43 protein-coding genes and 2 tRNA genes are annotated in these 42,290 nt (G+C 53.4%); 42 read left to right on the top strand and 3 right to left on the bottom strand.

Annotated elements, in window-relative coordinates; genetic code table 11:
• Nucleotides 1–228: 228 nt before the first annotated feature.
• Nucleotides 229–1,023 (bottom strand): transglycosylase domain-containing protein, encoded by a 795-nt coding sequence (locus WMO23_RS03140; protein ID WP_020310778.1) that lies wholly within the window; start codon nucleotides 1,021–1,023, stop codon nucleotides 229–231.
• A gap of 197 nt (nucleotides 1,024–1,220) precedes the next feature.
• Between WMO23_RS03140 and WMO23_RS03135 the strand changes: the two genes are divergently transcribed.
• The 37 genes from WMO23_RS03135 (at nucleotide 1,221) to WMO23_RS02955 (ending at nucleotide 36,231) form a co-directional block, all read left to right on the top strand.
• Complete coding sequence (locus WMO23_RS03135; protein WP_349173247.1) at nucleotides 1,221–2,465, top strand: argininosuccinate synthase; 1,245 nt, start codon at nucleotides 1,221–1,223, stop codon at nucleotides 2,463–2,465.
• A gap of 12 nt (nucleotides 2,466–2,477) precedes the next feature.
• Nucleotides 2,478–3,911 (top strand): argininosuccinate lyase, encoded by a 1,434-nt coding sequence (gene argH / locus WMO23_RS03130; RefSeq protein ID WP_020310776.1) that lies wholly within the window; start codon nucleotides 2,478–2,480, stop codon nucleotides 3,909–3,911.
• Between the two features lie 202 nt (nucleotides 3,912–4,113).
• Nucleotides 4,114–4,947 (top strand): UDP-3-O-acyl-N-acetylglucosamine deacetylase, encoded by an 834-nt coding sequence (gene lpxC / locus WMO23_RS03125; protein WP_292260508.1) that lies wholly within the window; start codon nucleotides 4,114–4,116, stop codon nucleotides 4,945–4,947.
• Nucleotides 4,948–4,964: 17 nt separating this feature from the next.
• A complete protein-coding gene (gene fabZ, locus WMO23_RS03120; RefSeq protein ID WP_020310774.1) occupies nucleotides 4,965–5,411 on the top strand; it encodes a 3-hydroxyacyl-ACP dehydratase FabZ in 447 nt (148 codons plus the stop codon).
• Between the two features lie 204 nt (nucleotides 5,412–5,615).
• Nucleotides 5,616–6,428: an acyl-ACP--UDP-N-acetylglucosamine O-acyltransferase gene (gene lpxA, locus WMO23_RS03115; protein WP_022498081.1), complete on the top strand. Its 813-nt coding sequence runs from the start codon at nucleotides 5,616–5,618 to the stop codon at nucleotides 6,426–6,428.
• Nucleotides 6,429–6,553: 125 nt separating this feature from the next.
• A complete protein-coding gene (locus tag WMO23_RS03110; RefSeq protein ID WP_020310772.1) occupies nucleotides 6,554–7,369 on the top strand; it encodes an LpxI family protein in 816 nt (271 codons plus the stop codon).
• 8 nt (nucleotides 7,370–7,377) lie between these two features.
• The gene (gene lpxB / locus WMO23_RS03105) at nucleotides 7,378–8,532 is read left to right on the top strand and encodes a lipid-A-disaccharide synthase (RefSeq protein ID WP_020310771.1); all 1,155 of its coding nucleotides are present in this window, start codon (nucleotides 7,378–7,380) and stop codon (nucleotides 8,530–8,532) included.
• On the top strand, nucleotides 8,516–10,282 hold the full coding sequence (gene msbA, locus WMO23_RS03100; RefSeq protein ID WP_302681227.1) for a lipid A export permease/ATP-binding protein MsbA: 1,767 nt from the start codon (nucleotides 8,516–8,518) through the stop codon (nucleotides 10,280–10,282). Before lpxB ends, msbA begins: the two co-directional genes overlap by 17 nt.
• A 5-nt stretch (nucleotides 10,283–10,287) precedes the next feature.
• On the top strand, nucleotides 10,288–11,625 hold the full coding sequence (locus WMO23_RS03095; protein WP_292108255.1) for a 3-deoxy-D-manno-octulosonic acid transferase: 1,338 nt from the start codon (nucleotides 10,288–10,290) through the stop codon (nucleotides 11,623–11,625).
• Nucleotides 11,626–11,629: 4 nt separating this feature from the next.
• Entirely contained in the window at nucleotides 11,630–12,775 is a 1,146-nt protein-coding gene (gene lpxK, locus WMO23_RS03090) for a tetraacyldisaccharide 4'-kinase (RefSeq protein ID WP_020310768.1), read from the top strand.
• Entirely contained in the window at nucleotides 12,772–13,521 is a 750-nt protein-coding gene (gene kdsB / locus WMO23_RS03085; RefSeq protein WP_292108247.1) for a 3-deoxy-manno-octulosonate cytidylyltransferase, read from the top strand. Before lpxK ends, kdsB begins: the two co-directional genes overlap by 4 nt.
• A gap of 3 nt (nucleotides 13,522–13,524) precedes the next feature.
• Nucleotides 13,525–14,370 (top strand): 3-deoxy-8-phosphooctulonate synthase, encoded by an 846-nt coding sequence (gene kdsA, locus WMO23_RS03080; RefSeq protein WP_020310767.1) that lies wholly within the window; start codon nucleotides 13,525–13,527, stop codon nucleotides 14,368–14,370.
• A 15-nt stretch (nucleotides 14,371–14,385) separates the two neighbouring features.
• Nucleotides 14,386–15,357 carry a KpsF/GutQ family sugar-phosphate isomerase gene (locus WMO23_RS03075; protein WP_036200877.1) on the top strand — a complete coding sequence of 324 codons (972 nt, stop codon included), beginning with the start codon at nucleotides 14,386–14,388 and terminating at the stop codon, nucleotides 15,355–15,357.
• Complete coding sequence (locus WMO23_RS03070; protein WP_020310765.1) at nucleotides 15,357–15,893, top strand: KdsC family phosphatase; 537 nt, start codon at nucleotides 15,357–15,359, stop codon at nucleotides 15,891–15,893. The genes WMO23_RS03075 and WMO23_RS03070 overlap by 1 nt, the downstream gene beginning before the upstream one ends.
• An 18-nt stretch (nucleotides 15,894–15,911) precedes the next feature.
• A complete protein-coding gene (locus WMO23_RS03065) occupies nucleotides 15,912–16,850 on the top strand; it encodes a lysophospholipid acyltransferase family protein (protein WP_292108248.1) in 939 nt (312 codons plus the stop codon).
• A complete protein-coding gene (gene lptC, locus WMO23_RS03060; RefSeq protein WP_020310763.1) occupies nucleotides 16,822–17,376 on the top strand; it encodes an LPS export ABC transporter periplasmic protein LptC in 555 nt (184 codons plus the stop codon). The genes WMO23_RS03065 and lptC overlap by 29 nt, the downstream gene beginning before the upstream one ends.
• A 2-nt stretch (nucleotides 17,377–17,378) precedes the next feature.
• Nucleotides 17,379–18,122 carry an LptA/OstA family protein gene (locus WMO23_RS03055; RefSeq protein WP_051132438.1) on the top strand — a complete coding sequence of 248 codons (744 nt, stop codon included), beginning with the start codon at nucleotides 17,379–17,381 and terminating at the stop codon, nucleotides 18,120–18,122.
• 15 nt (nucleotides 18,123–18,137) lie between these two features.
• Nucleotides 18,138–18,857 (top strand): LPS export ABC transporter ATP-binding protein, encoded by a 720-nt coding sequence (lptB, locus tag WMO23_RS03050; protein WP_020310761.1) that lies wholly within the window; start codon nucleotides 18,138–18,140, stop codon nucleotides 18,855–18,857.
• A gap of 13 nt (nucleotides 18,858–18,870) precedes the next feature.
• Nucleotides 18,871–19,959 carry an LptF/LptG family permease gene (locus WMO23_RS03045; protein WP_020310760.1) on the top strand — a complete coding sequence of 363 codons (1,089 nt, stop codon included), beginning with the start codon at nucleotides 18,871–18,873 and terminating at the stop codon, nucleotides 19,957–19,959.
• Nucleotides 19,960–20,257: 298 nt separating this feature from the next.
• Nucleotides 20,258–21,517, top strand: a complete 1,260-nt coding sequence (locus tag WMO23_RS03040) for a DUF3084 family protein (RefSeq protein WP_292281290.1) — start codon at nucleotides 20,258–20,260, stop codon at nucleotides 21,515–21,517.
• Between the two features lie 175 nt (nucleotides 21,518–21,692).
• The gene (locus WMO23_RS03035; protein WP_349173245.1) at nucleotides 21,693–22,112 is read left to right on the top strand and encodes a RuvC family protein; all 420 of its coding nucleotides are present in this window, start codon (nucleotides 21,693–21,695) and stop codon (nucleotides 22,110–22,112) included.
• On the top strand, nucleotides 22,109–22,945 hold the full coding sequence (locus tag WMO23_RS03030) for a YitT family protein (RefSeq protein ID WP_020310757.1): 837 nt from the start codon (nucleotides 22,109–22,111) through the stop codon (nucleotides 22,943–22,945). Before WMO23_RS03035 ends, WMO23_RS03030 begins: the two co-directional genes overlap by 4 nt.
• A 145-nt stretch (nucleotides 22,946–23,090) precedes the next feature.
• Nucleotides 23,091–23,321, top strand: a complete 231-nt coding sequence (locus WMO23_RS03025) for a YdbC family protein (protein WP_014015045.1) — start codon at nucleotides 23,091–23,093, stop codon at nucleotides 23,319–23,321.
• 150 nt (nucleotides 23,322–23,471) lie between these two features.
• Entirely contained in the window at nucleotides 23,472–24,014 is a 543-nt protein-coding gene (gene fapR / locus WMO23_RS03020; RefSeq protein ID WP_036200866.1) for a transcription factor FapR, read from the top strand.
• A 15-nt stretch (nucleotides 24,015–24,029) separates the two neighbouring features.
• Nucleotides 24,030–25,055 (top strand): phosphate acyltransferase PlsX, encoded by a 1,026-nt coding sequence (gene plsX / locus WMO23_RS03015; protein ID WP_020310755.1) that lies wholly within the window; start codon nucleotides 24,030–24,032, stop codon nucleotides 25,053–25,055.
• A complete protein-coding gene (locus WMO23_RS03010) occupies nucleotides 25,039–26,034 on the top strand; it encodes a beta-ketoacyl-ACP synthase III (protein WP_036200863.1) in 996 nt (331 codons plus the stop codon). The genes plsX and WMO23_RS03010 overlap by 17 nt, the downstream gene beginning before the upstream one ends.
• 26 nt (nucleotides 26,035–26,060) lie before the next feature.
• Nucleotides 26,061–27,002, top strand: a complete 942-nt coding sequence (gene fabD / locus WMO23_RS03005; RefSeq protein ID WP_292260698.1) for an ACP S-malonyltransferase — start codon at nucleotides 26,061–26,063, stop codon at nucleotides 27,000–27,002.
• A 1-nt stretch (nucleotide 27,003) separates the two neighbouring features.
• A complete protein-coding gene (fabG, locus tag WMO23_RS03000; protein ID WP_020310752.1) occupies nucleotides 27,004–27,747 on the top strand; it encodes a 3-oxoacyl-[acyl-carrier-protein] reductase in 744 nt (247 codons plus the stop codon).
• Nucleotides 27,748–27,785: 38 nt separating this feature from the next.
• The gene (locus WMO23_RS02995; protein WP_014015039.1) at nucleotides 27,786–28,031 is read left to right on the top strand and encodes an acyl carrier protein; all 246 of its coding nucleotides are present in this window, start codon (nucleotides 27,786–27,788) and stop codon (nucleotides 28,029–28,031) included.
• A gap of 76 nt (nucleotides 28,032–28,107) precedes the next feature.
• Entirely contained in the window at nucleotides 28,108–29,064 is a 957-nt protein-coding gene (locus tag WMO23_RS02990; protein ID WP_296820969.1) for an NAD(P)H-dependent flavin oxidoreductase, read from the top strand.
• 33 nt (nucleotides 29,065–29,097) lie between these two features.
• Nucleotides 29,098–30,351, top strand: coding sequence for a beta-ketoacyl-ACP synthase II (gene fabF, locus WMO23_RS02985; RefSeq protein WP_020310750.1), 1,254 nt, complete (start codon nucleotides 29,098–29,100; stop codon nucleotides 30,349–30,351).
• Nucleotides 30,352–30,368: 17 nt separating this feature from the next.
• A complete protein-coding gene (gene rnc, locus WMO23_RS02980; protein WP_020310749.1) occupies nucleotides 30,369–31,085 on the top strand; it encodes a ribonuclease III in 717 nt (238 codons plus the stop codon).
• Between the two features lie 123 nt (nucleotides 31,086–31,208).
• Nucleotides 31,209–32,264: an elongator complex protein 3 gene (locus WMO23_RS02975; protein WP_292281281.1), complete on the top strand. Its 1,056-nt coding sequence runs from the start codon at nucleotides 31,209–31,211 to the stop codon at nucleotides 32,262–32,264.
• A 65-nt stretch (nucleotides 32,265–32,329) separates the two neighbouring features.
• On the top strand, nucleotides 32,330–33,679 hold the full coding sequence (locus WMO23_RS02970; RefSeq protein WP_296820966.1) for a pyruvate carboxylase subunit B: 1,350 nt from the start codon (nucleotides 32,330–32,332) through the stop codon (nucleotides 33,677–33,679).
• Between the two features lie 44 nt (nucleotides 33,680–33,723).
• Nucleotides 33,724–33,800 (top strand) — tRNA-Pro (locus WMO23_RS02965).
• A gap of 444 nt (nucleotides 33,801–34,244) precedes the next feature.
• Nucleotides 34,245–35,405: an acyl-CoA dehydrogenase family protein gene (locus tag WMO23_RS02960; RefSeq protein ID WP_020310746.1), complete on the top strand. Its 1,161-nt coding sequence runs from the start codon at nucleotides 34,245–34,247 to the stop codon at nucleotides 35,403–35,405.
• Nucleotides 35,406–35,433: 28 nt separating this feature from the next.
• On the top strand, nucleotides 35,434–36,231 hold the full coding sequence (locus tag WMO23_RS02955) for an HAD-IIA family hydrolase (protein ID WP_020310745.1): 798 nt from the start codon (nucleotides 35,434–35,436) through the stop codon (nucleotides 36,229–36,231).
• A 163-nt stretch (nucleotides 36,232–36,394) separates the two neighbouring features.
• Here WMO23_RS02955 and WMO23_RS02950 read toward each other — a convergent pair whose 3' ends face one another.
• On the bottom strand, nucleotides 36,395–36,937 hold the full coding sequence (locus WMO23_RS02950) for a phosphatase PAP2 family protein (RefSeq protein WP_292299274.1): 543 nt from the start codon (nucleotides 36,935–36,937) through the stop codon (nucleotides 36,395–36,397).
• A gap of 196 nt (nucleotides 36,938–37,133) precedes the next feature.
• Here WMO23_RS02950 and WMO23_RS02945 point away from each other — a divergent pair, with 196 nt between their 5' ends.
• Together WMO23_RS02945 and WMO23_RS02940 are read left to right on the top strand one after the other, a co-directional pair.
• Nucleotides 37,134–37,589 (top strand): flavodoxin family protein, encoded by a 456-nt coding sequence (locus WMO23_RS02945; RefSeq protein WP_014015030.1) that lies wholly within the window; start codon nucleotides 37,134–37,136, stop codon nucleotides 37,587–37,589.
• 335 nt (nucleotides 37,590–37,924) lie between these two features.
• Nucleotides 37,925–39,151 (top strand): RNA-guided endonuclease TnpB family protein, encoded by a 1,227-nt coding sequence (locus WMO23_RS02940; RefSeq protein WP_349173242.1) that lies wholly within the window; start codon nucleotides 37,925–37,927, stop codon nucleotides 39,149–39,151.
• Nucleotides 39,152–39,335: 184 nt separating this feature from the next.
• Here WMO23_RS02940 and WMO23_RS02935 read toward each other — a convergent pair.
• Nucleotides 39,336–39,411, bottom strand: a tRNA-Ala gene (locus WMO23_RS02935).
• A gap of 256 nt (nucleotides 39,412–39,667) precedes the next feature.
• On the opposite strand from WMO23_RS02935, the gene WMO23_RS02930 reads away from it, so the two are divergent.
• The 3 genes from WMO23_RS02930 to WMO23_RS02920 are packed head-to-tail and all read left to right on the top strand — an operon-like array spanning nucleotide 39,668 to nucleotide 42,235.
• On the top strand, nucleotides 39,668–40,312 hold the full coding sequence (locus WMO23_RS02930) for a radical SAM protein (protein ID WP_192813550.1): 645 nt from the start codon (nucleotides 39,668–39,670) through the stop codon (nucleotides 40,310–40,312).
• Nucleotides 40,309–41,682: a tetratricopeptide repeat protein gene (locus tag WMO23_RS02925; RefSeq protein ID WP_302511775.1), complete on the top strand. Its 1,374-nt coding sequence runs from the start codon at nucleotides 40,309–40,311 to the stop codon at nucleotides 41,680–41,682. Before WMO23_RS02930 ends, WMO23_RS02925 begins: the two co-directional genes overlap by 4 nt.
• A 19-nt stretch (nucleotides 41,683–41,701) precedes the next feature.
• The gene (locus WMO23_RS02920) at nucleotides 41,702–42,235 is read left to right on the top strand and encodes a hypothetical protein (protein ID WP_349173240.1); all 534 of its coding nucleotides are present in this window, start codon (nucleotides 41,702–41,704) and stop codon (nucleotides 42,233–42,235) included.
• Nucleotides 42,236–42,290: the final 55 nt, after the last annotated feature.

Here is a 42,290-nt window from a genome sequence, read left to right as displayed (position 1 = left end):
AGGCGCTGTCGCATGAAGACAGCGCCTTTTTTATGCTGTAGGGGACGCCCATAGGGCGCCCCGCCTTGAATTATGTGCATTCCCTTACCATGACGAATGACTCGCGGTAAAAAAGCTTGCCATCATCCTAAATGGCCTGTATCTGAATCTCACAGCGGGCCGCCCTTTGGGACGGCCCCTACTACAGACGGCGGATGCTCGTTACGAGGGCGTCCCGCCTGATAGCAGCTACTTTCGTTCGAGAATCTCTTTTTTATAAGCTTCTGCGCCTTGTTCCGGGCTGATATAGCCTTGTTCTGCCATCAAGGTCAGGACTGTTTTCTGCCGGGCTTTGGCGGCGTCGTAATTTTTCAGGGGATTATAGTAGGTCGGCGCCTGTACCAGGCCGGCCAGCATGGATGCCTGGGCCAGGTCCAGTTTTTCCGGCGTCGTCGTGAAATACGTCCGGGCCGCGTCGTCGATGCCCGTGGCGTTGGCGCCGAAATAGGCTGTATTCAAATAGATTTCCAGGATTTCATCTTTGCTGTAGTAATGTTCCAGCAAGAAGGCCATGACGAATTCCTGGGCCTTGCGGGCCATGGTCCGGTCCTGGGAAAGGAAGACATTCTTGACGACCTGCTGGCTGATGGTGCTGCCGCCTTCGACGGTCTCACCGGATTCGATGTTGACCAGGACGGCCCGGATGATGCCGATCGGGTCGATGGCACCGTGGTCGTAGAAGCGGCGGTCTTCCGTGGCGACGACGGCATGCTGCATGGGCTTGGAAATGGCGTTGATGGCTACGTAGACGGGGATTTTCTTGATCTTGTTGTCCATAGCTTCGTGGAAGTGCAGGTACGGATAGATCCGGATTTCCAGCGGCCGCAGCGGTGCCGGCCAGCTTCCCTGCGGTTCCTTTTCTTCTTGGAGCTTGGCCGCCGTCTCGACGGCAGGCTTGGCCGTTTTCGGCGCGTCGAAGAGCAGGTTCCAGCCGGCACAGATGGCAAAGGCCAGGGCAAAGATGGCGATGTATTTTAGTTTCATTGAATTCCTCCTACTAAACACTTTTATTATACTATACTTTGCAGGGCGAGGGAATTGACAGGCCTGTAAAAAAAAGTTTGCAAATTTTTTATGCAAAATACTTGCATAATATTTCAACTGGGTGTATACTATCAAACGTAGACAGAAACAAACACAAATCAATCGCTTTGGTTCATCAGATAGAGGAGGAAATCATCATGAGTAACACGAAAAAAGATATTAAAAAAATTGTCCTGGCTTATTCCGGCGGCCTCGATACGTCGGTCATCATTCCCTGGCTGAAGGAAAACTATCCTGGCGCCGAAGTCATCGCTGCCTGCGCCGACGTCGGCCAGCCGGACGACTTTGAAGCCATTGAAAAGAAAGCCTATGCTTCGGGCGCTTCCAAAGTCTATGTCATGGACATCAAAAAAGAATTCATGGAACAGTACGTTTGGCCGACGGTCAAAGCCGGTGCTGTCTATGAAGGCAAATACCTCTTGGGCACGTCCTTCGCTCGGCCCCTTATTTCCAAGAAACTCGTCGAAGTCGCCAAGAAAGAAGGCGCCGATGCCATCGCTCACGGCGCTACAGGCAAGGGCAACGACCAGGTCCGCTTTGAATTGACCGTCAAAGCCCTGGCTCCGGAAACGACCCTCATCGCTCCCTGGCGGATGTGGGACCTCAAATCCCGTGAAGACGAACTGAAATACGCTGAAGCCCACAACGTCCCCATCGACTATCAGTCCGAAGAAAATCCCTATCCCTACAGCATGGACTGGAACATCTGGCACCTGAGCCATGAAGGGGACGACCTGGAAAACCCGGCCAATGCCCCGAAAGACATGGTCTACATGGTCACCAAGACGCCGGAACAGGCTCCGGATGCTCCGGAATACGTCAAGATCGACTTTGAACAGGGCGTCCCTGTTGCCGTCAACGGTCAGAAACTGGGTGCTGTCGAACTCATTACGGCCCTCAATGAAATCGGTGCCCGCAACGGCGTCGGCATCGTCGATATCGTCGAAAACCGGCTGGTCGGCATGAAGAGCCGTGGCATCTATGAAAACCCGGGCGGTGCCATCATCATGTATGCTCACAGAGAATTGGAATACCTCTGCCTCGACCGCGACACGTATCACTATAAAGAAAATGTGGCCAACAAATTTGCCGAACTCGTCTATGACGGCAAATGGTTCTCGCCGCTCCGCGAAGCCCTGTCGGCTTTCGTCGATGAAACGCAGAAGACCGTTACCGGCCAGGTTACATTGAAACTCTATAAGGGCAACATCATCAGCGCTGGTTCTACATCGCCGTACTCCTTGTACAACGAAGAATTCGTCACCTTCGGCGAAGACGACGTATATGACCAGACCGATGCCGAAGGCTTCATCAACCTCTTCGGCCTGCCGCTCAAGATGCGGGCCCTCATGAAACAGCACGTAGAAAAACAGGGTAAATAAGGAGCGATTCGTATGAAGTTATGGGGCGGCCGTTTTACCAAGGCCACGGATAAAAGTGTAGAAGAATTCAATGCGTCCATCCAGTTCGATTGCCGCATGTATGCTGAAGATATCTGCGGCAGCATTGCCCATGCGACGATGCTGGCCAAACAGGGCATCATCTCCCAGGAAGACAAAGACGCCATCGTCAAGGGCTTGAAGGCTATTTTCCAGCAGATCGAAGACGGGAACTTCGATTTCTCCGTCGAGCTGGAAGACATCCACATGAACATCGAAAAACGACTGACCGATGCCATCGGCGAAGCCGGCAAGCGCCTGCATACCGGCCGCAGCCGCAACGATCAGGTCGCCTTGGATACGCACATGTATGTCCGCCGCGAAATCGCCGCCGTCGCCAAGCTCCTGGTCAAGCTCCAGGAATCGCTGGTCAAGGCTGCAGAAAAGTACAGCGACGTCATCATGCCGGGCTATACCCACCTCCAGCGGGCCCAGCCGATCCTCTTCAGCCACCACCTCATGGCCTATTTCTCCATGCTGTCCCGTGACTTCATCCACTTGAAATACGCCTGGGACATGGCCGATATCATGCCCCTCGGTGCCGGTGCCCTGGCTGGCACGACGTATCCCCTCGACCAGCCTTTCGTCGCCAAGACCCTGCATTTCGGCAAGATTTACGACAACAGTCTCGATGCCGTCAGCGACCGGGACTACATCATCGCCTTCCTGGAATTCGCAGCCGTCCTGATGATGCACCTCAGCCGCTTGTCGGAAGAATTCATCCTCTGGTCCAGTTCGGAATTCAAGTTCATCGAACTCGACGATTCCCACTGCACGGGCTCGTCCATCATGCCCCAGAAGAAGAATCCCGACATCTGCGAACTCGTCCGCGGCAAGACGGGCCGGTTCTACGGCCACCTCATGGGCGTCCTGACCATGATGAAGGGCATCCCCATGGCCTACGACAAGGACATGCAGGAAGATAAAGAAGGTGTCTTCGATGCCATCGATAATTTGAAATTCGCCCTGACCATCTATGCGGCCATGATCGACAAGATGACCGTCAATGGCAAACATATGCGGGAAGTGCTGGAAAGCGACTTTTCCAATGCGACGGATATGGCCGACTACCTGGCCAAGAAAGGCCTTCCTTTCCGGGAAGCCCATGCCGTCGTCGGCAAGGCCGTCCACTACTGCATCGAACAGGGCAAGGTATTACAGCAGTTATCGCTGCAGGAATTGCAGGCCATGAGCCCGCTCTTCGCAGAAGACATCCATCACTACTTGGATATCGAAACCTGCGTCAAGCAGCGTAACACGTATAACGGCACGTCGCCTCAGTCCGTGGCCCGCCAGTGTAAAGCCGGCAAAGCCGCCATGGATGGGGAACAGGCCCAGATTGAAACCTGGAACGACGTCGTCGCCTCTGTCTATGAACTATTGAAGTAAAAAGCGATTGAACGAAAAGGAGCTGTCCCCTGGGGCGGCTCTTTTTCGTTTGCAAGGAATTAGGTGGGCCGCGAACCACGGACCACTAGGCCGCAGGCCGAAACCACGAACAACACCCTTGTCATACACCCTATAAATAAGGTATAATAAAAAAGTATGAAAAAAATTATCTTACTCGTAACAGGAAAGGAGGGGCCTGCCTATGTCAATAGTAGCACAAACGACGCTGGCTCATGACGTTTCATATAACGGCATCGGCCTGCATGCTGCGAATGAAGTTCATATGGTATTGCGCCCGGCTCCGGCTGATACAGGCATCGTCTTTATCCGGACGGATTTGCCCGGCAGACCGTCTGTACAAGCCCATCTCACGAATGTAACCAATACAATGCGGGCGACGACGTTGGAAAACGGGGAAGCCAAGGTCTTCACAGTAGAACATCTGCTGTCCGCCTTGAGCGGCATGGAAGTGGATAACTGCTTCGTCGAAATGGATTCGGTCGAACCGCCCGTCGCCGACGGAAGCAGCCTGACTTTTGTCAAGCTCATCGAAGAAGCGGGAATCCGTGACCTGGACGCACCGCGCCGCCTGCTGGCCGTCCAAAAACAGCATCTCGTCCAGGAGGACGATAAATTCATCGCCATCGTGCCCTATGATGGCTTCCGCATCACCTTCACTTCGATCAACCCGCACCCCATGCTGGGCGTGCAGTTCCTGGACACGACGATTACCAAGGAATCGTATGTCCGCGACATTTCCTTTGCCCGCACCATCGCCTTTACGGAAGAATTGGAAATGCTCAAGAAATTAGGCCTCGGCAAAGGGGGTACCATCGAAAACGTCGTCGTCTACGATAAGACGTCGTGCCTGTCCGTTCCCCGCTGTGACGACGAACTGGTCCGTCATAAGGTCCTCGATATCATCGGCGACCTGTCCCTGCTCGGCCGTCCTGTCCGAGGGCACATCATCGCCGTCAAATCGAGCCATAAACTGAACAACCTGCTGACCCATAAAATATTTGAAGAAATGCAGTGATTTAAGGAGGAATTCTCATGACTTTGGAAGTAACTGATATTATGGAAATTTTGCCGCATCGCTATCCCATGCTGCTCGTAGACCGCATCATCGAACTTGAACCGATGAAATATGCCATCGGCATCAAGAATGCGACCTTCGATGAACAATTTTTCCAGGGCCATTTCCCGGGAAAACCGGTCATGCCCGGCGTCCTCATCGCCGAAGCCATGGCCCAGGTCGGCGGCGTAGCCCTGCTCTATCCGGAAGAAAACCGCGGCCTCATCCCGTTCTTTACAGGCATCGACAAACTGCGCTTCCGCCATCCCGTCATCCCTGGCGACCAGCTGGTCATGCGGGCTGACATCGAAAAGATCAAAGGCCGCATGGGCAAGGTCAAGGCCCAGTGTCACGTCGGCGACACACTCTGTGCCGAAGGGGAATACCTCTTTGCCCTCATGCCGGGTCAGAACACGAAAAAATAAGTTAAGAAAAATTTAAAAAATCTTTACTGCATGTTAAATAACGGCCTAAATGGGCGTATTTGCGAGTATACAGAGGAATATAGCGGGAAAAGGCCTGATTTTGCCCGGCAAAACCGGACTGGTATTCTGCGAGTGTATATAATATGTGATTTAGGTTGAAAATAAGCGCCTGCCGCTCAGGCAGGGAAGCGAGGAGTGACTTTAATGACCGAGGAAACGAATAACATGCCTCAGAGCATGATACATCCGACGGCTATTATAGACCCGCAGGCAAAAATCGGTGCCGGTGTCAAAATCGGGCCGTATGCCGTTATCGGGCCCCACGTTACCATTGGCGATGGTACGGAAATCATGGCCCACGTTACCATCGACGGCTGGACCACGATCGGTAAGGACTGCCGGTTTTTCCCGAGCTGTTCCATCGGTTCGGAACCACAGGATTTGAAATATCACGGTGAAAAGAGCTACCTGATCATCGGCGACCGCTCGGTGTTCCGGGAATTCGTCACCGTCAGTACGGCCACCGGTGAAGGCGAAGAAACGCGCATCGGCAACGACTGCCTCTTCCAGGCCTGCACTCATGTAGCTCATAACTGCGTCGTCGGCAATCACGTCATCATGAGCAACTGCGCCGGCCTGGCCGGCCACGTCACCGTCGAAGACCGCGTCGTCATCGGCGGCATCGCCGGCGTCCATCAGTTCGTTAAGATCGGCCGCAACAGCATGATCGGCGGCCTGGCAAAAGTCGTCCAGGATATTCCGCCCTTCGTCATCGCCGACGGTCAGCCGGCCCGCTGCATCGGGCTGAACAGTGTCGGCCTTTCACGGGCCGGGATTCCGGAAGAAGTACGCCGGGAACTGAAGAAGGCTTTCCGCATCCTGTACCGTTCCGGCCTGAACCTGCGCCAGGCCATTGCCGAAATGGAACAGGAACTGGACAGCTATGAAGAAGTAGAACATTTCCTCCGCTTCCTCCGCAATGCCGACCGCGGTATCTGCAGAGGGACGAAAGATTAGGCAGCCGCTATTGGCTAAAAAGGGGTGTCGCGTCTGCGATGGCCCCTTTTTTTGCTGACAGGGGGCCTGTTTTTTTGTTATAATATAAAGATGAATATTTCTCTTTATGAATAAGGATGATTGCTATGGAAAAAGTAGGATTGCTTGCCGGTGTCGGCAAACTGCCTGTAGAATTTATGCGCGCTGCCAAACAGCTGGGTCACGAAGTCGTCGTCATCGCCGTCGTCAGTGATGTCGAACCGGAACTGGCTGCCGAAGCAGATGCTTATTATGAAATCAACGTCGCCAAACTGGATAAGGTCATCAAGACCCTCAAGAAGAATGGCGTCGCCAAAGTGACCATGATTGGCAAGGTCACTAAGGAAATCCTCTTCAAAGGCTTGAAGTTCCCTGACTGGCGGGCTATCAAGCTGCTGGCGAAACTGCGCAACCGCAAGGACGATACGATCATGCTGGCCATCGTCGAAGAACTGGCCAAAGATGGCCTGGAAGTCGTCGACCAGACACTGTACCTGAAACCCCTCATGCCGTCTTGCGGTGTCTTGTCGCGCCGTAAACCGACGGCGTCGGAAGAAGACGATATCCGCTTCGGTTTCGTCACGGCCAAGGCCATGGGCGGCATGGACATCGGCCAGACTGTCGTCGTCAAGCACAAGGCCGTCATGGCTGTCGAAGCCATCGAAGGGACCGACGCTTGCATCCGCCGCGGCGGCGCCCTGGGACGGGAAAAATCCGTCGTCGTCAAAGTGGCCAAGCCCAACCAGGACCCGCGTTTCGACGTGCCTGCCGTGGGCAAGCAGACCATCTTGTCCATGATTGAAAGCCATTGCAATGTCCTGGCCATGGAAGCCGGCCGGACGCTCTTCGTCGAACAGGACGAAGTCCTGGACCTGGCCAACCGCCACGATATCTGTATCTGTGCTGTCGATAAGAATTTTTAGGAGAGCCTATGAAAATCATGTTTTCTGCCGGTGAGGCGTCGGGCGACCTGCACGGGGCCAATTTGGCCCGGTCCCTGCGCGAACTGGATCCGCAGATCGAACTGCTCGGTATGGGCGGCAAGGAAATGGCAGCGGCCGGCGTCGACATCGTCTATGACATCAAGAACTTAGGCGTCATCGGCGTCGGGGAAATCATCCGCAAGATTCCCTTTTTCTTCCGCCTCCGCGACTTCCTCGTCGATACGATGCGTAAAGAAAAGCCCGATGTCCTGGTCTGCATCGACTATCCGGGCTTCAACATGCGCCTCATCAAGGTGGCCAAAGCGGCGGGCATCCCCGTCGTCTATTATATCCTGCCGACCATCTGGGCCTGGCACAAGAGCCGCGGCAAGACCATTGCCAAGTATACGGATCTGGCCATTTCCCTCTTTCCCTTTGAAGCCAAGATGTATGAAGACATGGGGACGAATGTCATCTATGCCGGCCATCCCCTGGTCGATACGGTCCATGCGACCATGAGCCGCCGCGAGGCCTGTGCTCATTTCGGACTGGACGAACGGAAGAAGACGGTCCTCCTCATGCCGGGCAGCCGGGTCCAGGAAGTACGCGGCCTCCTGCCGTGTATGCTGGAAGCGGCCAAGCTCATCCGCAAAGAGGCAGGGGACGTCCAGTTCATCCTGCCCAAGGCGTCGACTATCGACGAAGGCCTCCTCGATGAGATCATCCGGGCTTCAGGCGTCGCCGTCACGGTCGGTGAAGAAAAAGTATACGATATGATGAATCTCAGTACGGCAGCCATCGCGGCTTCGGGGACGGCGACGCTGGAAACGGCCCTCATGGGCCTGCCGACGCTCCTGGTGTACCGCGTCAACCGCCTGACTTACTGGTTATCGAAAGTCCTGGTCCATATCGACAGCATCGGCCTGCCGAACATCATCATGGGCCATCGGGTCATCCCTGAATTGTGGCAGGATGAGGTGACGCCGGAAAACATCGCTGCCGCCATGGTGCCTATGATCACCGATAAAGTGCACCGTGAAGCATTGCACAAATCCCTGGCGGCCGTCCGCCGCACGATGGGGGAACCCGGCGCTGTCCAGCGGACGGCCCAGGCTATCTTAGATTTTGCAAGAGAAAGAGGTGCCCATGAAGCAATACAATAGTTGGCAAAGTTATAAGAGATTATTAATGTTCATCAAGCCGTACAAGATGCGCCTCGTCGTCGCCGTCATCTGTATGGCCCTGTCCGGGGCGAGCGACGTCGTCGTCCCGTGGCTCATCAAGGACGTCATCGATAAGGTCCTGGCCAATAAGGATATCTACACGCTGAACCTCATCGTCATCGGTATCCTGGTCCTCTTCCTGCTCCGCGGGTTCTTCTATTTCGGCCAGAAATACCTCATGAGTTTCGTTGGCCAGAAAATCGTCAACGATATCCGCGAAACCCTGTATCGTCACTTGCAGACCCTGTCCCTGTCGTACTTCGACAAGCACAAGACGGGCAATATCATGAGCAACCTGACCAATGACGTCACGGCTTTGCAGACGGCCATTGCAGGCAACCTCATTTCCTTCGTCCAGGAAGCGGTCATCCTCGTCGGCTCCCTGGGGTCCATGCTCTTCCTCTACTGGAAGCTGACCCTGTTGACCTTGGTCATCGTCCCCCTCGTCGTCTTTACGATCAACTTCTTCGGCTCCCGCCTGCGCCGGGCCGGCCACGACGTCCAGGGCAAGATGGCTGACATTACGTCGCTTTTGGAAGAGGCTATTTCGGGGATCCGCATCATCCGCTCCTTCAACCGGGAGGACTTTGAAATCCGCCGCTTCATGGTCCAGAACGACCGCAACTTCTGGGCTCTCATGACGACGACTAAACTGACGGCCCTGCTGACGCCGTTCATCCAGTTCTTCGCAGCCATCGCTGTCACGGGCATCATCTGGTACGGCGGCATGAGCGTCATCGACGGCGAAATGACGGCCGGCGCCCTCATCGCCTTCCTCATCTACGCCATCAACCTGGCCAACCCGGTCCGCCGAATCAGTGAAATCTACGGCGATATCCAGAAATCCCTGGCCGCTGCCGACCGCGTCTTTGAAACAATCGACACCGAACCGGATGTCAAGGAAAAGCCGGACGCCATCGTCTTGCCGCCGGTCAAAGGGGAAGTCGAATTCAACCATGTCTCCTTTGCCTATGACAAAGACCACCCGGCCCTTACCGATTTCAATTTGAAAGTCGCCCCTGGCGAAGTCGTCGCCCTCGTCGGCCCCAGCGGTGCCGGCAAATCGACGGTCGCCAACTTGCTGCCCCGTTTCTACGATGTCACGGGCGGCAGTCTGACCATCGATGGCATTGACGTCCGCGACGTCACCTTCTCGTCCCTGCGCCAGCAGATCGGCCTGGTCCCGCAGGAAACGATGCTTTTCAACGCTACGGTCCGGGAGAACATCCTCTACGGCCACCTCGATGCGACGGACGAAGAAGTCGTCGCCGCTGCCAAAGCCGCCAATGCCCATGACTTCATCCGGGAACTGCCCGGCGGCTACGAAGCCCTCGTCGGCGACCGCGGCAGCTCCCTGTCCGGCGGCCAGCGCCAGCGCATCGCCATTGCCCGGGCCATCCTCAAGAACCCGCGCATCCTCATCCTCGATGAAGCGACGTCGGCTCTCGATACGGAAAGCGAAAAGATCGTCCAGGCTGCCCTGGACCGCCTCATGGAAGGCCGCACGGCCGTCGTCATCGCCCACCGCCTGAGCACGGTCCGCAATGCCGACAACATCGTCGTCATCGACCACGGCCGCATCGTCGAAGAGGGGACCCATGATGAACTACTGGCAAAAGACGGCCTCTATGCCCATCTCTATGCCGTACAGTTCAACGATACTACGGAAGAAACAGCGTCAGAAGGTTGATTGTGATGAAGAATCTAAAATCGCACCCCATGTACTGGCTGTATAATATCCTGCTCCTCATCTATTGGGCTACGCTCATTCCCATGCTCATTTACCGGCTCATCAGGGAAGAAGGATTTTATCAGCGCATCAAACAGAGCATCGGCTTCTTGCCGGAAGAATTAAAAGATAAAATATCCAATCGCCATGCCATCTGGGTCCATGCCGCGTCGGTCGGGGAAATCGTCGCGGCCAGCCCGATTGTCCGGGAAATGCGCAAGACCCATCCCGACGAAGTCATCATCGTCTCTGTCGTCACGGCGACGGGCTTCCACATGGCCCATCAGATCATCAAGGGCGCCGACGGGATCCTCTATTTCCCGCTGGACCTGCCGTATCTGACCAACCGCATCCTGACCATCGTCAATCCCCAGGCCATCGTCCTGGTAGAAACGGAAATCTGGCCGAATTTCCTGCGCATCGCCGCAGATAAGCATATTCCGGTCATGATGATGAACGGCCGCATCAGCCAGCGCAGTGCTGTCCGTTACCGCATGATTACCTTCTTTACGCGCCGCGTCTTGTCGACGATACGCATGTTCTGCATGCAGAGCCGCATCGACGCCCAGTATATCATCGACATCGGCGCCGATCCCAACAAGGTCATCGTCACGGGCAACACCAAGTACGACCAGACCTATGGCATCGTCACGGAAGCCGAAAAGAAGCGCTTCCTCCACGAACTGGGCTTTGCCGAAGGGACGTATCCCATCATGATTGCCGGCAGTACCCACAAAGGGGAGAACGGCTCGGTCTACAAGGCCTTCGTCAAGATACGGGACCATTTCCCGGAAGCCAAATTGATCATCGCCCCGCGCTATATCTATCAGGCCGATCTCATCATCGACGAAGGCATCAAGCACGGCGTCACTATGGTCAAGCGTAGCGATATGAAGGCCGGGAAACCGATCCGGTCCGAATACGACGGCGTCATCCTCGATACCATCGGCGAACTGGGGCGCGTCTACAGCCTGGGCGACCTCATCTTCGTCGGCGGCAGCCTGGCCCATATCGGCGGCCATAATATCCTGGAACCGGCAGCTCATGGCAAGCCCATCGTCGTCGGTCCCAATATGTTCAACTTCGTCGAAATCTTCGATCTCCTCAGCAGCCGCGGCGCCTGCGTCATGGTCAAGAATGAAAAGGAATTCATCGACACCTGCCTGGATATCCTCATCCATCCCGACCGGGCCGAAGCCATGAAGCGCAGCTGCATCGAAGTCGTCCAGGAAAACCAGGGGGCTACGCGCAAGAACCTGGAACAGCTGCAGAAGATGCTGGACGACGTCCACGGCGGGAGGTGAGCCCATGGCTTTGCGAAACTGGGCTGCCGCCTATTTCCATTATTTGACCGGAAGCGGCGCCCATCACTGCTGGGACTGGCCGGCCCTGGCCCTGCTGCGCGGTGCCGCCTGGCTCTACCGCAAGGGCGTCCTGGTCAAGTATCACGCCATCGCCGACCATCCGGAACGGCAGGAACACGCGCCGGCCGTCGTCATCAGCCTGGGCAACATCACTGTCGGCGGGACGGGCAAGACGCCGATGGCGTGCATGCTGGCCCGGCGCCTGCAATCCCAGGGCTGGCGCGTGGCCCTGCTCAACCGGGGCTACCGCTCTCAGCGCGAAGATGGCGGCGCTGCCGTCATGTCCGATGGACAGCGCGTCCTGCTATCGGCCGAAGAAGGCGGCGATGAAGCCTGCCTCATGGCCCGCAGCCTGCCTGGCATCCCCGTCCTGGTCGGCCGCAAGCGGGCCCTCGGCGGCCGCCTGGCCGTCGAACGCTTCGGTACACAGGTCCTCATCCTCGACGACGGCTTTCAGCACTGGCAGCTGTACCGTGACCTGGACATCGTCCTCGTCGACGGGACCAATCCCTTCGGCAACGGCCATGTCCTGCCGCGGGGCATCCTGCGGGAGCCCATGGAGCAGCTCGGCCGGGCCGATGCCTTCATCATCACTAAGGGCGACCAGATTACGCAGGACCGGGCCGAAGCCATCGCCGCCAAGCTGCGCCAGTACAACCCGGCCGCGCCGGTGGCCATGGCCATCCACAAGCCGTCTTCGTGCCTGGCCTTTGCCGCCTGGCATGACGGAAAGGGCCATGGCTCCGGGGCCTTACAGCCTGACGGCCAGTCCGTCCTGGCCATATCGGCCCTAGGAAACCCGGCTTCCTTTGAACGGACCCTGGCCGATGCGGGCTTCACCGTCGCCGGCTCTCTCCGCTATGAAGACCATCACCATTACAGCCGCGACGATATCCGCCACATGGCCGCCAGGGCCGCCGAAACGGGCTGCCTTTTGGTGACGACGGAAAAGGACGCCGTCAAACTGCCGGCGCCGCTGATCAAGGAATACGACCTGCCGCTGTACGTCTTGAGCATTACTATTGAATTCACAGCAGGGCAGGACCAGATAGATACGATTTTGCAAGCAGTATTGGAGGATAAACTATGAACTTTGTATGCATCATCCCATCGCGCTATGCATCGACGCGCCTGCCGGGCAAGCCGCTGTGCGATATTGCCGGCAAACCGATGGTACAGCGTGTCTATGAACAGGCTGCCAAGGCCTCGAAACTGACGGCTGTCGTCGTCGCCGTAGATAACCCGAAAGTCTATGATACGGTCGTCACCTTCGGCGGCCATGCCGTCATGACCCGCGAAGACCACGCCAATGGCACGGACCGTTTGGCTGAAGCCGTCGGCCATTTTCCCGATGCTGACGTCATCGTCAACGTCCAGGGCGACGAACCGCTCATCGCACCGGACGTCATCGACGACTTGTGCCGGGCCTTTGAAGCAGAACCGGACCTGACCATGGCGACGGTCGCTGCGCCTTTGCAGGAAGACGAATACGATGACCCGAGCGCCGTCAAAGTCGTCCTCAACCAAAAGGATGAAGCCATGTATTTCTCGCGTTCCCTCATCCCGTATCCGCGCCATTCCTTTGAAGAAGGGGGCATCCAGCCGTATAAGCATATCGGTATCTACGCCTATCGCCGCGATTTTCTCCTGCAGTACGCGGCCATGGAACAAACGCCGGCAGAAAAAGTCGAGTCCCTGGAACAGTTGCGGGTTCTCGAAAATGGTTATAAGATAAAAGTGATAAAGACTCATCACCAATTCATCGGCATCGATACGCCGGATGACCTGGAACACATCCGCCGTTATTTTGCCGAATCTGCTCATAAAGGGGAATAGACTATGGAAAAAGTGAAACGAATTCAGGTTGGCAGCCAGACTGTCGGCGGCGATGGCAAACTTTTCGTCATGGCCGGCCCGTGTGTCATCGAGGATCCCGAACGGACCCTGGCTATTGGCAAGACCATGAAGGCTATCTGTGAAAAACTGGGCCTGACGTATATCTTCAAAGCCTCTTTCGATAAGGCGAACCGCTCGTCTTACACGTCCTACCGTGGACCGGGCCTGAAAGAAGGCCTGCGCATCCTGGCTGACATCAAGAAGGAACTCCAGGTTCCCGTCGTCAGCGATATCCACGAAACCTGCCAGGCCGAAGCGGCTGCTGAAGTCCTGGACGTCATCCAGATTCCGGCCTTCCTCTGCCGTCAGACCGATTTGCTAGAAGCTGCTGCGGCTACGGGGAAATGTGTCAACGTCAAGAAGGGTCAGTTCCTGGCCCCGGAAGACATGAAGAATGTCGTCGCCAAGATCGAACACGCTGGCAATGAAAATATCATGCTCACCGAACGGGGCATCAGTCTGGGCTATCACAACCTCGTCGTCGACATGCGTTCCTTCCCGATTATGCGCAGCTTCGGCTATCCCGTCGTCTTTGATGCCACCCACAGCGTCCAGCTGCCGGGCGGTGCCGGTACGAAATCGGCAGGCCAGCGCCAGTTCGTCGGCAACCTGGCACGAGCCGCTGCCGGTGCCGGTATCGACGGCGTCTTCATGGAAGTACACGATAACCCGGCAGAAGCCCTCAGCGACGGGCCGAATATGCTCTACTTATCGCAGGTCGAAGATGTCCTCCGCGATATGATGGCTATCAACGAAATCGCACAGAAAAGCGTAAGCACGGACAGGTAAGGAGACGAGACCATGATGGATATTTTAGAAGAAGCAAAAGACGTGCTCCATCAGGAAGCACAAGGCATTGAAAAGTTGATCCCTACGCTCAACCAGAACTTCGTCAATGCTGTCAACATGATTATGAAATCGAAAGGCCGGGTCATCGTCACGGGCATGGGGAAATCCGGCCACATTGCCCGCAAAGTATCGGCAACCTTGTCCAGTACGGGGACGCCGTCCATTTTCCTCCATCCGGCAGAAGCCATCCACGGCGATTTGGGCATGGTCACGGCAGACGATGTCGTCCTGGCCTTCTCGAACAGTGGGGAAACGGTGGAAATACTCAATATCCTGCCGTCGCTCAAGCGCATCGGTGCCAAACTCATCACCGTCGTCGGCAATCACAATTCGACCTTGGCCAAACATGCCGATATCATCCTCGACGCATCGGTCGAAAAAGAAGCCTGCCCCCTGGGCCTGGCGCCGACGACGAGTACGACGGCGGCTCTGGCCTTAGGCGATGCCCTGGCTGTCGTCCTCTTGACGCAGCACCATTTCACCAAGAAACAGTTCGGCATCTTCCATCCCGGCGGAGCCCTGGGCAAGAAACTCCTGCTCACTGTCGACGATGTCATGCATAAAGGCCAGGACAACCCGGTCGTCAGCGAAGACAGCATCGTCCAGGATGCCCTGTTCCTCATGACCGAAAAGGGCCTGGGTGCCGTATCCGTTGTCAATGAAGACGGCAAACTCGTCGGCCTGGTCACCGACGGCGACGTCCGCCGCGGCCTGGAAACAGGGTCCAACTTCCTCCAGTGGCCTGTCGACGCCATGATGACCAAGAACCCGCGGGTCATTGCCAACCATAAGCTGGCTACGGAAGCCCTGCACATCATGGAAAAGAACCAGCCCCGTCCGATTACGGTCCTGCCTGTCGTCGACAAGGATGACAAAGTCGTCGGCATGATCCATATTACCGATTTGCTGCGGCAGGGAGTGGTCTGATGAGCTTTTTGACACATATCAAGATGCTGGCCCTCGACGTCGACGGCGTCATGACGGACGGCATCATTTACTACAGCCCGTCGGGCGATGCCATGAAAGGCTTTTCTGCCCGCGACGGCATGGGCATTTCCCTGATCCGGGCCGCCGGCATCCAGACGGCCCTGGTCACAGGCCGCCGCTCACCCATGGTCGAGCAGCGGGCGAAGGATCTGCATATCGACTACGTCCTCCAGGACTGCTCGCGCAAGCTTTTGGCCATGCAGCAGTTGTGCAGTGAAATCGGCCTGTCCCTCGACGAAGTGGCCTACATGGGTGACGACCTGAACGACGTCGAACTCATTGCCAATGCCGGTTTCGGCGCAGCGCCCCTCGATGCCTGCGAAGAAGCCCGTCGGTCGGCCGCTTTCGTATCGGCCTATCCCGGCGGCCACGGGGCCTTGCGGGAATTCGCCGAATATATCTTGAAGAGCCAGCATGTCTGGGATAAGGTCCTGCGCCAGTACTTTGGCGACGCGACCTTTACGTTGCGCCAATAAGAAAGGAGAGTCTGTATTGTGAGTAAGGAATGGCAGTATCATGCTGCACGCGGATTCGGCAAGATTCTCTGTCATCTGCCCTATCCGGTTATCATTTCCTTGGGTCGCAAACTAGGCCCTTTCGTAGGAAAACTGATGAAGAAGCAGCGCGAACGCGGTATTTTCCAGATACAGCGCGGCATGGAGTGCAGCCGTGAAGAAGCGGAACGCATCATGACCGACGTCTTCCGCAATCTCGGCCAGTCGCTCATGGAAATCCTCTATACGCCCAATCTCAATCCGGAGAATATCCGGGACTATGTGACATTGGACCATCCGGAACGCCTGGACGAAGCCATGAAGGAAGGCAAAGGCGTCATCGTCCTCACAGCCCACATGGGCAACTGGGAATGGCTCGGCGCCCTGGCCATCTACGGCTATCCGGCGACGACGATCGTCAAGAACCAGGCCAACGACGCCGTAACGCGCCTGCTCAACGAAAACCGTGAGAACATGGGACTGGAAGTCTTCGCCCGCGGCGGCAATGAAATGATCATCGCTGCCCGTGCCTTGAAGCGCAAGAAACTCCTGGGTTTCCTGGCCGACCAGGACGGCGGCTTCCACGGCGTGCCTCAGCCTTTTTTGGGCAAGATGAGCTCGACGCCGAAAGGACCGGCTATGTTCGCCCAGAAGTTCCATTCACCTATCGTGCCGATTTTCCCGGTCCACGACGAAAATCATCATACCCATTTGATGATCGGTGAAATCATGCATTTCGAAGACACAGGCAACAAGGACGAAGACATTGCCCGCATGACCCGCAAGATGGCCGTCGTCACGGAGAATTTCATCAAGGAACACCCGACAGAATGGCTGTGGTTCCAGCATCGCTGGAGTACAGAACCGGAAGAAATCATAGCACTGCAGCAGAAACCGGAGGCGCATACCGATGATAGCCGAAAAGCTGAAAAAGAATAAAATCTCCATCATTGCCGTCATCGCCGTCATCGGCTTTGCCGTCATGCTCTATAGTTTCATGCATCCCCAGAAGACGGAAGACCCCATGGTCAGCCCGGATAAGCTCGTCGAATTCGAAGGGACGGAGCTGGAAGAAAAGAAAGACGGCCAGCTCGTCTGGCGCTTGACAGCCGATAAGATCCAGATCGACCCGGACACGCAGATCATGTATTTCACCAACCCCAAGGCCCTGGTCGTCGCCGAAGATGGAACGCAGATGACTATTACGTCGGACAAGGGCATCGTCGACCGCCAGAAGCGGACCATCGAAATCAAGCCGCCTGTCAAAGCAGAAACCGATAAGGGCGATACGTTGCAGACCGACGGCAGTGTGTATTATAATATGGATACGCGTATGATCAAAGGCGGCAAGGTCGTCATGGACCGCCATGACAAGACGTCGCTCAAAGCCGATGCTTTTGAAACGGACAGCAGCCTGACCAAGGTGACGCTGACCGGCCATGCGCAGGTGACAAAGGGAGAATAACTATGATGGATTTACTTGGAAAGAAACTGGCAGCTGCCGCCCTCATGGGGGCCATGATCCTGCCGGCTGCCGGCGCCCTGGCGGCGGATAATGACGGCAACCCGGCCGTATCCGTCACGGCAGACACGCTGGAATATAACGGTAAGACCCAGGTCGCTACGGCGACGGGCAACGTCGTCATCGTCCGCGACCAGGCTACGATGACCGGCAACAAGGCCGTCTATAACTTGAAGACCGCCGAAGCAGACATGGAAGGCAACGTATCGGTCCAGCAGCCGGACATGCAGCTCAACGCCGATAAGGTCCATTCGACCAACAAGAATTACGTCGTCGCTACAGGCAGCGTCCGCGGCGTCTACGGCGACAAGAAGGTCAATGGCGACAAAGTCGAATACTATCTCGACCAGGATTACGGCATCGTCACGGGCAACGGCTATCTTGAAGCCCAGGGTTCGCAGATGTGGGCCGATCACATCGACGCCTGGTTCAAGCAGATAAAGGCCATCGGTACGGGCAACGTCCATATCGAATCGCCGGCGGAAAACCTCATCGCCTATGCCAATCAGGCCGTCTACACCCAGACGCCGGGGCAGAATGACGGCGTCATCCACTTGACGGGGAATGTCAATGCCACTCAGAACGGCAATTCTCTCAACGGCGACAATGTCGATATCCGCCTGGCCGATAATTCCGTCCAGACCCGCAGCCGATCGACTATCGTCATCGTACCGGGCAGTAATCCGTAATCGTAAGGGGTATCTATGTTTATTCAGACTGAAGATCTCGTAAAAGCGTATAAAGAACGAAATGCCGTCAACGGCGTCAGTATCCGCGTCGACCAGGGCCAGATCGTCGGTCTCCTGGGACCGAATGGCGCCGGCAAGACGACGACTTTCTACATGATCGTCGGCATCGAACGGCCGACGTCAGGGAAGATAACCATTGATGGCAAGGACATCACCAACCTGCCCATTCACAAGCGGGCGGCCTATGGCATCGGCTATCTGCCTCAGGAAGCGTCGATTTTCCGCAAGCTCACCGTCGAAGACAACCTCCTGGCCATGCTGGAGACGACGAAGCTCAGCAAGAAGGAGCAGCATGAAAAAGTGGAAGCCCTGATGGAAGAATTTTCCATCACCCAGCTCCGCGACCGCCTGGGTATCCAGCTGTCCGGCGGCGAACGGCGCCGCGTGGAAATCGCCCGCTGTCTGGTCATGGACCCGGCCTTTATCCTCCTCGATGAACCTTTTGCCGGCATCGACCCCCTGGCCGTCAACGACATCCAGGGCATCATCAGCCATTTGAAACGGCGCGGCATGGGCGTCCTCATTACCGACCACAACGTCCGGGAAACGCTGAGCATCGTCGACAAAGCCTATATCTTGAGTGAAGGGAAGATCCTCCTCGAAGGCAGTCCGGAAATGATTGCCAATGACCCGGTAGCCAAGAAATTCTACTTAGGCGAAGAATTCAGGATGTAACAGGGAGTATGGAATGCGAATATTAGATAAATATATACTAAAAGAATTTATTGGCCCCTTTTTATTCGGCGTCTGTGCCTTTACAGCAGTCTTCGTCGGGACGGGTACGCTCTACCGTATTGCCAACCTCATCAACCAGTACGGGGCTTCGGCCTGGGCTGCCTTCCGCGTCTTCGTCCTGGCCATGCCGTCGATCATCGTCGTCACCTTTCCCATGTCCGTCCTCTTAGGGTCGCTCATGGCCTTTGGCCGCCTTTCCAGTTCCAGTGAAATGATCGTCATGCGGGCTGGCGGACAGAACTTCATCCGCCTGGCCATGCCGATTTTCATTGCCGCTTTCTTCATTTCCATCGGGGCGACGGCCTTCAACGAATACGTCGTGCCCAAGGCCAACAACGCCTATAACACGATCATCAATGAAGAAATAAAGCACAATGTCGCGCCGACGACGCAGGACCATATCATCATCAAGAACACCAAGGGCTCCGATATATCCAGCCTCATGTATGCCCGTCAGTACGACGCCAACACGAAGCAGCTCAAGGATATTACCGTCCAGGAATTTGAAAATGATACGCTCATGCGCGTCGAACAGGCTGACCGGGCCGACTGGAACGGCCAGAAATGGGTCATGCACGAAGGCATGATCTATGACGTATCGGCCAATGAACAGACGACGCGGTCCCTGAAGTTCCAGAACCAGGCCCTGCCGATTACGCAGAAGCCGAATAAGATCAATGCATCCCAGAAGAAACCGGATGAACTGACCATCCGCGAACTGCGGGAACAGATTAAACTCTTGGACCAGAATTCCGTCAACACCAATAAGATGAAAGTCGAAATGTACAACCGCTTCGCCCTGCCTCTGGCCAGCCTGGTCTGCGCCATCGTCGGCGCGCCCCTGGGGATGCAGAAACAGCGCGGCAGTTCGTCCATCGGCTTTGGCATCAGTGTCGTCGTTATCTTTATTTACTATTCCATCATGACCCTGGGCAACGCCCTGGGCAATGGCGGCAAGATACCGGCCTACCTCGCCGCCTTCCTGCCGGACATCATCTGTGGCGTCGCCGGCGTCATCTTAGTCTACAAAAAATCGAAATGAGGGAAAAGGCGCTGTCGCATGAAGGCAGCGCCTTTTGAGTATTAAGTTTGCAGTTTGTAGTTTTTAGCGAATGGTTCTAAATTTAAAGCCATCTACTGCAAACTACAAACTCTGTGCTACAAACTATAAAGCGAAAGGGGCCTCGCATAATGGTAGAAACCCTCGTGCGACAGCCCCTTTTAAGAGGCTGGGAGCTAACAGCCAGCTGCTAACGACTAGGGCAGGACGGCCCTTGCAGTACACGGTAGTTATGGGCTATAATATAATGATATAAAGGAATGAGCAAAGGTGGTGTCTTATGGAATATGGATGGGTCATGCTGATCGTCTTGTCTGTTATGGGCGGGATCATTGCCTATCTCGGCGATAAGATCGGCTCCCGTGTAGGGAAACAGAAAATTAAATTATTCGGTTTGCGGCCGAAGTATACGTCCATCCTGGTTACCATCCTGACGGGGATCAGCATTGCCGTCATCACTTTAGGCGTCATGTCTATCTTGTCGGAAAATGTCCGCATCGCCTTGTTCGGTATGCACCAGCTGCAGATGCAGAAGGCCCAGCTCGAAGCCCAGCGGGATGAACTGCTGCAGCAGGCCAAGGACCTGGGCAAGGAACTGGACGATAAGAACGAGCTCATCGCCTCCAATGAAGAACTCCTGAAGAAACAGCAGGAACAGCTGGACGGCAAGAATGAAGAAATCCGGACGACTCAGCTGGACCTGCAGCAGGCCCAGGCCGCCCGCGACGACAAGGCCCGCCAACTGACGGTCATCCAGGTTGCCATGGACGAAGCCAAGAAGCAGCGCGACTCGGCCCTGGCCGATAGTGAAAAGGCCCGTCAAGACGTAGCTATGCTGGAAGAAACGAAGCAGAAGATGATGGGCACCATCGACGTCCTCGACAAGCACATCAAGCTGCTCAATGAAACGATGACCAATATCCGCGAAGGGACGGTCGTCTTCCGCGTCGGCGAAGTCCTGTCCAGTAACGTCCTCAACGGCGGCCTGAGCCAGGCCCAGACGCGGGAAGAACTGAGCCGGGCCATGAGCCAGACCAATACCATGATCTGCCGTCATCTCGGCGTCCGCGATGAAAATACGGTCCTCCTCTATATTGCGCCAGACGAATTCAACGCTACTGTCGACGCCCTGCAGAAAGCCGGGAAGTCGCAGAAACTGCTCCGCATCATCGCCGCCGGCAACATCATGCTCGGCGAACCGGCCCTGGTCCACGTCGAAATGTATGACAACAACCTCATCTATCACCGCGGCGACGTCGTCTACGAAGAACGGCTGACAGCCCAGGAATTGTCGGGCAATGCCGAACTGCAGGTCATGCGTTTCCTCCATAACGTCAATCAGCAGACCCAGGCCAAAGGCCTCCTGCCGGACCCGCTGACCGGCAATGTCGGGGCCCTGACGGCAGTCGAAATGTTCGAGACCATCAACAAGATAAAGAACCACAGCGGCGCCGATATCGTCCTCAAGGCCGTCACCGAAGCCGATACCTACACGGCCGGCCCCTTGCAGATCGACATCCGCGTAGAAGCCGACGAATGATGGGAGCTGTTACATGAAGGCTTCTGTCATCATGAAAAGTCCCTTTCTCTTTATAGTTTGTAGTATAGAGTTTGTAGCAAATAGTTTTATAATTACTGCAAACTACAAACTGCAAACTTAAAACTCAAAATGAGGCTGTCTGAATGTGGCAGCCTCATTCCTAGGAGGAGATACATTGATCTTTGCCATTGACCCTGGTTCGGAAAAGACGGGGACTGCTGTCGTCGCCGATGACGGCAGTCTGGTCACGAAGGCCATCGTGCCGACGCCGGAACTGGGCGACTATTTGAGTCACATTTATGAAAACTATCCTTTTTCCCATATCGTCATGGGCGATGGGACCAATCATAAAAAGCTGCAGCCCCTGGTCGAGCAGTGGATCGCCAGGAACCACGGGGATATCACTTTTTCCCTGACAGATGAAAAATTCACCACTGTCGAAGGGCGCAAGCTCTATTTTAAATATACCCCGCGCAAGGGCTGGCGCCGTTTCGTGCCACTGTCCTTCCAATATCCGCCAGAACCGGTCGATGACTTCGTCGCCTGGATCATCGGCCACCGTTATTTAGCGAAACAACGAGGAGAAAAAATATGAAATACATCTTGCGTGCCCTGGGCCTGGCCCTTGGCGCTCTCATCTACACCATCGGCCTGGACGTCTTCCTGGTCCCGAACCACGTTATCGACGGCGGCGTCGTCGGCATTGCCCTCATGGCAGCGCAGGTGACAGGCATCAGTTTCAGTGTGTTCATCATCATCCTGAACATTCCTTTCTTTATCTTTGGCTATAAGAAGATAGGTGCCTTTTTCACCATATCTTCGCTCTTTTCCATCCTCTGCCTGTCCGGGTGGAGCACGTTCATCCATTACGAACGGGTCACGTCGGATCCTTTCTTGTCGACCATTTACGGCGGCATCATCATCGGCCTCGGCGTGGGCCTCATCATCCGCTGGGGCGGTTCCCTGGACGGGACGGAAGTCCTGGCCATCATCGCCGACAGGCGCACGCCTTTTTCCGTCGGCGAGACGATCATGTTCTTCAACCTCTTCATCCTGGGCAGTTCGGGCTTTGTCTTTTCCTGGGACAGCGCCATGTATTCCCTGGTGGCATACTTCATCGCCTATAAGATGATCGACGTCGTCACCAACGGCCTCGATGAAATGAAGGGGATGCTCATCGTTACGGGCAAGCACGACGAAGTGGCCGACTGCCTGACCAGGGATATGGGCCGCGCCGTGACCCTCATCAACGGCGAAGGCGCTTACAAGCGGGAAAAGACGATGATCCTCTACTGCGTCGTGTCGCGCCTGGAGATCACCAAGATACGCGATGCCATCACCGGCGTCGACCCCAACGCTTTCGTATCGGTCTTCGATATCAGTGAAGCACATGGCGGCCTCTTCAAGCGGCATAAAATGCATGGATAAAAAGTCAAAAAAAGCTTGACATAATTGGCGAATCTGCTGTATTGACATACAGCTCATATTTGCTATTATATAAAATAATTGGGTTATAGCGTTAACCTGAAAAAATGACAACACAGGTGATAGAACACCTATTGGGAGGTATACAATGGCACAGTTAAATTTCAATATCGAAGACATTTGCGGCACTTTGTCGGAAAATAAAGACGGCTGGCGCAAAGAACTGACGTACATCAGCTGGAATAATCGGGCACCGAAATTCGACCTCCGCTCGTGGGATCCGGATTATCAGGCCATGACCAAAGGTATTACCATGACCAAGGAAGAACTGGAAAAACTGCGTGATGTATTGAACGAAATGGATTTCGATAAATACTAAGGAGTGATTAAGTATGCTTTCGGCAATTCAATGAGATGAATGGAATGAAAGCATACTTTTTTGTTTTCCTTGCCAAATTTGCCAAAACATTATATAATCTCTAGTTGTATGTGCTGTTAGTACTTGGTAATAATTTCAAGGGTGAATGAAATGGTTCGTATAGCGAGAGATAAGCGACATGCTTTATTAAAGAAGCGGATTGAAGAAAATCCTTTTATAAACGACGAAGAATTGGCTGAAGAATTTTCCGTCAGCGTGGCTACTATCCGCTTGGACCGCATGGCCTTGGGAATCCCCGAAATGCGTATCCGCATCCGCCAGAAGGCAGAAGCGGCGCAGCCGAAACTGCGTAACGCCCCTGTCGTCGGGGAGCTCGTGGACTGCATCATCGGCAAGAATGCCATTTCAATCATGACGGCAACAGACGATATGGTCGACGAAGCACACATCGTGCGTTCCCAGTGCCTATATGCCCAGGCCAGTTCCCTGGCGCGGACGGTATTGAATCTTCCTGTCTGCATTACAGCCGTAGCCAATATTAAATATAAACAGCCCGTCACTGTAGGCGATAAACTGATCGCCAAGGCCGAAGTCATGCGCCAGCGCGACCAGAAATACTACGTATGGGTCACGATCCGGAAGATGCGGAAAGAAGTATTCCGGGCAAAATTTATCATAGAATCTTTGGAATAATGGAGCGGTAATAGAATGAAAATAGCTGTAGATGCTATGGGCGGTGATTACGCACCCGAAGAAATCGTCCTCGGTGCCGTAGAGGCCGTCAAAGCATATGATTTTGATGTCGTCCTGGTAGGTGACGAAAAGAAAATACGCGGCGTACTGAGCAAATATGGCGCCAAAGAAAGCGACCGCCTGTCCATCGTACACGCCAGCGAAGTCATCGAAATGGGCGAACATCCGGCTCAGGCCATCCGCCGCAAGAAAGACGCATCCATCGTCGTAGCGACGCGGCTGGTCAAAGACGGCCTCTGTGATGCTGTCGTCGCCGCTGGCAGCACTGGCGCCGCTGTGACGGCGGCTCTCTTTGGGCTGGGACGCATCAAAGGCATCGAACGGCCCTGCATTGCGACGCCTATCCCGTCGAAGAAGGGGATCACGGTGCTCCTCGATTCCGGGGCTAATGCCAACAGCAAGCCGAAACACCTCGTCGAAGGGGCCATCATGGGATACCACTATGCAAAATACATCCTGGGCGTCGAAAAACCGACGGTCGGCCTGCTGAACATCGGCGAGGAAGCGTCGAAGGGCAATGAGCTCTGCCAGAAGACGTATCCGATGCTGGAAAATTTGAAAACTATCTCTTTCTATGGTAACGTAGAAGGGAGAGATATACCGAAAGGCACGGTCGATGTCGTCGTCTGTGACGGCTTCGTCGGCAATGTCATCTTGAAATTTGGCGAAGGCATGGCCATGTTCATCATCCGCCTCGTCAGAGATACGATCAAACAGAGCGGCTTCATCACTAAACTGGGGGCCTTAGCGGTCTACCCGGCCTTGAAATCGCTGAAGAAACGACTGGATTTCACCGAATACGGCGGTGCGCCGCTGCTCGGTGTCGATGGCAGCTTTATTATCTGTCATGGCAGTTCGAAAGCCAAGGCCATCAAGAACGCCGTCCGCGTTGCCGGTGAAATCGCCGAACAGGACGTCGTCGGCCATATTCGTAAAAGTATAGAGGAAGAAGAGGTAGAACAGTATGATAGTGAAAGCTAATCCCGCTGGGATTCTTGGTACAGGTCACTGTGTACCTGATCAGGTATGGACGAATAAAGATTTAGAAAAAATGATGGATACATCCGATGAATGGATCCGCAGCCGTACAGGCATCGGCGCCCGCCACGTTGCGCCAGAAGGCGTCACGACGTCGGACCTGGCTACCAAAGCCGCCGAAGAAGCCTTGAAGAACGCCGGCATCAAAGCGGAAGACCTGAATTTGATCATCGTCTGCACCTTGACGCCGGACCGGGCCTTGCCGTCGACGGCCTGCAAAGTACAGGCCAACCTCCATGCGGTCAATGCCGCTGCCTTTGATTTGGAAGCGGCCTGCTCGGGCTTTGCCTACGGTTCGATCATTGCTTCCCAATTCATCGAAAATAAGATGTATAAATATGTTCTGGTCATTGGTGCGGAAATCCTGACCCGCGTCGTCAACTGGAAGGACCGCTCGTCGTGTGTACTCTTCGGCGATGGCGCCGGTGCCGCTGTCATCGGCCCCGTACCGGAAGGCTACGGCATCCTCGGCGGGGCTATGGGAGCTGACGGAACGGGCGGTGATTTCCTGACGATTCCGGCCAGCGGTGTCGAAATGCCGCCGACCGATGCCCTGCGCGAAAACGGCATGGCCTATGCCAAGATGGACGGCAAGGAAGTCTATAAATTCGCCGTCAAAGCCATGCCCCATGCCGCAGAATTAGCCCTCAAGCGGTCGGGCCTGACGAAGGAAGACATCGATGTCCTCGTACCGCATCAGGCTAATATCCGCATCATCCAGTCCGCCGCCAAACGGCTCCACGTTCCGATGGAAAAAGTATTCGTCAACATCGAGAAATACGCCAACACGTCGGGGGCTTCCATTCCCCTGGCTTTAGATGAAGCCATCAAAGCAGGGATGATCCACCGCGGTGATATCGTCTGCCTGGATGGCTTCGGCGCCGGCCTGACCTGGGCCAGCTTAGTTATGAAATGGTATTGATTTTTTTACGAGAGGTGTGACTGATGATGAAAAAGGCATTTGTTTTTCCCGGCCAGGGTGCCCAGAAAGTTGGGATGGTCAAGGATTTATACGACGCATATCCCGTTGTCAAACAGCTTTTTGAAGAAGCCGACGACGCTTTGGGTTTCTCCCTGACCAAGCTCTGCTTTGAAGGTCCCGATGAAGAACTCATGAAGACCTATAATACACAGCCGGCTATCCTGACGGCCAGCACGGCCTGCTGCCGCGTCCTCGCCCAGGAAGGACTGACACCGGACATCGCTGCCGGCCACAGTCTCGGCGAATATTCGGCCCTCGTCGCTGCCGGCGCCCTGACCTTTGCTGACGCCGTCCGCACGGTCCGCCTCCGCGGCCAGTTCATGCAGGAAGCTGTACCCCTCGGTGAAGGCGGCATGGCCGCTATCCTCGGCCTGGCTGAAGATAAGATCAAAGACATCTGTGCTCAGATTTCGGCCCAGGGCGGCACGGTCCAGGCCGTCAACTTCAACTGCCCCGGCCAGATCGTCATCGCCGGCAGTACCAAAGCCGTCGAAGAAGCTGCCGCTGCCATGAAGGAAGCCGGTGCCAAACGGGCTATCCTCCTTCACGTCAGTGCTCCTTTCCACAGCACGCTCATGGAACCGGCTGCCAAACGGTTGGCCGAAGTCCTCGACGACATCACCATTTCCGATGCCAAGATCCCCGTCGTAGCCAACGTCAACGGCCAGATCGAAACGAGTGCTGCTGATATCAAAGCCAACCTGGTCAAACAGGCTGCCAGCCCGGTCCTCTGGATCGACTGCACCAAGACCATGCAGGCTTTCGGTGCCGAAACCTTCGTCGAAGTCGGCCCGGGCAAGACCCTTTGCGGTTTTAACCGTAAAATCGACCGCAAAATCCACAGCGAAAATGTAGAAGATATTCCTTCCTTACAGAAAACGCTTGAATTTTTCCAGGAGGTTCGATAAAATGCACTTAACAGGGAAAACTGCTATCGTCACCGGCGGCTCCCGCGGCATCGGCCGCGCCGTAGCCATCGCCCTGGCTGAAGCCGGTGCCAGCGTCGCCATCATTTATGCTGGCAATACGAAAGCTGCTGAAGAAACGAAGCAGGCCATCGAAGAAAAAGGCGCTCAGGCTATGGTCATCCAGTGCGATGTCTCTGATGAAAAAGCCGTAGCCGACATGGTGAAGGCCGTCAAGAAAGAACTGGGCCGCGTCGATATCTTAGTCAATAATGCGGGCATCACCCGCGACGGACTGCTCATGATCATGAAAGAAGAAGACTGGCAGGCCGTCCTCAATACCAACCTCAATGGGGCGTTCCACTGCACCAAGGCCGTATCGCGGCTGATGATGAAACAGCGCAGTGGTTCGATCATCAACATTACGTCTGTCGTTGGCGAAACGGGCAATGCCGGCCAGGCCAATTACGCCGCTGCCAAAGCCGGCCTCATTGGCTTCACCAAGTCCGTAGCCAAAGAACTGGCTTCGCGCAATATCCGCTGCAATGCCGTAGCACCGGGATGCATCGCCACGGATATGACGGCTGTCCTCGGTGAAGACGCCGTCGATGCCATGGTCAAGACCATTCCCATGGGCCGCGTCGCCCAGCCGGAAGAAGTGGCCAAGGCCGTCTTGTTCCTGGCATCGGACGATGCCAGCTATATTACCGGCCAGACCCTCAACGTAGACGGCGGCATGGTAATGTAATACAAAAAGCATACTCCACTGAAAGGGGGTGAATGGACATGAGCGAACAGGATACTTTTGAAAAAGTTAAGAGCATTGTTGTTGAACAGTTAGGCGTTGACGAAAAAGAAGTCAAAATGGACGCTGCTTACATCGATGATTTAGGCGCTGATTCCTTGGACATTGTTGAACTTATCATGGCTTTCGAAGAAGAATTCAATATCGAAATCCCTGATGATGTGGCTGAAAAAATCAAAACTGTCAAAGATACAGTTGATTACATTGAAAAGGAAAAGAAAGCGTAAGTACGCAATAAGAGCCCGAAGGGGGAGGCATGTTGCATGTCTTCCCCTCCCGGTATCTTGAATGGAGGAAAACAGAGTGAAGCTGCCAGAATTAAGAATAGGTAAGCTCGTAGCAAAGGTGCCAATCATTCAGGGCGGCATGGCCATCCGTTTGTCCACAGCCCGGCTGGCTGCAGCCGTGGCCAATGAAGGCGGTATCGGCCTTATTGCGGCATCTGGCATGCCTTTTGACGAATTGCGACATGAAATTAAGTTAGCCAGAAAATTGTCTCCTCATGGAATCATAGGTATAAACGTAATGGTTGCAGCCCGTGAATTCAAGGGCATCGTGACCACTGCTATTGAAGAAGGAATCGATCTGGTTGTGGCAGGCGCAGGCTTTTCCCGGGACATGTTCGCCTGGGGCAAAGCATCGGGCACGCCTATTGTCCCTATTGTGTCTTCTGCCAAACTAGCTAAAATATCCCAATCCCTGGGTGCTTCGGCCGTCGTCGTCGAAGGAGCTGAAGCAGGCGGGCATTTGGGGACCAACCGTTCGAGCCGCCTCATCGTGCCGGAAGTCCGCGCTGCCGTTGACATCCCTGTTATCGGTGCCGGCGGGGTACTGCATGGTGAAGACATTGCGGAAATGCTCCGCCTCGGCGCCAATGGCGTCCAGATGGGCAGCCGCTTTGCTGCCAGCGTTGAATCGAATGGTTCTGAAGAATTGAAGAAAGTCTATCTCCGGGCCAATAAACCGGAAGACTTCATCCTCATACACAGTCCTGTCGGCCTTCCCGGCCAGGCTATCCGCACGCCTTTCTCCGAACGGATCCTCCTGGGGACGGCACCGAAGCCGGAAACATGTGACCAGTGTCTCAAGAAGTGCAGTCATAAATACTGCATCATCCGGGCATTGACGCGGGCTCAGCAGGGTGATGTCGAAACAGGTCTGGTATTTTCCGGCAGGCGCATGATGGAAATCCACGACATTCTGCCGGTCAAGGATATATTTGCCAACATCAAACGGGAAATGGAAGCCATTCCCGACTGATAGTACGTTACTTTTTATAATGAGGTGAAAACTTTGGAAAAACGCGTAGTAATTACAGGGTTAGGTGTCATTTCTCCTGTTGGCATCGGTAAAGATGCTTTCTGGAATGCCCTGCTCAACGGCGAAAACGGCATCGGCCCCATTACCCACTTTGACGCAACCGAATATGCTGCCCGCATTGCCGGCGAAGTCAAAGATTTTAACCCCGCTGACTACGGCATCGACCGTAAAGAAGCCCGCCATATGGACCCGTCCACGCAGTTCTCCGTAGCTGCTGCCAAACTGGCTCTTGACGATTCCAAAATCAATCTGGATGAAGAAGACCGCGACCGCATCGGCACCATCATCGGTACGGGCATTGGCGGTATGGAAACGCTCCACAACTTGTACAAAGGCTTGTTCGCGAAAGGTCCGTCTCGCGTCAACCCCTTCGTCGTACCGAAGATGATTGCCAACATGGCATCGGGCCAGGTATCCATCTTCTTCGGCCTCCAGGGCCATTGTGCCAGCGTCGTCACGGCTTGTGCCACAGGCACGAACTCCATCGGCGCTGCTTACCGCATGATCCAGCGCGGCGAACTCGACGCCGCTGTTGCCGGTGGTACCGAAGCCGCTGTATCTCCCGGTGCCGTAGCTGGCTTTGCCGCTATGAAAGCTTTGAGCACGCGCAACGATGACCCGGCTCATGCATCGCGCCCCTTCGATAAAGACCGCGATGGTTTCGTCATGGGCGAAGGCGCCGGCGTCGTCTTCCTGGAAGAACTGGAACACGCTAAGAAACGCGGCGCTCACATTTACTGTGAAATCGGCGGTTATGGCAGCAATGCCGACGCTTATCACATCACGGCTCCGGCTCCGGAAGGCATCCAGCAGTCCAAATGCATGGCTCTGGCCGTCAAAGATGCCGGCCTCCAGCCGGAAGACGTCGATTACGTCAATGCTCACGGTACGTCGACGCACCTCAACGACCTCAACGAATCGAAGGCCATTGCCCGCGTCTTCGGCGACCATGCCAAAGACATGCTCATCAGCTCGACGAAATCCATGACCGGCCATCTCCTCGGCGCTGCTGGCGCTGTCGAAGCCATTGCCTGCGCCATGACCATCGAAACGGGCAAGGTCCATCCGACGATCAACCTCGTCGAACCGGAAGATGAATTGAAAGAACTGGGCCTCAATTATGTACCCAATAAAGCCGTAGAAGCTGACGTCAACGTCGCCATTTCCAACTCCTTCGGTTTCGGCGGCCATAATGCAACCCTGCTCTTCAAGAAGTACGCTGAATAATAAAGAAGACTGACCTGATGGATACCGAACGAAAACAACAGTTAGAACAATTCATACAGGTCTTGGGCCTCAAGGAATTCCACAATCTCCTCATTTTGGATCAGGCCCTGACCCATTCATCCTATGCCAATGAAAACAAGGCCAGCCACGGCTATTACAACGAACGCCTGGAATTTTTGGGCGATGCCATCCTGGACCTGGTCGTAGGTGAATATCTATTCCTTCATTATCCCAACATGCCCGAAGGGGAACTGTCCAAGGCCCGGGCCAGTGTCGTCAGCGAAACGCCGCTGGCTTCGGTCTGTGCCAAGTTCCACATGGGGGACTATATCCTCCTGGGCAAGGGGGAACTGGCTACGGGAGGACGCACGCGGCCGAGCATCATGGCCGACGCCTTTGAAGCCGTCGTCGGTGCGATTTATATTGACAGTTCCTATGAAGAAGCCCGTAAATTCATTCTTCACCAGCTCAAGGGCTACCTGGACCTGGTCAAGAGCGGCCATTATGAAAAAGACTATAAGACCCTCTTCCAGGAATACGTCCAGCAAAAGGGCCCGCAGCACATCGAATACGAACTGTGCCGCAGCGAAGGACCGGACCACGACAAGACCTTCTACATGGAAGTCAAAGTCAACGGCAAAGTCCTGGGCGAAGGATCGGGAAAAACAAAAAAAGACGCCGAACAACATGCAGCCCATACAGCGCTCATGGATTTGAAAGGCGAAGGTTTTTGAGCAGTTAGCCGTTAGCCGTTAGTAGTTAGTGTCTGGTTTGGCTAACCCCTAACCCCTAGCCGCTAACACCTTGAAAGGCTTGTCGTCATACGACAAGCCTTTTTTCATTCCACGGGAGGCATCATGCAAACGTCTATCATCCCTATTTTCATTCCCCATATCGGCTGTCCCCACCGCTGTGTCTTCTGTAATCAGTGGCAGATTACGGGACATCAGGGCCTGCCGTCGCCCGATGAGGTGCGTCGTCTCATTGCGTCCTATACGGCGTCGGCCCGGACGCCGCGCTACTGGGAAGCAGCTTTCTACGGCGGCAGTTTCACGGCCATGCCCGGGGAGGTACAGGAAGGCCTTCTGCAGCCGGCTTACGAAGCCTTGGAGGCCGGTACGATTGACGCCATCCGCTGTTCGACCCGGCCGGACTGCATTACGCCGGAGATATTGCAGCGCCTGCAGCAGTACGGCATGACCTGCGTCGAACTGGGCGTCCAGTCCATGGACGATACCGTTCTCGAGCAGGCCCGGCGGGGCCATACGGCAGGGGATGTCGTGGCGGCGACAGCCCTCTTACGGCAGTACGGCTTCACCGTCGGCCATCAGCTCATGCCCGGCCTGCCCGGCGAAGACTGGCCGAGCCTGGTCCGGACGACAGCGGCTATCTGCCGGCTCCAGCCGGACCTGGCCCGTATCTATCCCGTTGCCGTCCTCGCCGGGACGGACCTGGCTGCCAGCTGGCGGGCCGGCCGCTACCAGCCCTTGACCATCCATGAAGGCGTCGTCCGGGCGGCCTACATGAAGCAGCACTTCCTGGAACAGGGCATAAATTGCATCCGGACGGGCCTGCAAGCCACGGAAAACCTGGATGACGACACGCAGGTCCTGGCCGGGGCCTACACGCCGGCTATGGGCGAATTAGTCGATACTCGCCGCTATGGTCGGCAGCTCCTGTCCTTCCTCCGCAGCCTGCCCGATGAACCGGCAATCACCATCGGCTATAACCGGCGCGATACGTCCCGCGTCCGGGGCTATCGCAACGTTACCGTCAAGACGGCCTGCTGGAGCCTGCCTCAGCACCTGACCTGGCATCAGGATGAGGTACCCCTTGGTCATATCCGTGTCTGCCAGGGCCGGACTGTGTATGACCTCGATGTGAATAGCAAAACCGGGCCTACTATGATATAATAAAATAGTACGTATGATTTTCGCATCCAACCTTTGAAGATAAATACAACATTGGAGGAAATAGAATGGCAAGAGTAAAAATCACAGAAACGGTCCTTCGCGACGGCCACCAGTCCATTGCGGCCACGCGTATGCGCCTGCGCCAGATGCTGCCGGTCCTGGAAGCGATGGATGAAGTCGGCTATAATGCCCTGGAATGTTGGGGTGGCGCTACCTTTGATACGTGTATGCGCTTCCTCGACGAAGACCCGTGGGAACGCCTGCGGACCATCAAGAAGCACGTCAAGAAGACGCCCTTGCAGATGTTGTTCCGCGGCCAGAATATCTTAGGCTACCGCCATTATGCCGACGACGTCGTCTACGAATTCGTCAACCGCGCCGTCGATAACGGTATCGACATCATCCGCGTCTTCGACGCCCTCAACGACCCGCGCAACCTGGAATCGTCCATCAAGGCGGCGAAAGACACAAAGTCCGTCCACGTCCAGGGCGCCCTGGTCTATACCATCAGCCCTATCCATACGATGGAATCGTTCACCAAGGTCGCCAAGGAACTGCAGGACATGGGCGTCGACTCCATCTGCATCAAGGATATGTCCGGCCTGCTGTCGCCGTATGACGCATACAACCTGATCCGCATGCTCAAGAAGCACTTGTCCGTGCCTATTGAACTGCACACGCACTGTACGTGCGGCCTCGGTGAAATGACCTATATGAAGGCCGTCGAAGCCGGTGTCGACATCATCGACACGGCCTTGTCGCCATTCGGCGAAATCACCAGCCAGCCGGCGACGGAATCGATGGTCATGGCTCTGCAGCACAGCATCTATGATACGGACATCGACGTCGACCGCCTGTGGCCCATCGTCGACCACTTCAAGCATGTCCGCAAAGAACTGGAAGACGAATTCAAATTGACCATGCCCAGCCAGATCAATCCGGCTGTCCGCAAATATCAGATTCCTGGCGGCATGCTGACCAACCTCTATAACCAGCTAAAAGCCCAGGGCGCCGAAGACCGCTTCGACGAAGTCCTGGCCGAAATGCCCAACGTCCGCCGCGACCTCGGCTATCCGCCGCTGGTTACGCCGACCAGCCAGATCACCGGCTCGGCAGCAGCCCTCAACGTCCTCTATGGCCGCTATAAGATCGTCACCAACGAAGTCCGCGACATCGTCCGCGGGAAATACGGCCGCGTCCCCGGCAAGATCGACGAAAAGTTCCGCAAGATGTGCATCGGCGACGAACCGGTCATCACCCACCGCCCAGCCGACGACTTGGAACCGGAACTGGAAAAATCGAAGAAAGCCCTGGCTGACGAAGGATTCCCCGATGCCAGCCCGGAAGACGTTTTGAGCTATACCCTGTTCCCAGAAGTAGCCCTGCCGTTTTTCCGTAAAAGAGATAACAAATAGACTATTGACAAGTCCTGCCGAATCAGTTAAAATAGAAAAGTCGACGGGACGTGGCGCAGCTTGGTAGCGCGCTTCCTTGGGGTGGAAGAGGTCGCGAGTTCAAATCTCGCCGTTCCGACCAAGACAAAAGAAGGGTTTGTCGTTATGCGACAAACCCTTTTTGTTGTTAGTAGCTAGCAGTTAGTTGTTAGCGGATGGCTTTAAATTTAAGGGCTTTTTCTGCAAACGACAAACTCTGTGCTACAAACTGTAGAGTAAAAGGGACTGCGCATGATGACATAATCTTCGTGCGACAGCCCCTTTTTTGTCATTGTAGGGGCTCGCACGTGGGGAGCCCGTTCCGGAATTTGGATGATTCTTCTGACAGACTAGTTGGGAAAAATCACACATATCCTGAAGCGGGCCGCCCTTTGGGACGGCCACTACGAAATGCTAACCACTAGCCACTAACCACTAACCACTTCTCACGGTTGCTTTTTCGGCCATTTCTGATAGAATGATGATAAATAGTATAGTATATATCCGTTTGTCATCCGCTTATTTTCTGTCAGAGGAGGTTTTCATCATGGGTTACATTTTAAAGAAAGACCAGCAGGACCTGGTCAATTTGGCTAAAGATTTTGCTGAAAAGAAAGTCGCTCCTTTTGTTCATGAATTGGATCAGGCTAAGGAACCGGGCCAGAAGTTACTGGACATCTATCAGGAAGCCGTCGACATGGGCTTCTGCGGCCTGGAAATCCCGGAAGAATACGGCGGCCTGGGCCAGGATTATTATACCGTTGCCGCTGTCTATGAAGAACTGGCAAAAGTCGACGCCGGTGTCGCTACGGCTATTGCCGCTTCCGGCCTGGGCCTGAAACCGGTACTCCAGCACGGCACGGATGCCCAGAAGAAGCTCTATGCCGAATACCTGACCGGTGAAAAGGGCAGCGGTTTCTGCGCTTTCTGCCTGACCGAAGCCAATGCCGGCTCCGATGCGGCAGCCGGGACGACAGTCGCTGTCAAACAGGGCGATGAATACGTATTGAACGGCACGAAATGCTTCATCACCAATGGCGGCGTCGCTTCGGTCTACACGGTCTTTGCCATTACCGACAAGACAAAGGGCGTCAAAGGCATTTCGGCTTTCATCGTCGAACGGGACCGCCCAGGCGTTTCTGTCGGCAAGGAAGAAGATAAGATGGGCATCCGCCTGTCCAACACGACGGAAGTCATTTTCCAGGACGTCCATATCCCGGCTGACCACCTCATCGGTCAGGAAGGGAAGGGCTTCATCTATGCCATGCAGACCCTGGACCTGGCCCGGCCTATGGTCGCATCCCTGGCCGTCGGCATTGCCCAGCGGGCTATTGACGAATCGGTCAAATACGCCAAACAACGCGTCACCTTCGGCAAACCGATTATCAAGCACGAAGTCATCGCCTTTAAACTGGCTGACATGGACATGAAGACCGAAGTCGCCCGTGCGGCAATCATCAACTTCCTCAACACCTACTATGCCGTACCGAAACGGAACTATACCCGCGAAGCTGCCATTGCCAAATGCTTTGCCGGTGACATGGCCGTCCAGGTCGCATTGGAAGCTGTTCAGATCCTTGGCGGCTTCGGTTACAGCCGGGAATATCCGGTAGAAAAACTCGTCCGCGATGCCAAGATCATGCAGATTTACGAAGGCACCAACGAAGTTCAGCGCATGGTCATTGCCGGCTTCGTGGCGAATAAATAACACTCATCAATGAAGGGGGAACCAATTCATGAGGGATTTGAACATTATACGTTCTAAAAAAGGTTTTATCAGTGATATGGACGGTGTTATCTACCAAGGCAGCACCTTGATTCCGGGGGTAAAGGATTTTGTGAACTGGCTCCAGAAAGAAAAGAAGCAGTTTCTGTTCCTTACCAATTCTAGTGAACGGACCCCGCTGGAACTTCGCAAAAAGCTTCAGTCTATGGGACTGGATGTCGAGGAAAGTCATTTTTATACGAGCGCCCTGGCGACGGCTCATTTCCTGAAAACCCAGGCTCCAGGCTGTTCGGCTTACATCATCGGAGCCCATGGCCTGATCAATGCTCTGTATGAAGTTGGTATTCCTTTCAATGATGTCAATCCGGAATACGTAGTCGTCGGCGAAACGACAGGCTATAATTATGAAATGATCATCAAGGCAACCGAGCTGATCAACAAAGGGGCCAAGCTTATTGGCACCAATGGCGATATGACCAGTCCTAGTGACCGGGGCGTTATCCCGGCCTGCCGGGCCTTGATTGCACCGATTGAACTGGCTACGGGGAAGAAAGCTTACTTCATCGGCAAGCCGAATCCATTAATGATGCGCACTGGCTTGAAAAAGCTGGGCGTCCATTCCGAAGAAGCCGTCATGATTGGCGACCGGATGGATACGGACATCATCGGTGGGGTAGAATCAGGTATGGAAACAGTCTTGGTCATGAGCGGTGTCTCTAATCGGGAAAATATCCAGCAGTTCTCTTACCAGCCCCATTATATCCTGGACCGGATCGGTGATTTAGTGCCGAAAAAAGCAAAAGCTTAATTGAAAAAAGACCACGCACGAAGGTTTCTCTGCCATCATGCGTGGTCCCTTTTGTCTTATAGTTTGTAGTACCGGGTTTGTAGTTTGTAGAAGATGGTTTTAAATTTAAAAGCCTTCACTAAAAACTACAAACTGAAAACTTAAAGCTCAAAAAGAGGCTGTCTTAATGCGACAGCCTCTTTTTGGCATACCCGCATATCTGCCAGGCAATATTTCCGATGATAATCCCCAGGACGGCACCGGTCAGGACGTCGCTGGGGAAATGCATGAACAGGTACATACGGGAAAAGGCGACGACACAGGCCAGGCCGTAGGCCGCTATGCCCAGGCGCCGGCAGGACCGGAATAAGACCGTGGCCCCGGCAAAGAAGAAGAACGAATGGCCTGACGGAAAAGAGTAGCTGATCGGGTACTTCAGCGTATCCAGCGTCGGCGCACCGGGGATGACCAGATACGGCCGGATACGCATGACGAAGTGCTTGATGGCCACATCGCCGACGAGGATGGCCAGGATGACGGCGACGATGATGGTAAGCGTGACCCAGCGGCTCCGCCGTTTCCAAAGGCCGGCGGCCGCCAGGATGGCCCAGAGCCAGATTGTATTGATCATCGTCGTGAACCAAGTCATGAACATATCCATGTGCGGCCCGGCCAGGTAGTGCAGCCCAAAGAGAATGTGAATATCCGTCGTCGTAATCCATTCCATAATAAGACTCCTTTCGTAGAAACAAAGGTCAGTATATCATGAATTGTACGATTAGGAAAATATATATATCGTTATCTTCCCATATGGAAAACATATTCTATGAGGTGTTGTAAATACAACAGCCTCCCGTCTTTTTCCATGGTATAGTACAGACATAGAAAGTGATGTCCATCCATAGGAAAGGAGCGTGGAAACTATGAAAGCCTTAGTACTGTATTCCTCCCAGACAGGGAGAGTTAAAAAATTAGCCGAAGCTATCCGTTCGGTCTTGCCTGCCAATACAGATTTCCTGCCCATGGAACAGGCCCCAGAAAACTTTGACGATTACGACATCGTCTTCGCCGGCGTCTGGTTCCTGAACCTGAAATTAGATAGTATCTCCCAAGCCGTCCTGCCGCGGCTCAAAGCCGGAAAAGTCGCCCTCTTTGCCATCATGCACCGCGACCTCTTCTCCGACGACATCTCGAAGAACCTGCGCAGCGCCGTCGAACTCCTGCCAGCCGGTGTCTGGGTCGCAGGGACCCATGTCGACTACGTAGCTGAATCCATGGCCAAGACGCCTTTGGGAGACAATGAATTATTTAACGTAGAATCGGTCAAAGACTTTGCCGAAAATACCTATTACCGTACCCAAACTGATAAGGTTGCCTGATTCGTTTACCAGAATCCCACTCCGGTAAAATAGTCAGATGCAAAGGGACCATCGCATAGCACTTTTGCTACTATGCGTGGTCCCTTTTCCTTAAAGCACGAATAAAAAAAACGACAGTTCCTGTTGCTGGTTACTGTCGTTTTTTTTATTGCTAACCCTAGTGCTAACCTTCTTCAGTTTTTCATCTTCATGGTGCGGCGGAGACTCGTGACTTTAGTCATGAGAGGAGCCGCACCTCCCCTTCTTTCAATAATAAATAATAGACTTTCAGCAAAAAAATTATGATATAATAATTTTAATGAAGTAGTATAGATTTTAGAAAGGCAGGTGAAAAAATGTCTAACCTAACTAAAACAATAAAACTTCGTATACACGTTACTCCCGAACAAGAGACGCTGTTCCGTCAGATGACGGAACAATACCGTCAGGCTTGTAACTTCGTGTCGCAGTACATTTTCGACAACCGATTTAACATGGCCTACCAAAGTCTCAACAGAGAACTGTACAGTGACCTGCGCAGCCAGTTTGGTCTGAAATCGCAGCTGGCCCAGTCTTCTATCAAGACGACGATTGCCAAATATAAAACGGTAAAACAACAGCTCTTCCAAAATCCCTACAGATATAAGGATGAGAATGGCAACTGGCAACGCATCGCCAAGACATGGGAATGGCTTTGGAAGCCGATATTCTTTACTCGTCCGCAAGCTGATTTGGTCCGTAACCGAGATTACAGTTTCGTTGATGATGGTCAAATCCTATCTATCAATACACTCGGAAAAAGAACCAAATGCACTTTTGAGGGCGAACATTTCGCTGAATACCTTGATGGCGCTTATGACCTTGGAACAGCAAAACTGGTCGAACTCAAAGGTTTATGGTATCTCCACATTCCCGTAACCCAAGCTGTCGAAGATTTTCAGAAAGAAAACGTCCGTCATGTTGTCGGTATTGACCGCGGATTACGTTTTCTTACTGTTAGTTACGACGAACAGGGCAAAACTGAATTCGTCTCTGGTAAGAAGATGGCTACTAAACGCCATAAATTTCAGGAAGTCCGCCGCCAGCTCCAGTCTAAGGGTACAAAATCAGCAAAGCGTAGACTCAAAGCCATTTCTGGACGAGAGAACCGTTGGATGTCTGATGTAAACCATCGGATTTCTAAGACACTCGTTGAAAAATACGGCAAAGATACGCTGTTTGTGCTTGAAGATTTGACCGGTGTTAGCTTCGAAGAGTCCCATCTTTCAAAAACGGCTAAACAAAATTACGACCTGCGCAGCTGGGCATTCTATCAGTTGGAACAATTCTTGACTTATAAGGCTCATGAAAATCGTTCTGAAGTTCTGAAGGTATCTGCTAAGTATACCTCTCAACGTTGTCCCAAATGCGGTACTATCCACAAGGAAAACCGTGACCATCACAAACACTTATATCGTTGCCAGTGTGGTTACAGATCTAACGATGACCGTATCGGAGCTATGAATATTCAGCTCCTCGGAACTATGTGGATTTCCGGAGATAACCATCCTCGTTACGAAAGAATAACAACTGCTTCGGAGTAAACTCCTTAGCAAAGCGGGTGTTGTCAGCCACCCGATGATGTAGGCGGATTTAGGAAGACATCTTTTAGATGTCGTTAGTACCTATGCAGTTCCGACTTACAAGCTCCCGACTTTAGTCGGGAGTAGTTGACGTAATAAAAAATAACCACGCGGCTCATGAACCGCGTGGTTATCGTATTTTTTATGGTGGAGATAAGGAGGATCGAACTCCTGACCTCTTGCATGCCATGCAAGCGCTCTCCCAGCTGAGCTATACCCCCATGTGTCTGGTACGGAAAACATTATAGCATGGACTATGGATTATTGTCAAGTTTCAAAGACCTTTTTCTTATTCAAGAAATTCCCATAATATGTTGGCACCGTCCTAGATACTCCATTTTTGCTATACAAAATCGTTCATGCTATAATACTCATAGTTAGAGTAACCCGGATTAACATAAAAATATAGCGTCTCCTTCGTTCCCAGGGAAGAAGGTCCGCCTAGCAGATTGACAATGAATGACAGGAGGTAGACAGATGTCAGGTATTTTCTCCATTTCACGGTTCAGGATGGCAACAGATGGCCCTGGTATATCCACCCTCATTGGTTTTTCCGGCTGTCCCTTAAATTGTCAGTATTGTCCGAATCCTATTTGCCATACTGATCGTAGTCAGTGGCCTGATTATAGTGCTCGTGAACTGATTGATTTTGTCAGACGGGATGAGCTGTATATGCGTATGACAGGTGGGGGCATCGTCTTCGGCGGTGGTGAGCCGCTGGGCCAAGAGTATTTTGTCAAAGAATGTGCTTTGTATAGTCAAAAAACACTGCCAGATATCCCTCTCCGTATCGAGACATCATTGCAGGCATCCATAAAGAACGTACAGGAATTGCTGCCTTATATTTCATTGTGGATCATCGACATCAAAGATTTGAATCCTGATGTTTATTACCGGTATACTCATGGGCAGATGGACCTTATGTGGAACAATCTGATGTATCTTGTACAACATGCTCCCTATGGGCAGGATTCTATATGGGTCCGGGTTCCCCGTATCCCGGGATATAATACAAATCGCGATATCCAGAAAAGCGTCCGCAGGCTCCAACCCTATGTAAAGCATATTGAAGTTTTTTCCTATCGGAAGCCACCAGAAAAGAGGGAGGGGACGACAGAATGAAAGATGCCCATCCATATGAGTTAAAAAACTTTTCCAATATTCAAAATAGTGCTATACAAAACTGGATTCAAAAAGGGTATGCCTATTTTTTAGGCTTAGGGTGTATTCCGGATTTAAAAAGAGCCTGTTTCTATTTTAAGAGAGCCGCTCAAGCAGGAAATCAGCATTGTCATTATCTGGTGAATCAAATAAAACACTATCACTACTATTGGAAACTTGAGTCATGGAATTCATCTTATTACGATTATGATGATGCAGATCCACTTATCCTCGGATTATATCTGGCCCAGGCGGGCTGGATTGAGAAGGGAATCCGGAACTGCCCTGGCAGCATATACTGGTTTAAGAAAGCTTTTAAACGGTCGTATCGGCAAGAGGTACAGCCGTTTGCACGGGAATTTCTGAAACGCTACACTGCCGGCATGGATGCCACTCTTCCTGTCATTCAGTTTATAAAGCAGAAGGCATTAAGTGATGATGTTTACTATTCCTTCGTTTGGGGAGTTTGTCTCGAACGGGGGCTGTCCGTTGAACAAGATGAGCAAGCCGCTTTCCGTTGGTATATGAAGGCTGCTGATGCCGGACAATGTCTGGCATTTGCTGCCCTAAGCCGATGCTATAGCGAAGGGATTGCTGTACCGGTAGATCCCCACATGGCCTCTGTCTATAAAAAGAAATACCACGAAGCAAGTACTGAAACATATGCAACAATGGGCATTATAGATGTATTTGACCCAACGAGTTTCGAAGAAACAATTTACACAAAAAAGAGTATCCAGAAACAGCCAGTACGTTCCGATGGTAAGGATATCTGCCGTACATTACGAGCATTACGGGCTCGATTTGCCGCCGCTAACCACATTCCCTGGAGCGAACCGGATTGCCCTCAGAAAACGCCCTGTTCCGGTACTTGTCCGGCTTGTGAAAAAGCGCTCCGCAAACTAACGAAATTGGCCCAGAAGCAGCCGGATTGTACGTATCCGTTTTTCAATCTTATTTCCCACGAGCCAGATGTGACCGTTAAACCGGTAAAACTAAAATCACTTACCCCAAGTGAGCAGTATGTCGACCTACTTGCAGACTTTTGTGGCTATATCGATTTTACAAGATTGCCTGAACATATCACAAACGTCTTAAAGCAGTATTATATCTATGTAGAGAGTGATTTATACTACTATCTGTCACTGGAAAATGCACCTCTGCTTCCAGGCCTGACGGAAGCGGATTTTGAAACACTAAGAGAGTATGCATCTTCAAGATCCATTCGATTACAAAAAATACATGTATCACAACAGGCAATAAAAAAATTTTTTACTTCTTTACCCCAAAAAATATGCGGATCAAAAATTTCATCTGATGAAATTGTATAAAGAAGAGGAGTGATATTTTATGAGTAATCGGCATCCTAAGGGAAGGCTGGAAGGAAATTGGCATGTTGAATATGAGCCTAATATGTATACTCCAGGACGTAGAAAAGAAACATGTAAATTTTATGATATGGATAAAAAATGTTGCTGTAATATAGTAGCTCCGGATTTTTCTGTCAGATGCAGGCCTGGCCAATGCGGATATTACGAATATGGGAAACCTATTTCTGAAAAGGACTATAAAATACAGAAACAAATGATGATTCAAAAGGAAATGGCGAATATGTCCGTAGGAAGCCATAGCAGTCATAAGAAGAATAAGAAAGGACAGCAGAAGCACCCGTCAGGCATTAAGAAACATTGGGGAGCTTGTAAGGCCGTGGTTATTTTAGAAATTCACAATAACGGTGAGAATATTCAAAAAACTTTTTATTTAGAAAAGCCAGGAACAAGAACGCCTACGACATTTGCAAATGTTTGCAGTCAGGCCCATGCGAACGATATCGTATGGTTTAACCTGATTCTGCAAGAAGTCTCCCGCCTCTTTAGGCGGTGAGATGAATTGCAGGTTTTTCTGAGGGTTCGATGCCCTCAGAAAGACAATTGCTTCA

It is taken from the genome of Megasphaera intestinihominis (assembly GCF_040096415.1).
GTDB lineage: Bacteria > Bacillota > Negativicutes > Veillonellales > Megasphaeraceae > Megasphaera > Megasphaera intestinihominis.
The sequence above is the reverse complement of the archived record's forward strand: the minus strand, read 5'-3'. Positions and strand labels throughout refer to the sequence as shown.

What these genes read in the sequence shown, in the direction of transcription:
- WMO23_RS03140 (WP_020310778.1), bottom strand. Translation starts at nt 1,023, where the DNA reads ATGAAACTAAAATACATCGCCATCTTTGCCCTGGCCTTTGCCATCTGT.
- WMO23_RS03135 (WP_349173247.1), top strand. Translation starts at nt 1,221, where the DNA reads ATGAGTAACACGAAAAAAGATATTAAAAAAATTGTCCTGGCTTATTCC.
- argH (WP_020310776.1), top strand. Translation starts at nt 2,478, where the DNA reads ATGAAGTTATGGGGCGGCCGTTTTACCAAGGCCACGGATAAAAGTGTA.
- lpxC (WP_292260508.1), top strand. Translation starts at nt 4,114, where the DNA reads ATGTCAATAGTAGCACAAACGACGCTGGCTCATGACGTTTCATATAAC.
- fabZ (WP_020310774.1), top strand. Translation starts at nt 4,965, where the DNA reads ATGACTTTGGAAGTAACTGATATTATGGAAATTTTGCCGCATCGCTAT.
- lpxA (WP_022498081.1), top strand. Translation starts at nt 5,616, where the DNA reads ATGACCGAGGAAACGAATAACATGCCTCAGAGCATGATACATCCGACG.
- WMO23_RS03110 (WP_020310772.1), top strand. Translation starts at nt 6,554, where the DNA reads ATGGAAAAAGTAGGATTGCTTGCCGGTGTCGGCAAACTGCCTGTAGAA.
- lpxB (WP_020310771.1), top strand. Translation starts at nt 7,378, where the DNA reads ATGAAAATCATGTTTTCTGCCGGTGAGGCGTCGGGCGACCTGCACGGG.
- msbA (WP_302681227.1), top strand. Translation starts at nt 8,516, where the DNA reads ATGAAGCAATACAATAGTTGGCAAAGTTATAAGAGATTATTAATGTTC.
- WMO23_RS03095 (WP_292108255.1), top strand. Translation starts at nt 10,288, where the DNA reads ATGAAGAATCTAAAATCGCACCCCATGTACTGGCTGTATAATATCCTG.
- lpxK (WP_020310768.1), top strand. Translation starts at nt 11,630, where the DNA reads ATGGCTTTGCGAAACTGGGCTGCCGCCTATTTCCATTATTTGACCGGA.
- kdsB (WP_292108247.1), top strand. Translation starts at nt 12,772, where the DNA reads ATGAACTTTGTATGCATCATCCCATCGCGCTATGCATCGACGCGCCTG.
- kdsA (WP_020310767.1), top strand. Translation starts at nt 13,525, where the DNA reads ATGGAAAAAGTGAAACGAATTCAGGTTGGCAGCCAGACTGTCGGCGGC.
- WMO23_RS03075 (WP_036200877.1), top strand. Translation starts at nt 14,386, where the DNA reads ATGGATATTTTAGAAGAAGCAAAAGACGTGCTCCATCAGGAAGCACAA.
- WMO23_RS03070 (WP_020310765.1), top strand. Translation starts at nt 15,357, where the DNA reads ATGAGCTTTTTGACACATATCAAGATGCTGGCCCTCGACGTCGACGGC.
- lptC (WP_020310763.1), top strand. Translation starts at nt 16,822, where the DNA reads ATGATAGCCGAAAAGCTGAAAAAGAATAAAATCTCCATCATTGCCGTC.
- WMO23_RS03055 (WP_051132438.1), top strand. Translation starts at nt 17,379, where the DNA reads ATGATGGATTTACTTGGAAAGAAACTGGCAGCTGCCGCCCTCATGGGG.
- lptB (WP_020310761.1), top strand. Translation starts at nt 18,138, where the DNA reads ATGTTTATTCAGACTGAAGATCTCGTAAAAGCGTATAAAGAACGAAAT.
- WMO23_RS03045 (WP_020310760.1), top strand. Translation starts at nt 18,871, where the DNA reads ATGCGAATATTAGATAAATATATACTAAAAGAATTTATTGGCCCCTTT.
- WMO23_RS03040 (WP_292281290.1), top strand. Translation starts at nt 20,258, where the DNA reads ATGGAATATGGATGGGTCATGCTGATCGTCTTGTCTGTTATGGGCGGG.
- WMO23_RS03030 (WP_020310757.1), top strand. Translation starts at nt 22,109, where the DNA reads ATGAAATACATCTTGCGTGCCCTGGGCCTGGCCCTTGGCGCTCTCATC.
- WMO23_RS03025 (WP_014015045.1), top strand. Translation starts at nt 23,091, where the DNA reads ATGGCACAGTTAAATTTCAATATCGAAGACATTTGCGGCACTTTGTCG.
- fapR (WP_036200866.1), top strand. Translation starts at nt 23,472, where the DNA reads ATGGTTCGTATAGCGAGAGATAAGCGACATGCTTTATTAAAGAAGCGG.
- plsX (WP_020310755.1), top strand. Translation starts at nt 24,030, where the DNA reads ATGAAAATAGCTGTAGATGCTATGGGCGGTGATTACGCACCCGAAGAA.
- WMO23_RS03010 (WP_036200863.1), top strand. Translation starts at nt 25,039, where the DNA reads ATGATAGTGAAAGCTAATCCCGCTGGGATTCTTGGTACAGGTCACTGT.
- fabD (WP_292260698.1), top strand. Translation starts at nt 26,061, where the DNA reads ATGAAAAAGGCATTTGTTTTTCCCGGCCAGGGTGCCCAGAAAGTTGGG.
- fabG (WP_020310752.1), top strand. Translation starts at nt 27,004, where the DNA reads ATGCACTTAACAGGGAAAACTGCTATCGTCACCGGCGGCTCCCGCGGC.
- WMO23_RS02995 (WP_014015039.1), top strand. Translation starts at nt 27,786, where the DNA reads ATGAGCGAACAGGATACTTTTGAAAAAGTTAAGAGCATTGTTGTTGAA.
- rnc (WP_020310749.1), top strand. Translation starts at nt 30,369, where the DNA reads ATGGATACCGAACGAAAACAACAGTTAGAACAATTCATACAGGTCTTG.
- WMO23_RS02975 (WP_292281281.1), top strand. Translation starts at nt 31,209, where the DNA reads ATGCAAACGTCTATCATCCCTATTTTCATTCCCCATATCGGCTGTCCC.
- WMO23_RS02970 (WP_296820966.1), top strand. Translation starts at nt 32,330, where the DNA reads ATGGCAAGAGTAAAAATCACAGAAACGGTCCTTCGCGACGGCCACCAG.
- WMO23_RS02960 (WP_020310746.1), top strand. Translation starts at nt 34,245, where the DNA reads ATGGGTTACATTTTAAAGAAAGACCAGCAGGACCTGGTCAATTTGGCT.
- WMO23_RS02955 (WP_020310745.1), top strand. Translation starts at nt 35,434, where the DNA reads ATGAGGGATTTGAACATTATACGTTCTAAAAAAGGTTTTATCAGTGAT.
- WMO23_RS02950 (WP_292299274.1), bottom strand. Translation starts at nt 36,937, where the DNA reads ATGGAATGGATTACGACGACGGATATTCACATTCTCTTTGGGCTGCAC.
- WMO23_RS02945 (WP_014015030.1), top strand. Translation starts at nt 37,134, where the DNA reads ATGAAAGCCTTAGTACTGTATTCCTCCCAGACAGGGAGAGTTAAAAAA.
- WMO23_RS02940 (WP_349173242.1), top strand. Translation starts at nt 37,925, where the DNA reads ATGTCTAACCTAACTAAAACAATAAAACTTCGTATACACGTTACTCCC.
- WMO23_RS02930 (WP_192813550.1), top strand. Translation starts at nt 39,668, where the DNA reads ATGTCAGGTATTTTCTCCATTTCACGGTTCAGGATGGCAACAGATGGC.
- WMO23_RS02925 (WP_302511775.1), top strand. Translation starts at nt 40,309, where the DNA reads ATGAAAGATGCCCATCCATATGAGTTAAAAAACTTTTCCAATATTCAA.
- WMO23_RS02920 (WP_349173240.1), top strand. Translation starts at nt 41,702, where the DNA reads ATGAGTAATCGGCATCCTAAGGGAAGGCTGGAAGGAAATTGGCATGTT.